Origin of the sequence: Dyella amyloliquefaciens (assembly GCF_004296575.1) — a bacterium.
GTDB lineage: Bacteria > Pseudomonadota > Gammaproteobacteria > Xanthomonadales > Rhodanobacteraceae > Dyella > Dyella amyloliquefaciens.
In genome coordinates this window covers 230,687-288,357 of record NZ_SAYT01000004.1, presented here as the reverse complement: position 1 = coordinate 288,357, position 57,671 = coordinate 230,687, and the positions used below count along the sequence as shown (strand labels likewise).

49 protein-coding genes (2 of these 49 running past the window's edge) are annotated in these 57,671 nt (G+C 66.0%); 35 read left to right on the top strand and 14 right to left on the bottom strand.

Annotated features, from left to right (window positions below; genetic code table 11):
* From EPB08_RS11610 to purH, 11 genes are all read left to right on the top strand, one after another.
* Positions 1-364, top strand: the end of a protein-coding gene (locus EPB08_RS11610; RefSeq protein ID WP_130619253.1) for a DMT family transporter. It extends 554 nt beyond the left edge of the window; the window shows 364 of its 918 coding nt (coding positions 555-918); the start codon falls outside the window, past its left edge; its stop codon occupies positions 362-364.
* Positions 365-464: 100 nt separating this feature from the next.
* Complete coding sequence (locus tag EPB08_RS11605; RefSeq protein WP_130619252.1) at positions 465-2,660, top strand: protein-disulfide reductase DsbD family protein; 2,196 nt, start codon at positions 465-467, stop codon at positions 2,658-2,660.
* Positions 2,660-3,202: a TlpA family protein disulfide reductase gene (locus EPB08_RS11600; RefSeq protein ID WP_130619251.1), complete on the top strand. Its 543-nt coding sequence runs from the start codon at positions 2,660-2,662 to the stop codon at positions 3,200-3,202. Before EPB08_RS11605 ends, EPB08_RS11600 begins: the two co-directional genes overlap by 1 nt.
* Positions 3,203-3,353: 151 nt before the next feature.
* Positions 3,354-3,809 carry a type II 3-dehydroquinate dehydratase gene (gene aroQ / locus EPB08_RS11595; RefSeq protein WP_130619250.1) on the top strand — a complete coding sequence of 152 codons (456 nt, stop codon included), beginning with the start codon at positions 3,354-3,356 and terminating at the stop codon, positions 3,807-3,809.
* Positions 3,810-3,878: 69 nt separating this feature from the next.
* Positions 3,879-4,331 (top strand): acetyl-CoA carboxylase biotin carboxyl carrier protein, encoded by a 453-nt coding sequence (gene accB, locus EPB08_RS11590; RefSeq protein ID WP_130619249.1) that lies wholly within the window; start codon positions 3,879-3,881, stop codon positions 4,329-4,331.
* Positions 4,332-4,353: 22 nt separating this feature from the next.
* Positions 4,354-5,721 carry an acetyl-CoA carboxylase biotin carboxylase subunit gene (gene accC, locus EPB08_RS11585; protein WP_130619332.1) on the top strand — a complete coding sequence of 456 codons (1,368 nt, stop codon included), beginning with the start codon at positions 4,354-4,356 and terminating at the stop codon, positions 5,719-5,721.
* Between the two features lie 46 nt (positions 5,722-5,767).
* A complete protein-coding gene (locus EPB08_RS11580; protein ID WP_130619248.1) occupies positions 5,768-6,118 on the top strand; it encodes a DUF7716 domain-containing protein in 351 nt (116 codons plus the stop codon).
* Positions 6,119-6,478: 360 nt separating this feature from the next.
* The gene (gene prmA, locus EPB08_RS11575) at positions 6,479-7,384 is read left to right on the top strand and encodes a 50S ribosomal protein L11 methyltransferase (RefSeq protein ID WP_130619247.1); all 906 of its coding nucleotides are present in this window, start codon (positions 6,479-6,481) and stop codon (positions 7,382-7,384) included.
* 132 nt (positions 7,385-7,516) lie between these two features.
* Positions 7,517-8,311, top strand: coding sequence for a zinc-ribbon and DUF3426 domain-containing protein (locus EPB08_RS11570; RefSeq protein WP_130619246.1), 795 nt, complete (start codon positions 7,517-7,519; stop codon positions 8,309-8,311).
* A 287-nt stretch (positions 8,312-8,598) separates the two neighbouring features.
* Complete coding sequence (locus tag EPB08_RS11565) at positions 8,599-8,886, top strand: helix-turn-helix domain-containing protein (protein ID WP_130619245.1); 288 nt, start codon at positions 8,599-8,601, stop codon at positions 8,884-8,886.
* Positions 8,887-9,036: 150 nt separating this feature from the next.
* Positions 9,037-10,647, top strand: coding sequence for a bifunctional phosphoribosylaminoimidazolecarboxamide formyltransferase/IMP cyclohydrolase (purH, locus tag EPB08_RS11560; protein WP_130619244.1), 1,611 nt, complete (start codon positions 9,037-9,039; stop codon positions 10,645-10,647).
* 194 nt (positions 10,648-10,841) lie between these two features.
* On the opposite strand, the gene EPB08_RS11555 is transcribed toward purH, so the two are convergent.
* Positions 10,842-11,840: a bile acid:sodium symporter family protein gene (locus EPB08_RS11555; protein WP_130619243.1), complete on the bottom strand. Its 999-nt coding sequence runs from the start codon at positions 11,838-11,840 to the stop codon at positions 10,842-10,844.
* Between the two features lie 94 nt (positions 11,841-11,934).
* Here EPB08_RS11555 and EPB08_RS11550 point away from each other — a divergent pair, with 94 nt between their 5' ends.
* The gene (locus EPB08_RS11550) at positions 11,935-12,816 is read left to right on the top strand and encodes a LysR family transcriptional regulator (RefSeq protein ID WP_130619242.1); all 882 of its coding nucleotides are present in this window, start codon (positions 11,935-11,937) and stop codon (positions 12,814-12,816) included.
* A gap of 281 nt (positions 12,817-13,097) precedes the next feature.
* Positions 13,098-13,808 (top strand): glutathione S-transferase, encoded by a 711-nt coding sequence (locus EPB08_RS11545; RefSeq protein ID WP_130619241.1) that lies wholly within the window; start codon positions 13,098-13,100, stop codon positions 13,806-13,808.
* 12 nt (positions 13,809-13,820) lie between these two features.
* On the opposite strand, the gene EPB08_RS11540 is transcribed toward EPB08_RS11545, so the two are convergent.
* Positions 13,821-14,252: an EamA family transporter gene (locus EPB08_RS11540; RefSeq protein WP_130619240.1), complete on the bottom strand. Its 432-nt coding sequence runs from the start codon at positions 14,250-14,252 to the stop codon at positions 13,821-13,823.
* 35 nt (positions 14,253-14,287) lie between these two features.
* Positions 14,288-14,782 (bottom strand): DUF2782 domain-containing protein, encoded by a 495-nt coding sequence (locus EPB08_RS11535; RefSeq protein WP_130619239.1) that lies wholly within the window; start codon positions 14,780-14,782, stop codon positions 14,288-14,290.
* Between the two features lie 216 nt (positions 14,783-14,998).
* Here EPB08_RS11535 and polA point away from each other — a divergent pair, with 216 nt between their 5' ends.
* Both polA and EPB08_RS11525 read left to right on the top strand, forming a co-directional pair.
* Positions 14,999-17,758 (top strand): DNA polymerase I, encoded by a 2,760-nt coding sequence (gene polA / locus EPB08_RS11530; RefSeq protein ID WP_130619238.1) that lies wholly within the window; start codon positions 14,999-15,001, stop codon positions 17,756-17,758.
* A 1,341-nt stretch (positions 17,759-19,099) separates the two neighbouring features.
* Positions 19,100-20,128 carry a LacI family DNA-binding transcriptional regulator gene (locus EPB08_RS11525; RefSeq protein ID WP_130619331.1) on the top strand — a complete coding sequence of 343 codons (1,029 nt, stop codon included), beginning with the start codon at positions 19,100-19,102 and terminating at the stop codon, positions 20,126-20,128.
* Between the two features lie 151 nt (positions 20,129-20,279).
* Here the strand turns inward: EPB08_RS11525 and EPB08_RS11520 are convergent, their stop codons facing one another.
* The 5 genes from EPB08_RS11520 to EPB08_RS11500 all read right to left on the bottom strand — a co-directional run bounded on the left by EPB08_RS11520 (position 20,280) and on the right by EPB08_RS11500 (position 30,931).
* On the bottom strand, positions 20,280-21,767 hold the full coding sequence (locus EPB08_RS11520) for an MFS transporter (RefSeq protein ID WP_130619237.1): 1,488 nt from the start codon (positions 21,765-21,767) through the stop codon (positions 20,280-20,282).
* Positions 21,764-23,962: an alpha-L-rhamnosidase-related protein gene (locus EPB08_RS11515; RefSeq protein ID WP_425598252.1), complete on the bottom strand. Its 2,199-nt coding sequence runs from the start codon at positions 23,960-23,962 to the stop codon at positions 21,764-21,766. The genes EPB08_RS11520 and EPB08_RS11515 overlap by 4 nt, the downstream gene beginning before the upstream one ends.
* Positions 23,963-23,982: 20 nt before the next feature.
* On the bottom strand, positions 23,983-26,313 hold the full coding sequence (locus tag EPB08_RS11510; protein ID WP_130619236.1) for a TIM-barrel domain-containing protein: 2,331 nt from the start codon (positions 26,311-26,313) through the stop codon (positions 23,983-23,985).
* Positions 26,313-27,884, bottom strand: coding sequence for an alpha-amylase family glycosyl hydrolase (locus tag EPB08_RS11505; protein WP_130619235.1), 1,572 nt, complete (start codon positions 27,882-27,884; stop codon positions 26,313-26,315). Before EPB08_RS11505 ends, EPB08_RS11510 begins: the two co-directional genes overlap by 1 nt.
* Before the next feature lie 176 nt (positions 27,885-28,060).
* The gene (locus EPB08_RS11500; protein WP_165418489.1) at positions 28,061-30,931 is read right to left on the bottom strand and encodes a TonB-dependent receptor; all 2,871 of its coding nucleotides are present in this window, start codon (positions 30,929-30,931) and stop codon (positions 28,061-28,063) included.
* A gap of 501 nt (positions 30,932-31,432) precedes the next feature.
* Between EPB08_RS11500 and EPB08_RS11495 the strand changes: the two genes are divergently transcribed.
* From EPB08_RS11495 to EPB08_RS11470, 6 genes are all read left to right on the top strand, one after another.
* On the top strand, positions 31,433-33,049 hold the full coding sequence (locus EPB08_RS11495; protein WP_130619233.1) for an alpha-glucosidase family protein: 1,617 nt from the start codon (positions 31,433-31,435) through the stop codon (positions 33,047-33,049).
* A 113-nt stretch (positions 33,050-33,162) separates the two neighbouring features.
* Positions 33,163-33,381 carry a hypothetical protein gene (locus tag EPB08_RS11490; RefSeq protein ID WP_130619232.1) on the top strand — a complete coding sequence of 73 codons (219 nt, stop codon included), beginning with the start codon at positions 33,163-33,165 and terminating at the stop codon, positions 33,379-33,381.
* A 201-nt stretch (positions 33,382-33,582) separates the two neighbouring features.
* On the top strand, positions 33,583-34,767 hold the full coding sequence (locus tag EPB08_RS11485) for an FAD-dependent oxidoreductase (RefSeq protein ID WP_130619231.1): 1,185 nt from the start codon (positions 33,583-33,585) through the stop codon (positions 34,765-34,767).
* Between the two features lie 101 nt (positions 34,768-34,868).
* A complete protein-coding gene (locus tag EPB08_RS11480) occupies positions 34,869-36,818 on the top strand; it encodes a serine hydrolase domain-containing protein (protein WP_130619230.1) in 1,950 nt (649 codons plus the stop codon).
* A gap of 140 nt (positions 36,819-36,958) precedes the next feature.
* Complete coding sequence (locus tag EPB08_RS11475) at positions 36,959-39,241, top strand: UvrD-helicase domain-containing protein (protein WP_130619229.1); 2,283 nt, start codon at positions 36,959-36,961, stop codon at positions 39,239-39,241.
* Between the two features lie 131 nt (positions 39,242-39,372).
* On the top strand, positions 39,373-39,729 hold the full coding sequence (locus EPB08_RS11470; RefSeq protein ID WP_130619228.1) for a hypothetical protein: 357 nt from the start codon (positions 39,373-39,375) through the stop codon (positions 39,727-39,729).
* Between the two features lie 133 nt (positions 39,730-39,862).
* Here the strand turns inward: EPB08_RS11470 and EPB08_RS11465 are convergent, their stop codons facing one another.
* From EPB08_RS11465 to EPB08_RS11455, 3 genes are all read right to left on the bottom strand, one after another.
* A complete protein-coding gene (locus EPB08_RS11465) occupies positions 39,863-41,119 on the bottom strand; it encodes a heme biosynthesis HemY N-terminal domain-containing protein (RefSeq protein WP_130619227.1) in 1,257 nt (418 codons plus the stop codon).
* Entirely contained in the window at positions 41,116-42,201 is a 1,086-nt protein-coding gene (locus EPB08_RS11460) for a uroporphyrinogen-III C-methyltransferase (RefSeq protein WP_130619226.1), read from the bottom strand. Before EPB08_RS11460 ends, EPB08_RS11465 begins: the two co-directional genes overlap by 4 nt.
* Before the next feature lie 106 nt (positions 42,202-42,307).
* Positions 42,308-43,078 carry a uroporphyrinogen-III synthase gene (locus EPB08_RS11455; protein ID WP_130619225.1) on the bottom strand — a complete coding sequence of 257 codons (771 nt, stop codon included), beginning with the start codon at positions 43,076-43,078 and terminating at the stop codon, positions 42,308-42,310.
* 89 nt (positions 43,079-43,167) lie between these two features.
* Here EPB08_RS11455 and EPB08_RS11450 point away from each other — a divergent pair, with 89 nt between their 5' ends.
* The 3 genes from EPB08_RS11450 to EPB08_RS11440 all read left to right on the top strand — a co-directional run bounded on the left by EPB08_RS11450 (position 43,168) and on the right by EPB08_RS11440 (position 44,663).
* Positions 43,168-43,650: a YiiD C-terminal domain-containing protein gene (locus EPB08_RS11450; RefSeq protein ID WP_130619224.1), complete on the top strand. Its 483-nt coding sequence runs from the start codon at positions 43,168-43,170 to the stop codon at positions 43,648-43,650.
* A 51-nt stretch (positions 43,651-43,701) separates the two neighbouring features.
* Positions 43,702-44,115 carry a hypothetical protein gene (locus EPB08_RS11445; protein ID WP_130619223.1) on the top strand — a complete coding sequence of 138 codons (414 nt, stop codon included), beginning with the start codon at positions 43,702-43,704 and terminating at the stop codon, positions 44,113-44,115.
* Positions 44,116-44,219: 104 nt separating this feature from the next.
* Positions 44,220-44,663: a rhodanese-like domain-containing protein gene (locus tag EPB08_RS11440; protein WP_130619222.1), complete on the top strand. Its 444-nt coding sequence runs from the start codon at positions 44,220-44,222 to the stop codon at positions 44,661-44,663.
* Positions 44,664-44,775: 112 nt separating this feature from the next.
* On the opposite strand, the gene EPB08_RS11435 is transcribed toward EPB08_RS11440, so the two are convergent.
* Complete coding sequence (locus EPB08_RS11435; RefSeq protein WP_130619221.1) at positions 44,776-45,846, bottom strand: 2Fe-2S iron-sulfur cluster-binding protein; 1,071 nt, start codon at positions 45,844-45,846, stop codon at positions 44,776-44,778.
* Positions 45,847-45,923: 77 nt separating this feature from the next.
* On the opposite strand from EPB08_RS11435, the gene EPB08_RS11430 reads away from it, so the two are divergent.
* The 7 genes from EPB08_RS11430 (at position 45,924) to EPB08_RS11400 (ending at position 52,496) form a co-directional block, all read left to right on the top strand.
* Positions 45,924-46,364, top strand: a complete 441-nt coding sequence (locus tag EPB08_RS11430; RefSeq protein WP_130619220.1) for a hotdog fold thioesterase — start codon at positions 45,924-45,926, stop codon at positions 46,362-46,364.
* Positions 46,361-47,305: a serine/threonine protein kinase gene (locus tag EPB08_RS11425; RefSeq protein WP_130619219.1), complete on the top strand. Its 945-nt coding sequence runs from the start codon at positions 46,361-46,363 to the stop codon at positions 47,303-47,305. The genes EPB08_RS11430 and EPB08_RS11425 overlap by 4 nt, the downstream gene beginning before the upstream one ends.
* A 65-nt stretch (positions 47,306-47,370) precedes the next feature.
* A complete protein-coding gene (locus EPB08_RS11420; protein WP_130619218.1) occupies positions 47,371-47,877 on the top strand; it encodes a hypothetical protein in 507 nt (168 codons plus the stop codon).
* 47 nt (positions 47,878-47,924) lie between these two features.
* A complete protein-coding gene (locus EPB08_RS11415) occupies positions 47,925-48,359 on the top strand; it encodes a hypothetical protein (protein ID WP_130619217.1) in 435 nt (144 codons plus the stop codon).
* 207 nt (positions 48,360-48,566) lie between these two features.
* Complete coding sequence (locus EPB08_RS11410; RefSeq protein WP_130619216.1) at positions 48,567-49,739, top strand: class I SAM-dependent rRNA methyltransferase; 1,173 nt, start codon at positions 48,567-48,569, stop codon at positions 49,737-49,739.
* Positions 49,740-49,764: 25 nt separating this feature from the next.
* A complete protein-coding gene (locus tag EPB08_RS11405) occupies positions 49,765-50,982 on the top strand; it encodes a DUF2252 domain-containing protein (protein ID WP_130619215.1) in 1,218 nt (405 codons plus the stop codon).
* Between the two features lie 68 nt (positions 50,983-51,050).
* A complete protein-coding gene (locus EPB08_RS11400; protein ID WP_130619214.1) occupies positions 51,051-52,496 on the top strand; it encodes a DNA recombination protein RmuC in 1,446 nt (481 codons plus the stop codon).
* 9 nt (positions 52,497-52,505) lie between these two features.
* Here EPB08_RS11400 and EPB08_RS11395 read toward each other — a convergent pair whose 3' ends face one another.
* Positions 52,506-52,967 (bottom strand): hypothetical protein, encoded by a 462-nt coding sequence (locus tag EPB08_RS11395; protein ID WP_205746341.1) that lies wholly within the window; start codon positions 52,965-52,967, stop codon positions 52,506-52,508.
* 138 nt (positions 52,968-53,105) lie between these two features.
* Here EPB08_RS11395 and EPB08_RS11390 point away from each other — a divergent pair, with 138 nt between their 5' ends.
* Entirely contained in the window at positions 53,106-53,885 is a 780-nt protein-coding gene (locus EPB08_RS11390) for a hypothetical protein (protein WP_130619213.1), read from the top strand.
* A 54-nt stretch (positions 53,886-53,939) separates the two neighbouring features.
* Positions 53,940-54,800 (top strand): class I SAM-dependent methyltransferase, encoded by an 861-nt coding sequence (locus EPB08_RS11385; RefSeq protein WP_130619212.1) that lies wholly within the window; start codon positions 53,940-53,942, stop codon positions 54,798-54,800.
* 8 nt (positions 54,801-54,808) lie between these two features.
* Here EPB08_RS11385 and EPB08_RS11380 read toward each other — a convergent pair whose 3' ends face one another.
* The gene (locus EPB08_RS11380; protein ID WP_130619211.1) at positions 54,809-55,660 is read right to left on the bottom strand and encodes an energy transducer TonB; all 852 of its coding nucleotides are present in this window, start codon (positions 55,658-55,660) and stop codon (positions 54,809-54,811) included.
* Positions 55,661-55,839: 179 nt separating this feature from the next.
* On the opposite strand from EPB08_RS11380, the gene folE reads away from it, so the two are divergent.
* Complete coding sequence (gene folE, locus EPB08_RS11375; RefSeq protein ID WP_130619210.1) at positions 55,840-56,442, top strand: GTP cyclohydrolase I FolE; 603 nt, start codon at positions 55,840-55,842, stop codon at positions 56,440-56,442.
* Positions 56,443-56,455: 13 nt separating this feature from the next.
* On the top strand, positions 56,456-57,671 hold the 5' portion of the coding sequence (locus EPB08_RS11370) for a hypothetical protein (RefSeq protein ID WP_130619209.1). The gene runs 80 nt beyond the window's last position; only the first 1,216 of its 1,296 coding nucleotides appear in the window; its start codon is at positions 56,456-56,458; its stop codon lies beyond the right edge, outside the window.

Sequence of the window (57,671 nt, the reverse complement as noted above, 5' to 3'; positions counted from 1 at the left end):
GGGCAGCCAGCTGGTGGCCGCGGCGGTGCTGCTGCCCTTCACCGTATGGATGTGGCCGGCCCGCATGCCCGGCGTGTCGGCGTGGGCGGCGATGTTCGGCCTCGCCGCGATCTGCACCTCGCTGGCCTACGTGCTGTTCTACCGGCTGATGGCCCGCGTGGGCGCCTCGCGCAGCATGGTGGTGCTGTTCCTGATCCCGGTGTTCGGCGTGCTGTGGGGCCTGCTGTTCCTGCATGAGCCGATCACCCTGGCCATGGCAGGCGGCTGCGTGGTGATCCTGCTGGGCGTGGCGCTGACCACCGGCCTGCTGCGTCTCCGTAACCGCGGGACGGGCTTGAGCGAAGTCATGACGGAACACGCCTGAATCCGGATGGTCCATCCGCCACAGGGCCCTGATCCTCAAGCTGGGTCATAATTCCCGTTCGCCTGCGCCCTGGCGCGGGTCTCTCCATGCTGGAGCCGCAATGCGCCTGATCCGCCCCGGCCGCCTGGCCGCCTGCCTTACTGCCCTGCTCTGCCTGCTGTCGATTGCGCTGCCGGCCCTGGCCCAGGACGACCTCGACGGCCTGCTGCCGGTGACCGAGGCGTACAAGCTCAGCGCCGACACCTCCACGCCCGGCGTGGTGAAGCTGCACTGGACCATTGCGCCCGATTACTACCTCTATCGCGGCCGCATGAAGTTCAAGGCTGGCGACGGCGTGACGCTGGGCGAGGCGCAGCTCCCCGACGGCGAGAAGCACCACGACGAATACCTGGGCGACGTGGAGACCTATCACCACGGCGTCGATGCCACGGTGCCTTACACGATCGCGGCCGCCACGACGGAGCTGAAGCTCAGCGTGCAGTACCAGGGCTGCCACGAGGTGGCCCCGAAGATCTGTTATCCGCCGCATACGGAGCAGCTCACCCTGACTGTGCCCCCCGGCGCGGACGCAGCCCCGACGGCCGGCGCAGGCGGCCTCGGCGCAGCACTGGACAAGCTCGGCTCGACCCGCGGCGGCAGCGCCGGCGCCATGCTGCCGGCAGAGCAGGCGTTCCACCTGGAAGCGCTCGCCAAGGACCGGCAGCACCTGCTGCTGCGCTGGACCATGCCCAAGGGCTACTACCTCTATCGCGACCAGACCGCGTTGAAGTTGAAGGACGCCGCTGGACTCACGCTGGGCAAGCCCGAGTGGCCGGCCGGCGTGGAACACGAGGATGCGCACTTCGGCAAGACCACGGTGTTCTTCGATCAGGTCGACGTGCCGGTGGCCATCGAAGGGGATACCGGCAGCCTCACGACGATCAATCTGGAAGCGAGCTTCCAGGGCTGTCAGGACGGAGGCGTCTGCTATCCGCTGATGACGCGCGCGCTGGCGATCGACCTGAGTGGCGCCACACCTACCAGTGGCACCGCGGCGGAACCGGCGCCGGAGATGCCGCCTGCGCGCGCCACCGAGGTCGGCCTGGGCATCGCCTTGCTGTACGCGCTGTTCGGCGGACTGATCCTCAACCTGATGCCCTGCGTGCTTCCGGTGCTGTCGATCAAGGTGGTGTCGGTGATCGAAAGCGGCGAAAGCCCCGCGCGTCGCCGCAGCCATGCACTGACCTACAGCGCCGGCGTGCTGACCAGCTTCGTCGTGCTCGGCGCCGCCGTGGTGGCGCTGGCCAAGGCCTGGGGCGCCCAGTTGCAATACCCGCTGCTGGTTGCCGCCTTGTCGCTGGTGATGCTGACGGCCGGCCTGTGGATGTCCGGCGTGGTGCAGTTCGGCGGATCGCTGGGCAACGTGGGCAGCTCGCTGGCGAACCAGAAGGGCTGGCGCGGCGACTTCTTCGTCGGCGTACTCGCCGTGGTGGTGGCCAGCCCGTGCACCGGCCCCTTCATGGGCCCGGCACTGGGCTTTGCCTTCGCCGCGCCCGCCGCGCAGGCCATGCTGGTGTTCTTCACGCTGGGACTGGGCCTGTGCCTGCCGTTCCTGGCGATCGGCTTCGTCCCCGCACTGGCCCGGCTGCTGCCAAGGCCGGGCGCCTGGATGGAAACGCTCAAGCAGGTGCTGGCCTTCCCCATGTATCTGGCGGCGGTGTGGCTGGCCTGGGTGCTCGCCAACCAGCGCGGCGCGGATGCCATAGGCCTGCTGCTGGTGGCCGCCGTGCTGCTGGCCGCGACACTGTGGTGGTTCGAGAAGAGCCGCTGGAGCGGCCGCGCCAGCCGCGCGCTGGTCTTCGTGCTCGCCCTGCTCACCGCAGTCCCGCTCTATGCATTGGTCCGACTGCCGGCGGCAGCGCCAGCTGGCGCGGGCGCCGTGAGCGCCAACGGCACGGTGGCTTTCACCCCGGCGAAGCTGGCCGAGCTGCGCAAGGCCGGCACGCCCGTGTTCGTGGACATGACGGCCGACTGGTGCGTCACCTGCAAGGCCAACGAGCATGCCGTGCTCGACACGGAGGCCTTCCGCGAACTGCTGAAGAAGACCGGTGCCGTCTACATGAAGGGCGACTGGACCAACGAGGATCCCGCCATCACCGCCTTCCTGCAGGAATACCACTCGCCGGGCGTGCCGCTCTACGTGGTGTTTCCGAAGGACGGCGGCACCGGTAACCGGCTGCCGACCGTGCTCACCTCCTCGCTGGTCGAGGACGCACTGACCAAGGCCGCCGGCACGCCGGTCGCCAGCACCCTATGATGTTGAGCCGCAGCAACTGGATCATCCTGGGGCTTGCCGTCGCCGTGGCTGCCGCGGGCGGCTGGCTGCAGCACGCCAGCCGGCAAGCGCACGCGCCTGCGGGCGGAGCCGCCATCGAAACGGGGTCGATCGCCCCCGATCTTCCTTTATCGGGCCTGGACGGCAAGGAGCACCGCCTTTCCGAATTTCGGGGTCGTCGGGTACTGCTGAACTTCTGGGCCACCTGGTGCGGCCCCTGCCTGACGGAAATGCCGGCACTCGCACGTGCCCAGGCGAACGTCGGCGAAAAGGGAGGGATCGTCGTCGGCATCGCCATGGACGATCCGGCGAGGGTGAAGGCCTTTCTCGAGAGCCACCCCGTGAACTATCCGGTGCTGATTGGTCACCTCGAAAGCCCCAGTACCTCCCTGCAGCTGGGCAACGTCGGCGAACTGCTGCCCTACAGCGTGCTTCTGGACGAGAACGGCCGCGTGCTCGCCACCCGCCGCGGCGTACTGGACGACGGCCAGGTGCAGCAGTGGCTGGCGCCAACCGCGCCCTGATGCGGTTTCGGACGCCATACGTCTCCGCACGGTGAAACGTTAACTTCTCCTTCAAACATCGCCGAACTACGCCGAACTGGACAACAACGGTCCCGGCGCGCACACTCCGCGCCGGAAGCCGGCCCTGCCGGCGCGCATCCAAGGTCAAGGCGTGGCGAAGATCCTGGTCCTGCACGGACCCAATCTCAATCTGCTGGGCGTACGCGAGCCGGAGGTTTACGGCCGCGACACGCTGGACGATATCGACGCCTTCCTGCTGCAGCGCGCGCAGGCCGCGGGCCAGGAGCTGGAAACGTTCCAGTCCAACGCCGAGCACGCGCTGATCGACCGCATCCACCAGGCCCGCCTGGACGGCACGGCGATCATCCTGATCAACCCCGGCGCCTTTACCCATACCAGCATCTCCCTGCGCGACGCGCTGGCCGGCGTGGCGATCCCCTTCATCGAGCTGCACCTGTCCAACGTGCATGCCCGCGAGGAGTTCCGCCGCCATTCGTATCTCTCGGACATCGCCGTTGGCGTGATCTGCGGCTTCGGCGCGGACAGCTACCGACTGGCACTGGATGCTGCCCTGCTGCGCCTGGACCGCAGCGGATCGGCCTCCTGACCGGCTCCGGCCGCCCTCATTCCCATCCGGCCGCCGCGGCGGCCCCACGAACGAAAAAAGGTTTGAACCATGGACCTGCGCAAGATCAAGAAGCTCATCGACCTGCTTGAGGAATCCAACCTCGCGGAACTTGAGATCAAGGAAGGCGAGGAAGTCGTTCGCCTGTCGCGCGTGCCCAAGGGCACGGTGACCATGGCCCAACCGGTGATGCAGGCCGCCCCGATGGCTGCCGCACCCGTGGCCGCCGCTCCGGCCGAAGCCGCGCCGAGCACCCCGGCCCTGCCGGCCGGCCACGTGGTGAAGGCGCCGATGGTCGGCACCTTCTACGCGTCGGCCAGCCCGGGCGCCGCGGCGTTCGTGAAGGTCGGCCAGCAGGTCAAGGCCGGCGAGACGCTGGGCATCATCGAAGCGATGAAGATGTTCAACCAGATCGAGGCCGACGTGGCCGGCACCGTGCAGGCCATCCTGCTCGAGAACGGCCAGCCGGTGGAGTTCGACCAGCCGATGTTCGTGATCGCCTAAGCGCGGGCTGACCCCTATGCCCATGCTCGAAAAAGTCGTCATCGCCAACCGCGGCGAAATCGCCCTGCGCGTGCTGCGCGCCTGCCACAGTCTTGGCATCAAGACCGTGGCGGTGCACTCCACCGCAGACCGCAACCTCAAGCACGTCGGCCTCGCCGACGAGTCGATCTGCATCGGCCCCGCGCCGTCGGTCGACAGCTACCTCAACATCCCGCGCATCATCGCGGCGGCTGAGATCACCGACGCCCAGGCCATCCACCCGGGTTACGGCTTCCTCTCCGAACGCGCCGACTTCGCCGAACAGGTGGAACAGTCGGGCTTCATCTTCATCGGCCCGACCGCGGACGTAATCCGCCTGATGGGCGACAAGGTCGAAGCCATCCGGGCCATGAAGTCCGCCGGCGTGCCGTGCGTACCCGGCTCCGGCGGCCCGCTCGGCGACAACGTGGATGAAAACATCCGCATCGCGCGTGACATCGGCTACCCGGTGATCATCAAGGCCGCCGGTGGCGGCGGTGGCCGCGGCATGCGCGTGGTGCGCACCGAGGCCCACCTGGGCAATGCCATCACCATGACCAAGCAGGAGGCCAAGGCGGCCTTCGGCAACGATCAGGTGTACATGGAGAAGTTCCTGGAAAATCCGCGCCACGTGGAAATCCAGGTGCTTGCCGACGGCCAGGGCAATGCCATCCACCTGGGTGAGCGCGACTGCTCCATGCAGCGCCGCCACCAGAAGGTGGTGGAAGAAGCGCCCGCGCCGGGCATCACGCCGGAACTGCGCGAGCAGATCGGCAAGGTCTGCGTGGATGCCTGCATCCGCATCGGCTACCGCGGCGCCGGCACCTTCGAGTTCCTGTTCGAGGACGGCCGCTTCTACTTCATCGAGATGAACACCCGTATCCAGGTGGAACATCCGGTGACCGAGCTGATCACCGGCATCGACCTGGTGCGCGAGCAGCTGTTGATCGCCGGCGGCGAAAAGCTCTCGATCCGCCAGTCGGACATCAAGATCCACGGCCATGCGATCGAGTGCCGCATCAACGCCGAGGATCCGGACAACTTCCTGCCGTCACCGGGCACGGTGAAGCGCTTCGAGGCGCCGGGCGGCCCGGGCGTGCGCGTGGACACCCACCTGTACGACGGCTACCGCATCCCGCCGAACTACGACTCGATGATCGGCAAGCTGATCGTGCACGGTCCGGATCGCGAAACCGCCATCGCCCGCATGCGCCTGGCACTCGCCGAAACGGTGATCGAAGGCGTGAAGTGCAACATCCCGCTGCAGCAGCGCATCATGGCCGACGTCGGTTTCCAGCAGGGTGGACAGAACATCCACTACCTGGAAAAGCGCATGGCCGAACAGAAGGAAAAGGCCGCCACCGGCGGCTGATGTCTGCCGGCGAGCCGCACACGCGGCTCGCCGGTGTCGTCCCGACATGTCCGAACTGCTGACCCTCCCCGACGCGATCGACGCGATCACTTCCGCCTTCGACGAAGGCGATGGCTGGGACCGCTACGCGTGGGTCTATATCCGCAGCGAAATCACCTCGCCGGACTGCCGCCTGTATCTCTCGCACGTCGCCGATGAAGACGACGCACTGATCGACGACAACGGCGAGGCCTTGCCCGCGTTCGCCGCGCAACACCATCTGCGCCATTTCCTGGAAGCGGCCGATTTCGTCGAAGTGCTGTTCGTGCAGCGCAAGCACAAGGCGGATTCGGACATCGCCGACTTCATTCGCGCACTCGATTACTACCACCGCCACGACACGTTCCTCTCCCTGTAGGAGCGCACCCAGTGCGCGATCACGGCGGCACGGTCACCGCGACGAGCAGTCGTCGCGCTGCGCTGTCATCATGCAAGTCACCGACTGGGGCAGAACGCTAGTCTGCGGTCGCGCACTGGGTGCGCTCCTACAAGGGGCCGCCCCAAATTGTGGGAGCGCACCCTGTGCGCGACAGTGGCGCCGCGTGTTGGCCACACCGACCGGCTTCCTCGTCAACTGACGCCCATCCGCGACAAAATCACCGAATGACACCGCCACCGCGCGGTCGCGCACTGGGTGCGCCCCCACAAGTGAGGGTCGCGCTTTAGCGCCCGACTCCCACATCGGCGACAATACCCGCCTCACCTGCAGGAACCCGCCATGCCCTGGCTCGAACTCTCGCTCACTGTCCGTTCCGAACAGCAGCCCCGCGTGGAGGAGGCACTCGACGATCTCGGCGCGCTGTCCATCACCCTGCAGGATGCCGATGCGGAAACGCCGGATGAGCAGGCCATCTTCGAGCCCGGCGTGGGCGAATTGCCGCTGTGGCCGACGATCACGCTCAATGCGCTGTTCGAATCGGACACCGATCGCCGTGGCCTGAGCGAAGCGCTGGGCGACCTGCTGCCCTGGCTGGAACCGGATCACATGCAATTCCGCGACGTGGCCGACGAAGACTGGGAACGCGCCTGGATGGACCAGTTCAAGCCGATGGCCTTCGGGCGGCGGCTGTGGATCTATCCGTGGAACATCGAGCCGCCCGCCGACGAGGACATCGTGGTGGTCCGACTCGATCCCGGCCTCGCCTTCGGCAGCGGCACGCACCCCACCACCGCCTTGTGCCTGGCGTGGCTCGACAGCCTGGACCTCAAGGGCAAGAGCATCGTCGACTTCGGCTGCGGCTCGGGCATCCTCGCCATCGCCGCGCTCAAGCTCGGCGCCGCCAGCGCGGTAGGCGTGGACAACGATCCGCAGGCACTGACCGCCTCGGCCGACAATGCCGAACGCAATGAAGTGGCCGACCGCCTCTCCCTGTTCCTGCCCGAAGACCTGGAGGCGGAGCCGGCCGACGTGTTCATCGCCAACATCCTCGCCGGCCCGCTGGGCGAACTGGCGCCGACCTTCGCCGCCGCGGCGAAGCCCGGTGCACCGTTCGCGATCTCCGGCATCCTGCAGGGTCAGGAAGAAGAACTCCTGCAGCGTTACGCCGAATGGTTCGACGAGTTGCGCGTGGATACGCAGGAAGACTGGGTGCGCATCAGCGGCCGACGCACAGGGAAGTGCTAGTGCCGCGAGCGCAGGATGCGCAGGAGCGGCCGACGTCGCAGCTGAGTGCCTGTTCACGCTTCGCGCATGCATGCGCGTGATTTGTCGGCACGCCTGCACTAGGCTTGCCACAGTTCGAAACCAGCGGACCGCATGTACGCCCAATGCCCTGACTGCCTGACCGTGTTCTCGCTGAACACGGAAACGCTTGCGCAAGCGCGCGGTCAGGTCGTGTGCGGGCACTGCCACACTGAGTTCGATGCACTGGCCAGCCTCAGCGACCAGTTGCCGCCGGAACCCTTCCATCGATTGCCGTCGCGCGATGAATTCGTGCCGCCACGGCTGGACCTGGCGGTCTATCGCCCACCGGCCGAGGTCCCGGCGATAGCCGAGCCCATCGCTGCCCAGCCCGACCCCGTCGAGGACTTCAGCCATCTTGTGGTGGCGCCGCGCTTTGTGCGCCAAAAGGAAAAGAGCCGGGGCCTTCGCTGGCCCTGGATCACTGCCTGCACGCTGCTGCTGCTCGCCTTGTGCGCCCAACTGGCCTGGGCCAAGCGTGACTCCCTGATCAGCGACGCCACGGTCGGCCCCGTGCTGCGGGACGCCTGCTCCAGCCTGGGTTGCCAACTGCCCCTGGTACAGGACACCTCGAAGCTGAGCCTGCTTGCGCGGGACGTGCAGGCCCACCCCTCCGTGCCTGGCGCCCTGCTGATCACGGCGAGCCTGCGCAACGACGCCGACTTCGCACAACCCTATCCCGTCGTATCGGTCACGCTGTCCGATGCCAATGGCAAACGGCTCGCGATGCGCCGCCTGCGCCCCGCTGAGTATCTCGGCGACACCAACATCATGCAGCGCGGACTCGCCCCCGGCGCCACCGCCGCATTGATGCTCGAAGTGGAAGATCCCGAGGGCAAGGCGGTAGCGTTCGAATTCGGTTTCGAATAGCCGTCCATTTGCGCGGGACGCCCGCTTGCGCTTCCGTCAGCAGGCGGCAAGTCGTTCAGGCACGGTCCGTGCCATTGGATCCGAATTTTGTCCACAGGACATTTCCGGACCGGTCGTACGGGAACATCTATCCGACGAATAGGGACTTAAAATTGTCCGCCTTCGCGGGTACACTCGCCCCTTCGTCCTTACTGCTGCACCCGGCGATCCATGCGAGCCGCCGCCCGCGGTATTGCCATAACCACTGCAACGGCCAATGTAGCCGTTGTGTCAGAGCGTGAGGGGAAATGTCAGTGAATGCCGTAAGACTGCCTGCCAACGAATCTCCCAAAGAGCATTCGTCGCAGAGCGCGTTGAGCGAATGCGTCACCCGCACCGTACGCCGCTATCTCGCCGACATCGGCGATACCGAGTGCGGCGAGGGCCTGCATGCGCTCGTGATTCGCGAAGTCGAAGGCCCACTGCTGCGCGAAGTCCTGGCCTGGCACGACGGCAACCAGAGCCGCGCCGCCGCTGCACTCGGCATCAATCGCGCCACGCTGCGCAAGAAGCTGGCCGCGCACGGCCTGCTGTAACCCACCCCGCTTCAACCCCTCCCATGGCAGCATCCGATCGGGCACCCTGAAGCCCGCGGCGTTTGGCCGTCCATCCGCTGACACGGCCATTTGCCGACGGTTCGGCTCCAGACGGCTATAATGTCTGGCTTCCCCGTTATGGAAGCTGCCATGTCCGCCTCTGCTGTGACTCCCATTCGCCGCGCGCTGATCAGCGTGTCGGACAAGACCGGACTGCTTGAACTGGGCCAGCGACTGAGCAAGGCCGGTATCGAGCTGCTTTCCACCGGCGGCAGCGCCAAGGCGCTGCGCGAGGCCGGTATAGCGGTCAAGGACGTGAGTGAGCTCACCGGCTTCCCCGAAATCATGGATGGCCGCGTGAAAACGCTGCACCCGAAGGTGCATGGTGGCCTGCTCGGCCGTCGCGGCACCGACGACGCGGTGATGGCGGAACTGGGCATCGCACCGATCGACCTGCTCGTGCTCAACCTGTATCCGTTCGAGCAGACCGTGGCCAAGCCCGACTGCACGCTGGAGCAGGCGATCGAGAACATCGACATCGGCGGCCCGGCCATGCTGCGATCGGCGGCGAAGAACTGGAACGACGTCGGCGTGCTCACCTCGCCCGACCAGTACGAAGAAGCGCTCGCCGAGATCGAGGGCAATGGCGGCCTCTCGCGCGCCACGCGCTTCAAGCTGGCCGTCGCCGCATTCAACCGCGTATCAAATTACGACGGCGCGATCAGCGATTACCTCTCCGCACTCAAGCTCAACGACAGCCTTGACGGCATTGCCGGGCACGACGCTTTCCCGGAACAGGCCAACGGCCGCTTCGTGAAGGTGATGGACCTGCGCTACGGCGAAAACCCGCACCAGCAGGCCGCGTTCTACCGCGACCTGTACCCGTCGCCGGGCACGCTGGCCACGTTCCGCCAGCTGCAGGGCAAGGAACTGTCATTCAACAACATCGCCGACTCCGATGCCGCGTGGGAATGCGTACGCAGCTTCACCAAGCCGGCCTGCGTGATCGTCAAGCACGCCAACCCGTGCGGCGTGGCAGTGAGCCTCGACGGCATCGGTCGCGCGTATGACCTCGCCTACCAGACCGACCCGACCTCGGCCTTCGGCGGCATCATCGCGTTCAACCGCGTGGTTGACGCAGCCACCGCCAAAGCCATCGTCGACCGTCAGTTCGTCGAAGTGGTGCTGGCGCCGGGCTACGAGGATGACGCGCTGAAGGTCTTCGCCAAGAAGGCCAATGTGCGTGCACTGGAGATTCCGCCGCCGGCCGATGGCGACCTGAGCAAGCCACACCCGGGCGTCGACTCGCGCCGCGTGGGTTCGGGCCTGCTGATCCAGACCGCCGACCGCGCGATGGTGAAGGCGGAAGACCTCAAGATCGTCACCAAGCGCGCACCGACGCCCGCCGAGATCGACGACCTGATCTTCGCCTGGAAGGTGGCCAAGTACGTCAAGAGCAACGCCATCGTCTATACGAAGAACCGCCAGACCATCGGCGTCGGCGCGGGCCAGATGAGCCGCGTGTACAGCGCCAAGATCGCCGGCATCAAGGCGGCCGACGAGAAGCTGGAAGTGCGCGGCTCGGTGATGGCTTCCGATGCGTTCTTCCCGTTCCGCGACGGCATCGACGCAGCCGCGGCTGCGGGCATCAGTGCGGTGATCCAGCCCGGCGGTTCGATGCGCGACGCCGAAGTGATCGCCGCCGCGGACGAGCACGGCATGGCGATGGTGTTCACCGGCATCCGCCACTTCCGCCACTGAGCGGATGCAACGAAAAACGGGGCCTCTGGGCCCCGTTTTTTTATCGCTGCCCCTGTGTAGGAGCGCACCCAGTGCGCGACCGCCACGTGAGACTCAACTAGAGCGTTGGGCTTTGGCGAGAATCATTAGCTCCCGCATCACCGCTTCGTCGGCTTATCGCGCACTGGGTGCGCTCCTACCGACTGGCGTCGCGCTCAGCTGGACGTCTCGACCAGTTTGCGGGTGACCTCCACCGGCCTCGCCGCATAACGACGCGCCAGCACTGCACAGGTCATCAGCTGGATCTGATGGAACAGCATGATCGGCAACACGATGGCGCCGAGCGGGTGCCCTGCGAACAACACCTTGGCCATCGGCACGCCGCTGGCGAGGCTCTTCTTCGAGCCGCAGAACACGATGGTGATCTCATCGGCGCGCTGGAAGCCCAGCGCTCGCGCACCATAGCGCGTCGCCAGCAGGGCAATCGCCAGCAACACGACGTTGACGACCAGCAGGCCGCCCAGCACGGGCAGCGGCATCTGCTTCCACAGGCCCTGCAACACGGCGGCACTGAAGGCGGTGTAGACCACCAGCAAGATCGAACCCTGGTCCACATAGGAGAGCATGGCGCGACGGCGTTCCACCCAGCGACCGATCCAGCGCCGAGCGACCTGCCCCGCCACGAACGGCACCAGCAGCTGCAGCACGATGGCGCCCACGGCATCCCAGCTCATGCCGCCCTGTCCATGCGATTCCAGCAGCACGCCCACCAGCAGCGGCGTGATGAAGATGCCGAGCAGGCTGGAGGCCGACGCCGCGCAAATGGCCGCGGGAATATTGCCGCGCGCCATCGAAGTGAAGGCGATCGACGACTGCACCGTGGAAGGCAGGGTGCAGAGGAACAGCACGCCGAGATACAGATCGGGCGTCACCAGTGGCGACAGCAGCGGACGCAGCACCACGCCCAGCAGCGGGAACAGCACGAAGGTGCTGGCCAGCACGGTGAGGTGCAGGCGCCAGTGGGTCATGCCCGCCACCACCGCCTCGCGGGAGAGCTTCGCGCCATGCAGGAAGAACAACAGCCCAATGGCCAGGTCGGTGAGCACGTTGAACGCGCTTGCGGTCGCACCGCGGCACGGCAGCACGCTGGCGAGCGCCACCGTAACGACCAGGGCGCAGGTGAAACGATCGGGGAGGAAGCGGCGCAGGAACATGGCGGGCAACGGGCGGGCGAGGCAGGAAGGTATTGGAACCCCGCGCCATTGATTATTCAAATCGTATTATCTGATCCATTGATATGATTTGTTTATGAATATCAGCCTGCGTCAGCTTCGCGTCTTTCTCGCCGTGGCCCAGCAGCAGCATTTCCGGCGCGCGGCCGAGAGCCTTCACCTGAGCCAGCCCGCGGTCAGCCGGCACATTGCCGAACTGGAAGGCGAGCTGGGCCTGAAGCTGTTCGACCGCAACACGCGCGAGGTCGTACCCACCGAGGCCGGACGCTACCTGGAGAGCGCCATCGGCCGCGTGCTGGACGAGCTCGAAGGCGTGCTTGCCTTCGTGCATTCCGAAAGCGAACGCCGCCGCGGCAAGGTACACGTCGCTTCGGTCCCCACGCTTTCGGCCAGCCTGATGCCGCAGTGCATCGCTGCATGCACGCAGCGCTACCCCGAACTGGCCATCCAGCTGCACGACCAGGCTCAGACCATGGTGCTGGACAGTGTGCGTGGCGGCGAGGTGGATTTCGGCGTGGCCATCGAGCCGCCGGATACCGGTGAGTTCGACAGCGAGCTGATCCTGCGCGATCCATTCGTGCTGGTATGCCGTCCCGACCATCCGCTGGCCGCGCTGCAGCGCGTGCCATGGCGCAAGCTGCAGGGACAGCCACTGATCCTGCTGGACTACTCCTCGGGCAGCCGGCGACTGATCGATCAGGTGTTCGCGCGCCGGGGTATCGAGCCCACCGTGGTGCAGCAGACAGGCCACACGCATACGGCCTTCCGCATGGTGGAGGCGGGACTGGGGATCAGCGTGAGCCCGGCCTTGTCGCCCCCGCCCGCGACACTGGTGACGCGACCGCTGACACCGCAGGAGCATCGTGACGTGGTGCTGCTCAAGCGCAGGCAGCGGTCGCTGTCGCCGCTGGCGGCGCTGGTTTGGGAGGAGCTCAGGGGGTTGGCTGGTCGGCAGTAGCTTTCCCAGACCTGGAGTGATGTCGCGCTGCGGTCGCGCACTGGGTGCGCTCCTACAACCGAAGTGAAGCGGCATTGGCAGATGCAGAGGCGTTTTTGTGGGAGCGCACCCTGTGCGCGACTGTAACCTCGCACCACATGCGCATGCCTGGGGTTGTCGCGCACAGGGTGCGCTCTCACAAGAAGCGATGCTGGCGCGAACGATCACCACCGAACCGCGCCTTTCTATACACGGCGTTGAACGCACCCCGCTTAGCCTCTTGCTTTTGCGAGGTGGGGCCCATGCGATACGAGCTCTATTACTGGACCGGCATCCAGGGCCGCGGCGAATTCGTGCGCCTGGCATTGGAAGACGCGGGCGCGGCTTACGCCGATGTCGCGCGGGTGAAAGGCGATCAGGCCATCATGCCTTTCCTGCGCGGCCAGCAACCTGGCGCACAGCCATTCGCTCCGCCTTTCCTGCGCGCCGGTCGCCAGGTGATCGCGCAGACGGCAAACATCCTTGCCTTCCTCGGCCCCCGCCATGCGCTCGTGCCCGCTTCCGCCGCCAGCCAGACCTATGCCTTGCAGCTGCAACTCACCATCACCGACATCGTGGCCGAAGCGCACGACACGCATCATCCGATCGCGGTCGAGCAGTACTACGAAGAACAGCGCCCGGAGGCCCGCAAGCGCGCGGCGTCGTTCCGCGAGGAGCGCATTCCGAAATACCTCGGCTATTTCGAGCAGATCCTCCAACGCAACGATGGGCGCCATGCACTCGGCCGGCGCCACTCGTACGTGGACCTGTCGCTATTCCAGCTGATGGCCGGCCTGGAATACGCGTTTCCGCACACCATGAAGGGACTGCGCAGGCGAACCAAGAGGCTGCGTGCGCTAAGCGAGCGCGTGGCCGAGCGACCGCGCATCGCGGCTTATCTCGCGTCACCTCGGCGATTGGCGTTCAATGAGGACGGCATCTTCCGCCACTATCCCGAACTGGACGAGCTGTGACGCGCGGGCTGATCAAAAGACCGCGATGACGATCGCACCGGCGACGATGAGGCCCCCGCCGATCACCAGCGGCCAGCTCAGCGATTCGCCCAGCAGCAACACGCCGAGCAGGATGGCGATGGCCACGCTCAGCTTGTCGATCGGCGCCACCTTGCTCACCGGCCCCAGTTGCAGCGCGCGGTAATAGCAAAGCCACGACAAGCCGGTGGCGACGCCCGAGAGCACCAGGAATACCCAGCTGCTGGTGGGCAAGCCGGTGGGTTTCGCCCATTCGTTGCGCAGGCTGAGGATGCCAGCCGTCACCAGCAGGATCACGATGGTGCGGATAAAAGTGGCGAGGTTGGAATTGATGCCCGCCACGCCCAGCTTGCCGAACAGTGCGGTGAGCGCCGCGAAGAACGCCGAACCCAGCGCGAAGAGCAACCAGCTCTCGCGCGGGTTCATGCAGGCGCTCCGGCAAGCAGGCTCAACGGCGTGCCTTACTTGCCGCCGTTGTCCTGGTCTTCGGCAGACTTGCTCTTGCCCCACTCCATGACCTTGTACATCACCGGCTTCACCGGCTCGCCGGTCTGGTTGGTCCACGCACCCTTCTGGTCGACCATGTAGGTCTGCGTGATACCGGCGCGGGATGTCACCACGACCATGTAGAGCTGGCCGCTGCGGCGATATTCCTGCACGGTCTGGTCGCCTTCGGTATGCACGGTGACCTGAGGCGGCGCGTCACCGCGCGCGTCACGCGGCTGAGACTGCTGCGACGCAGTGGCCGGCTGGCTGAGCGTGGCCGCCGTATCGGCGGAGGTCGCCGGGGTGGATGCCTTCGATGCCGGCTCGGGTGCGGGCGGTGCCACAGCCTTCACACCGGGATCATTCATGCCCGGCGGCGGCGGCGCCGGCGGAAACTGGCTGGCCGACTGGGCCAGCGCACTCGATGCGACCGCCATACCAAGCACAACAAGCCATGTGACAGATTTCATATGACGGCCTCCTTGTAGGTTGTGGAGCATAGCAGCGCCCGCCGATGCGGCTCGTGAATCAACATCCTGCGATACAAACCTGCGCCTCCAGGCAGGCGTGGAAAGCAGGCGACTTGAATACATCGACAACGGCTCCGGTCACGAGGTTTCCAGGAAGTCGCCGCCCGTGCATTTCAGCCGGAAACGGCGCTCGCCACCACGTGCGACAATCCCCCCATGCCCAAGCTCATCCTCATCGACGGTTCGTCCTATCTCTACCGTGCGTTCCACGCGCTGCCCCCGCTGAGCAATTCGCAAGGCGAGCCGACGGGAGCCCTGTTCGGCATCGTCAACATGCTGCGGGCCACGCTCAAGGCCAAGCCCGATTACGTGGCCTTCGTGAGCGATGCACCCGGCCCCACCTTCCGCAACGCGATGTATGAACTGTACAAGGCCAACCGTCCGCCGATGCCGGATGACTTGCGTGCACAGGTGCAGCCGATGCTCGCCATCGTGGGTGCGCTGGGCTTCCCCATCCTGCGCGTCGATGGTGTGGAAGCGGACGATGTGATCGGCACCCTGGCCGAGGAGGCGCATGCGAAGGGTATCGAAGTGGAGATCTCCACCTCGGACAAGGACCTTGCTCAGCTGGTGCGCCCGGGCATCCAGCTGGTCAACACCATGACCAACACCACCACCGACACCGCCGGCGTGGTGGAGAAGTTCGGGGTGGAGCCGTCGCAGTTCATCGACTTCCTCACGCTGACCGGCGACACCGTCGACAACGTGCCCGGCGTGCCCAAGTGCGGTCCCAAGACGGCGGCAAAGTGGCTGGCCGAGTACGGCAACCTCGACAACCTGATCGCGAATGCCGACAAGATCGGCGGCAAGATCGGCGAGAGCCTGCGCGCTGCCTTGCCGCAGCTGCCGTTGTCGCGCGACCTGGTGACGATCAAGCTCGACGTGCCGCTGGACCTGCCGGTCACCGAGCTCAAGCCGCGCGACCGGCACATCGAACAGCTGCGCGAGTTGTTCACGCGCTACGAGTTCAAGGCCGCGCTGAAGGAACTTGATGCCGAAGCTGCAGGCGCTACCGGAAGCGCGGCGACGGCTCCTGCCTCACCTCCCGCCGGAGCAAGCGCTCCGGTCGTGCTGGAGCGGGAAGCCGATACCCCCGCGTTGAACATGCAGGGCCAGTACGAACTCGTCACCACCCAGGCACAACTCGACGGCTGGCTGGCGAAGATCGCCAGCGCGCCGCTGATCGCGTTCGACACCGAGACCACCTCGATCGATTCGATGCAGGCCGACATCGTCGGCCTCAGCCTCTCGGTGGAACCGGGACATGCCTGCTACGTGCCGCTGACCCACGACTACCCCGGCGCCCCGGCGCAGCTGCCGCGCGACCACGTGCTCGCCGCACTGAAGCCGTTCTTCGAAGACGCCGAGCGCCCGAAGCTGGGCCAGCACGCCAAGTACGACATCAACATCCTGTCGCACTACGGCATCGTGGTGCAGGGGCTCAAGCACGACTCCATGCTGGAGTCCTACGTGTGGAACGCCACCGCCACGCGCCACGACATGGATTCGCTGGCCCAGAAATATCTCGGCTACGAGACCATCAAGTACGAGCAGGTGGCCGGCAAGGGCGCCAAACAGATTCCGTTCTCGCAGGTCGATATCGATACCGCCTGCCGCTACGCCGCCGAAGACGCGGACGTGACGCTGCGCCTGCACCACGCGCTATGGCCCAAGCTGGAAAGCGAACCCTCGCTGCGCTCGGTCTACGAACACATCGAGATCCCGCTGGTGCCCGTGCTCGCCGCAATGGAACAGCGCGGCGTGCTGATCGACGTGAGCGAGCTGCGCAAGCAGAGCCAGCAGCTGGGCAAGCGCATGCTGGAGCTGCAGCAAACCGCGTGGAAGGGCGCAGGTCGCGAATTCAACCTGGATTCGCCCAAGCAGCTGCAGGCCATCCTGTTCGACGAGCTCGGCCTGCCCGCCAAGCTGAAGACGCCCACCGGCCAGCCGTCCACCAATGAGGAAGCGCTGGAAGCGATCGCCGACGACCATCCGCTGCCGCGCCTGATCCTGGATTACCGCGGCCTGGCCAAGCTGCGTTCCACCTACACCGACAAGCTGGCCGAGATGGTCAACCCGCGCACCGGGCGCGTGCACACCAGCTACCACCAGGGCGCGGTGGCGACCGGGCGCGTGTCTTCGTCAGATCCCAACCTGCAGAACATCCCGGTGCGCACCGAGGAAGGCCGGCGCATCCGCCAGGCCTTCGTGGCACCGGAAGGCTGGGTGGTGCTGGCGGCCGACTATTCGCAGATCGAGCTGCGCATCATGGCCCACCTGTCGGGCGACGAAGGCCTGCTCAAGGCCTTCCACGAAGGCGGCGACGTGCACCGCGCCACGGCGGCCGAGGTGTTCGGCCTCACGCCCGAGGAAGTGACGTCCAACCAGCGCCGCGCCGCCAAGGCGATCAACTTCGGCTTGATGTACGGCATGAGTGCATTCGGTCTGGCCCGCCAGCTGGGCGTGGACCGCGGCGAGGCCAGCGACTACATGGCGCGCTACTTCGCCCGCTATCCAGGCGTGCACGCCTTCATGGACGCCACCCGCCAGCAGGCGCATCGCGACGGCTACGTGGAAACCCTGTTCGGTCGCCGCCTGTACCTGGAGAACCTCACCTCCCGCAACCAGGCCCTGCGTGCCGGCGCCGAACGCGCTGCAGTGAACGCTCCGATGCAGGGCACCGCGGCCGACATCATCAAGCGCGCAATGATCTCGGTGCATGACTGGCTGGGCCGGCGCAACGACGATGCCCACATGCTGATGCAGGTGCACGACGAACTGGTGTTCGAGGTGCGCAAGGATGCGGTGGAGGAGGTTCGGGCAGGCGTGATCGAACGCATGTCCGGGGCGGCGGCGTTGTCGGTGCCGCTGTTGGTGGAGGCTGGGGTCGGTGCCAATTGGGATGAGGCGCACTAGGCGCTCGTCTCTGCGTTTCCTGCGTTTTGGTAGAGCTGGCACGGTTGCGCCGCCCCACCACTGTGGGAGCGCACCCTGTGCGCGACAGCCTTTCGCGTCGGTCTCCACCGCGATGTTCTGGTCCTTCCGATTTGCAACGACATAGTTGCGGCTCTTCCGCGACCGGGCTCGCCTGCCGCGGGCTTCCGCTGCCCTGCCGGGCAGCGGGTTACTTCTCTTTGCGTGGCCAAAGAGAAGTAACCAAGAGAAAGGCCACCCCGATGGCGCGCCCCTGCGGGGGCGCAGGCGGGCGGCGGGGTGGATCGACAGGGCGTCCTGCCCTGACGATCCACTGGCCGGCATCCATGCCGACCACCCTCCGGGCTGTTCCACCTCCCGCCTGCTCGCGCCATAGGGGCCCGAAGGTCAAAAGCCGAAACGAAGAGCGGGCTTCTCCCTGTAGGAGCGCACCCAGTGCGCGACCGCGGCGCGAATCATCACCTCTGCGGTCGCGCACAGGGTGCGCTCCCACAACGAACGATGCCGCCACCATCGCTGCAACGCGATGTGCCGCGCAGCGGCACGAGCCTTCAAACCTCCCCTGTGTGGCGGTGAGGGGTGGACGATCAGGCCCCAAAGGGGTGCCCGACAGGATGTCGGGCACTTTTCGTCCGGGCAGGAGCCCGGTCGAAAAGCCCGGCCGCCCCTCACGGACTGGCTGGGCGTAGCCCGGCCAGCGCCACGCGGGGTGCCGTTCTCTTTGGTTACTTTCTGACGCGAAGCTAATCCCTGTGGGACTTGGGCAAGCAAGAGAAAGTGACCCGGGCCGCGGCAGCGGCTCGGAAGCCCGCGGCAGGCGAGCCAACTGGTGGGAACGGCAGATCAGGAGCGAAAGTCACTGGACTCCTGCCTTCGCAGGAGTGACGGAAAGGGAGAACTGAGGCGAAAGGCGATCGCGCACTGGGTGCGCTCCTACAGTGAAGGGGAAGAAGTTCGCCACCGACTACGCCACACCCATTCGTTTGAATTTCGTCAAATGAATCCCACCCAAATAAAATTGCCCTCCCGTGTGCAACTTTTCCCTGATTGCGCGTTCTTAATCCTCGGATGCACGCAACGGCGTCCAACCGGCTCACCACCTCCCTGGATGAGCCACCCCGGTAAGCGAACCTCTCCCCTGGGTTTCGCTTCCACCCGGCCCCGAGGATTCCCCCCTAATCCTCGGGGCATTTTTTTGCCCGGAGCCCGCCTGACCCACGGAAAGGACAGCGAGCGCGCAAGCCGCTAGGATTTGCGCCATCCAATCGTCTGGCCACAGGAAACTCGGCCGGTATTGCCTCCAGGGGTCATGGCCGCGTGCAGATCAAGGGTAAAGTCACCTCATTCGATATCGCCCACCTGGCCGGCGTCTCCCAGTCCACGGTCTCACGCGCCCTGCGCGGCAGCCCGCTGGTGAACGAGGAGACACGCCGGCGCATCCAGGCGGCGGTAGACGAGCTCAACTACAAGGTCGACAAGAACGCCTCCAGCCTGCGTGCCCGCCACACCGGCACCCTGGCCCTGCTGCTGTTCGAAGACCCGACGGCGGACGAGTCGCACATCAACCCCTTCTTCCTTTCCATGCTGGGCTCGATCACGCGCGCCAGCGCGCAGCGCGGACACGACCTGCTGATCTCGTTCCAGCAGTTCTCGCACGACTGGCACGCGGATTACGCGGACAGCAAGAAGGCGGACGGCATCATCCTGCTCGGCTATGGCGACTACCTTGCCATCCGCGACAAGCTCAAGAAGCTGGTCGACCAGGGCACGCACTGCGTGCGATGGGGCGCGGTGTTGCCGGACCAGCCGGATATCTCGGTCGGTTGCGACAACATCAGCGGCGGCAGCGCCGTCACAGCGCACCTGATCGAGCAGGGTTGCCGGCGCATCGCCTTCCTCGGCGATGCCTCCAGCCACTACCCCGAGTTCTTCGACCGTTATCACGGCTACACGCAGGCGCTGGAAGACGCGGGCCTGCAGGTGGAGCCCGTCTTGCAGGTGGACGCCGAAAGCACGGAGCGCTCCGGCTACGACGCGCTGGAAACGCTGCTCTCGCGCGGCGTGGCCTTCGATGCGGTGTTCGCCGCCAGTGACCTGATCGCCATTGGCGCCATGCGCGCCCTGGCCGACCACGGCTTGAAGGTGCCGGATGACGTGGCATTGGCGGGTTTCGACGACATCCCCATGGCCAGCTTCGTCAATCCACCGCTGACCACGGTGCTGCAGGACACCAAGCAGGCCGGCGAGATCCTCGTCGACAACCTGCTGCGCCTGATCCGCGGCGAACCCGCGGAGAGCGCGATGATGCCGGCGAAGCTGGTGGTGCGGAAGTCGAGCCTGCGAGGACGCTGAGCCTCATTGATCCACTGTGGGAGCGCACCGTGTGCGCGACTGCAGCCCGTCGATGTACCCAGTCGCCTGAAGAGACGCTACCGCTTCAGCGCTACGTCGCTCGTCGCGCACAGGGTGCGCTCCCACAAAAGGGAAGAAGGCCGCGGCGACCTCAGCCCGCCGATGCCGGAGACAGCTGCGTCTCCGGCTCCGCCACGCGCAGCGTGCACAGTCCCGCGATGATCAGGCTCGCGCCGCCCATGGCCAGCGCCCAGATCGCCTGTCCGTGGAAGAACATGCGCAGCAGCAATCCCAGCACGCTCGCGGCCAGCAGTTGCGGGATCACGATGAAGAAATTGAAGATGCCCATGTACACGCCCATCTTCGCCGCCGGCAGGTTGTCCGACAGCAGCGCATAGGGCAGCGAGAGGATCGATGCCCACGCGAAGCCCACGCCTACCATCGACAGCAGCAGCCAGTGTGGATCGCGGATCAGCAGGAACGAGAGCAGGCCCGCACCGCCCAGCCATAGATTGACCAGGTGGCTCATGCGCAGGCCCATCTTGCGCACCATCCACGGAATCGCCACGGCCGCCACGGCGGCGAAGCCGTTGTAGGCGGCGAACAGCACGCCCACCCAGTTGGCGCCTTCGTTGTAGAGGGCCGAGTGCGTGTCGCTGGTGCCGTAGTGCACGGCCGTGACCGCCGCCGTGGTGTAGATCCACAGCGAGAACAGCGCGAACCACGAGAACAGCTGCACCCAGGCAAGCTGGCGCATCGAGGCGGGCATGCCGTGGAGATCACCCATCACCTGGCGCAACATGCCGCTGCTGCGCGTGACCGACAGCCACGCAAACAGACCGCCGAACAGGATCAATCCGCCGGCGAGCAGGTACAGCTCCTTTTCCAGCGTGTAGTAGCGGATCACCGCCAGCAGCAAGGCACCCATCACGCCCAGCACCACGCCCACCCGCCAGCTACGCGACACATCGCTTGCGTGCGTGTCAGTGGGACTGTCGGCGAAGGCGTTCAGCTCCTCGGGCGGATATTCGCGCGTGTTCAGCACCGTCCACAGCACCGAACACAGCAATACCGCACCGCCGAGGTAAAACGCGTATTTCACCGTGTCGGGAATGCCGCCGTCAGCGGCCACGTTGCCTACTCCCAACTTGGCCAACAGCCATGGCAGCAGCGACGCCACCACCGAGCCCACGCCGATGAAGAAGCTCTGCATGGCGTAGCCGTTCGCACGCTGGCGCGGCGGCAGCTGGTCGCCCACGAAGGCGCGGAACGGCTCCATCGAGATGTTGATGGAGGCATCCATCACCCACAGCAGGCCGGCGGCGATCCACAGCGTCGGCGAGTTGGGCATCGACAGCAGCGCGAGCGTGGACAGCACGGCACCGATCAGGAAGTACGGACGACGACGCCCCAGCCGCGTCCAGGTGCGATCGGACAGATAGCCGATGATCGGCTGCACGATCAGTCCGGAGAACGGCGCAGCCACCCACAGGATCGGGATGTCGCCCACGTCCGCGCCCAGGGTCTGGAAGATGCGGCTGACGTTGGCGTTCTGCAACGCAAAGCCGAACTGGATTCCGAGGAATCCGAAGCACATGTTCCAGATCTGCCAGAACGACAGTTCGGGTTTGCGACTCATGGTGCGGGCTTCCCGTCGGCCAGCGGAGCGACCAGCAAGGCTTCCACGTTCGCCTCGTTCAATGGACCACTGGCACCGCCCTGGCCGCCGGTGTAATGCGCGTTGTGGCGCAGGTAGCTCATGTTGAAGCCCTGTTCGAGGCTGAGTTGGCACGTGCTGCCCGCACGTGCTTCGAAGGCGACCGACGTGGCGCGCTGCGTGCCTGCGCTGTGCGGCATCACGATCGGCTGGCGCTGCGCTGCCATGCCGTCGCATTGCACGTCGAGGAACTTCACCGCCGCGGTAATGCCCGTGTTGATCGGACCATGGTCATTGGCATAAGCGAGCGTGACGCCGAAGCGACCGTCGCGTGGCGCACGCCATTCCCACGGGCCCTTGCCGGAGAGCTTCGTTTCTTCGCCCTCACAGGTCGCCGCGCTGGGCAGAGACTCCGATCCGCCCTCGCCCAGCTGCGTGAGCTGGAAGCACTGGCGTGCATCGATCTTGGGTACGGTGAGGCTGCCATCGATATGGCCCGCGCGGCGACCGTCCACGTACAGCACGCCCTTGCCCGCAAAGCTCACTTGCCAGCCCTTGGCGCTGTCCTTCACCAAGGGGGCGTCCGGGATCGCCGGCGCATAAAGCGTTGCATCCGTGCGCACAGGCTTTGCGCCCGACTGGATCGCCTTGAGCTCGACGACGGTCTCGTTGCCCTGGCGCTGCTGCTTCGCAGCGACCAGCAGATCTCCGTCCAGTTTCGCCGGACGCACGAGGGTGATGCGCTGGCCGCCCATGTCCAGCGTGATGCGGGGCTGGTCGCCAAACAGCGTTTTCGCCCAAGACACCGGCAACTTGGGCTCGACGCGGCCGTCGTCATCGAGACCAAAGACGCCACCAATCACCATGTCGAGGTAACCACCCACCGACCATAGCTGCGCCGGCGAATCCACCACGGGACCGCTCAGGGGACCTTCGTCGACATGCACGGACTGCGAGGCCAGCTCGAAGTTCTCCATGTTCGATGCCGACAGCGCGGCGCCGCGCAGCATCGAATCGAGCTCGTGCGCGATGCGCGATGCATCGTTCACTTCACGTGCGGCACGTAGCGAATACGCGCTGACAAACGGCCAGATCGCGCGATTGTGGTAGATCGGCTGGTTCCTGCGCTCCGGCCAGATCACCGGGCTGCCGGCCGGCCATGCCGGGTAGTTAGCCAGCGTCTGCTTCGCGCGTGCCTCGTCGGCCACGCCACTGGTCACCGCGAGTGTGATGCCTAGCAGATCATAGGTGTCCACCGGCATCGCACCGGGGCCGATGTAGCTCATGTACATGCCACGATCATCGCGCCAGAAGTGCGCGTTGATCGCGCGCTTGAGCGCGTCGGCCTGCGTGCGGAAGTCGGCGGCGGAGGCTTCATGGCGTTGCTCTGCCATCGATGCGGCCAGTTGCAACGCCTGGTAGTGCAGCACATTGGTGGACAGTGCGAACGACTCGCCGATGTAGCGCACGTCCTTCGCCGTCCAGTCCGGATAGGTCTGTTCGCGCCAGTCGAGGAACGAGGTCTCGCCGCGATAGAGCCCAAGCCCGCCATCGAACACGTACAGGCGATCCTGGGCCAGCGTGTCCTTCAGCGCGCGGAACACATCGTCGGCAAAGGCCTTGTCGTCCAGCAGGTGGCGCGCGCCGAGGAACCACACGATGCGATCGGTGCTGATCGGCCAGCTGCCGCCCGAGCCGGTATCCTGCATCACGTACAGGCCTTGCGGCGCCGAGGGCTCGCGCACCTCGGACAGCTTGAAGCGCAGCGACTGGCGCGCGCGCGCCGGATCGAAACGCCACAGCGCCAGGTCGACCGAATACGACAGGTCGCGGGTCCACACGTAGGGCCAGCGGTCGCCGGTCTTGAAGCACTCGCAGGGAATCGGCTTGCCGTGGTCGAACGCCGGATCCTGGATCGCGCTCACCGAATCGTGGTGCAGATCGTCCTGCGCCATCGCGAACAGGCCGTCGAACAGCGGGCTCGCCGTATGCGTTGCAAACCGTTGCGCCGCAATGCGCCGCTCGCCCGCTGGCGCATGCAGCACGAAGCTGCCGTCGCCATGGGCGTTCATGCTGGCGGTCTTGCCCTGCCAGCTCAGCTGATCGGCGCCGATCGCATCCGCGCGCGCGGTGCCGACAGAGAACATCGCCGAGCAGGCCAGGGCCAACGGCAGCATGCGACGACCCGCAGGCAACCTCACGGATGCACCGCCATGGCATCGAGCTGGATATCGCGCGCCTTTCCCGCCTCAAGCTTCACGTAGGTCACCTCGCCAAACCGATCCTTGCCGCGCGCCCAGCCCTCCGTCGTGGCGTTGTGCAACGCATCCAGCGTATCGAACACCGGCAACGACTGGTCGCCACTGCGCACGGAGTGTGCCACGGGCCCGTGCACGGCGAGCACGTACTCACGCAGCACCGGCTTGAAGCTGCCCTTGGGCGCATCGAGATGCAAGTCCACGCGGCCGTTTTTGCGACTCACCGCAAGCGGCTGCACGAAGTACGCGCCCTTTTCGTAGGCATAGGTTTCGCCATCGTCGTCGTAGACGTCGAAGCGGGTCTCGCTGTCCGCGGGAAATACCTGTACATCCAGCGCCGTCACCGGATGCTGCCCCACGTAGTCCATCACCGGCTGCTGCGGAATGATGGCGCCTTCGCGGATGAACAGCGGGATGTCTCCCCAGCCCTTGGCGTCGGTGGCCAGCGTGACTTCGCGGCCGCCCTCGTAGGTCTTGCCATCGAACCAGCCAATCCAGCGGCCCTTCGGCAGCTGCAGCCTTTTGGACGTCTGGCCCTGTTCCACCACCGGCGATACCAGCAGGTACTCACCGAACATCCACGCATCGATACGATCGCGCTGCGCCGGATCGTCGGGGTAGGCGAACTGCAGCGGCCGCACCAGTCCCACACCGGTCAGGTGGTTCTGGTACTCGTAGCCGTAGATGTAGGGAATCAGCGAATAGCGCAGGCGGATCGCATCCGTGGCCGCCTTCTCCGCGATGGGGCCGTAGACCCACGGCTGGCGCTTCTGACCGAAGTCGGCATGCACGCGGAACACCGGCGTGAACGCGCCGAACTCGATCCAGCGCGCATAGTTTTCGTCGCTGGGGCGCGGCGCCTTGAAGCCGCCACCGTCCATGCCCCAGTGCATCGCACCCACGTCGAACGCGGCGAGCATGCGCTGGCGCTGGTTAGCCATGCTGGCGAAACCGCTCTGGATATCGCCCGACCACACGCCGTAGGCGTAGCGCTGCGCACCCAGGTAGAAGTTGCGGTTGATCGACCACACGCGGTGGTCGCTGTGCGCCCGCTGACCGTCGTACATCGCGCGCTGCATGTTGAGGAATTGCGTATCGACGCCGCTGTCGTCCGCCTCGTCGTTCCACCAGCCCACGATGCCGGTGTCGAAGGAGTGCTTCAGCGCATCGTTGAAGAACCACGCGCGCGCTTCGGGCTTGTCGAAGTCCACGTCCCGCACGGGTTTATGCGAGAAATAATCGGGCGCCACCTTGGACTGCGCCAGCCAGTAACCGCGCTCGCTGGCCTCGCGGCCCTCGACCGTATCCACATGAACGCGCGGCTTCATGATGCCGGTCATGCGCATGCCGTGCGCATCCATCCACTGCTTGAGCTTGCCGTCGGGGCCGTCCGGGAACTTGTCGGTGTTCCAGCGGAATTCGCCCATGTCCTCGCCCCACGCCTTCCAGTCGAAGTCGAAGGTGAAGTTGTCGATCGGGATGTGCTTGTCGCGGTAGGTCTCCACCAGCGTCTGCGCTTCCTTCTGGTCGATGCCCCACTGGCTGTTGGTGAAACCCATGGCCCACTTCGGGAACATCGGCGCCGCGCCGCTGATCAGGCGCAACTGCGCGAACAGCGCTGCCGGCTGGCCAGCGAACAGATAGATCGTGCGCACCGGCGTCTTGGCATGCACCGCGATATCGGTCGCCGTGAGGTCGAACTGGGCGGGCTCGGCATCGGCCAGCACGCCGTAGCCGGCGGTGCTCCACACAAACGGTGCACCGGTGTGGCCCTGGCTGCCGGCAGTGGCGAGCTGCTTGCCCTGGCGCAGCAGGTCGCCCGCCTTCGGATCGAACGCGTTGAGGCCACCGATGCCGTACTGCGGATCGCCCTTGGCGTGGCGGATCGACCAGCGGCCATCGAATGCGTGCGCCACATGGGCGGTCAGCAACAGATGGCCATCCGGCGATTCCACCCGCAGCTCGGTGCGCTGCGGATTCCAGCGCAGGGTGAGCTGATCCGAGCGCATGACCTGCTCGGCGCCTTGCTGCTCGCGCTTCACGTCGACTGGATCGAAGCTGGCTTCCGGATCGATCACCGGCGTGGCCGGCTCGCGGGTGCCGTCCGCACGCAGCTGCACGATGCCCGGTGCCAACAGGCGAAGCTCGAGCTTGCCCTGCGGCACCACCAGCTCCATGCGATCGGCGCTGGCATCGACACGCGCGGCCATCGCCGCGGGGGCGGCACTGGTCGCGCAGAGCAGCGCCAGTGCCAGCAGACGCGCCCGCATCAGCGCAGCACCACGGTGCTGTAGGCCGGCAGGGTCAGGTGTCCATCCTTGAGCGTCGCTTGCGCCTGGGTGGTCAGCAGCACGGTAGCCTCCTTGGGCAGCACATCGCCCTTAGGCTTCCACATCGCGCTCTTGCCGGAAAGGTTGTGCACCACCAGCAGGCGCTGCTTGCCGTCGTTGCGCCAGTAGGCGAACAGGTGCGGATTGCCGGTGGTCACGGCCTCCAGCTTGCCGTCGCGCAACGCGCTGTTCTGCGAGCGCCAGCCGATCAGCGTGCGATAGGTGTGCAGCAGCGAGTTGGGATCGTCCTCTTCCGCCTGCACGGACACCACCTGACCCTGGTTCACGCTGGACGGCTTCCAGCGCGACTCGCCCGGGCCTGCCTCGCGCGTCCAGCGCATCGGCTCGCGCAGGTTCGGGTCGGGCTTCTTGCCCTCCATGCCCAGCTCTTCGCCGTAGTAGATGTACGGACGGCCCGGCAGCGTCAGCAGCATCGCCGCGGCCATGCGCATGTGCTCCGCGTTGCCGGCGAGGCGGCTCATCACGCGTTCCTGGTCGTGGTTGGAGAGGAACGTGGAATCGACGAACGGCGCGTCACCCGCGAGCTTGTAGGCGTCGTAGGTGGCCTTGAGCAACGTCTCGAGCTTGGCGGCGTTCTCGGTCTTGGCACTGACGATCAGCTGCTCGGCCAGCGGGAAGTCGAAGATCGAGCCCAGCGGCTTGAGGTACGGCGCCAGTTCTTTGGGCGACTTCGCGCTCACCTCGCCCACCAGAGTCACCTTCGGGTTCACCTTGGCGAGTGCGTCGCGGTACTCGGTCCACCACTGGACGTTCTTCTGCACGGCCTCCAGGCTGTGCTCGTCCGACTTGAAGTCGACGTAGATGTGCTTGGCGGCGTCGAGGCGGAAGCCATCCACCCCCTTGCCCAGCCAGAACTGGCCGACCTTGATCATCTCGGCGCGCACGGCCGGGTTGTCGTAGTTGAGGTCGGGCATGTGGCCGCCGAACACGCCGATGTACCAGCCGTCGTCGCCGGCGTGCCAGATCGGGGTGTCGGTCGCGCTCATCGCGTTGAGGTCCGGGCGCTGGGTGGCCCAGGTGTACCAGTTGCGATGCGGGTCGTTGGCCTTCTGCGCGGCGACGAACCATGGATGCTCGTTGCTGCTGTGGTTGATCACCATGTCCATGGTCACCGCGATGCCGCGCTTGTGCGCTTCGTCGGTGAGATGCTGGAGATCGGCCACCGTGCCGTACTGCGGATTGATGCCGTAGTAATCGGTGATGTCGTAGCCGTGGTAGCTCGGCGAGTTGTTGATCGGCATCAGCCAGATGCCGCTGATGCCCAGCGACTTGAGGTAATCGAGCTTGGCGGTGACGCCCTTGAGATCGCCGATGCCGTCGCCGTTGGTGTCGTACCAGGCGCGCACGAAGATTTCGTAGTAGACGCCCGATGACGGCGTATCGGAAGCAGGCGGCGAAGCGTCAGCCGCGCGTGCCCCGGAAAGGGAGCCCGCGCCGAGCGCGAGAGCAGTGAACAAAGCCAGGGGCTTCAGGAAGCGATTCCGCGACATGCCGATCTCCATGCAAAGGCCGCTGGCCTTCGACGGGGAACAGTACACCGGAACGCAGACTTCGCTTCGGACCGGTGACCGCTACGCCGGGCCTCGCGGTAGATGGGAGCCATGCGGACCGCATGACCCCGGAAAGCATCGCGCCGGCCCCTTGCGGAGGCCGGCGCGATCGTGACTTACAGCTTGAACTCGACGCCGAGGTAGGTGGTGCGTCCGAAGTACTGGATCGTACCGGTCTGCGACGGGTCGGAGCCGAAGTAGGTACGGGTCGGCTGGTTGGTGACGTTCAGCACCTGCATCACCGCACGCCACTGCTTGGAGATGTCATACGACGCCTGGAAGTCGTACACCGTTTCCGCAGCGAAGGTGACCATCTGGTTGTTCACCGACATCTGCGTATCCGAAGCAAACTTCGAGCGGTAGTTGCCGGACACACGAGCCGAGAACGGACCATAGTCGTAGAACACCGCGGCGCTGGCGACGCGCTTGGACAGGCCCGGCAGGCTGAGGTTTGCTTCCGCGCCGCCCAGGTTGTTCGGGTCGCGCACGTTGCTGGTGGTCAGGGCGAAGTTCGCCTGCACGCCCAGGCCTGCCCAGATGCCCGGGAAGATGTGGTTCTTGGAGAGCGACAGCTCCAGGCCCTTCACGCTGCCGCCGGTAGCGTTGTACGAAGTCTGGTACTGGCCGTTGAGGTAGGGCTGGCCGGTGTCCGGATTGGTCGGCACCGGAATGCCTGCCGCGGCGAAGTCGAAGTTGTTGTAGGTGACGTCCTGCACGAACGAGTCGATGTGCTTGTAGAACACACCGCCGCTGACCACGCCCGACGAATCGTCGAAGTAGTGCTCATAGCCCAGATCCCACTGGAACGCGCGCAGCGGATCGAGCAGCGGGCTGGTACCGCCCCACACGTTGTACTGAGCGATCGTCCCGGTTCCGGATACCCACGAACCCGAGCCCGCCAGCATCTTGTTGATCGGCGGACGCGACAGCACCTTGGCGGCCGAGAAGCGCATCTGGTCGTCGTCGGTGAGGTGGTAGACCAGGTTCAGCGACGGCAGCCAGTCACCATAGGTCTTGCCAACGTTGAGGGGCGCGTAGTCGTAACTGGTATAGCCGTTGCCGTCGGTGATCGGCACGCCGGCACCGTTGCCGACCTGCTGCAGGCCGTCGCTGTACTGCTTCTGATGCGAGTAGCGGATGCCGACGTTGCCGGTCAGTTCGTGACCGAACACGTCCTGCGCGTCGATGTCGCCCTGGAAGTACAGGTCGCGGGTCTGCTCATCCACCGAGCCGCTCTGGATCATCGACCAGCTGTTGTTGTGGATGTCCTTCACCGGGTTCGCGACGATGCCGTGCGCGGCGAGGATGGCCGGGCCATCCAGCTGCAGGAAGCACGGCATGCCCGAGAACTTGCCCTTCCAGCAACGCACGGTGGCCGCGCTGCTCGGAATGGTCAGCGCCGGACCCTGCCACTCGTTGCCGTACACAAACACCTCGCGATCGGCGTTGTACGTGTGGTTGTTCAGGTACACGCCGCCTTCCACCGCCGAGAACCACGAGTTGTTCGGCAGGTCGTACTTCACGTCGGTGCGGAACGCCTTCATCTTGTCGTGATAGATGTAGGGGTACACGCCGTAACGCGACAGGCCCATGTCGTTGAGGTTGGTGTAGATGCCCGGATTGGCGAACGACACCGAGCCCACCTGGCGGCCGGCCAGCTGATAGGTGGTCGACTGCGCCATCAGCGTCGCATTGGCGCTGCCCAGGTTGTTGTACGGATCAGCCGTGGTGTCCACGTTGATCTCGTCGCTGGTGGCACGCGACAGCGACAGGTCGGAATTCACGTGCCAGGGGCCGTGGTTCCACTTCATGTTGAGGCCGCCGGAGAACACGCTGGTGTTCGTGGTGTAGTTGTCGGCGGTGGTCTCGTTGGAGAAGTTGTTGGCGCCTGGGCTGGTGACCGTACCGCCCGTCATGGTGCCGTACGGGCCGAGCACGGCGTTGGAGACCAGACCCTGGTTGCCGTAGATGTTCTGCGTGCGGAAGCCGTAGCCGAACGAGGTGTCCTTGAACTTCGAGTAGAACGCGTCGGCGCCGAACTGCAGTTCGTCGGTGGCCTTCCACACCACGGTGGCCATCTCGCCGGTGCGGCGCTCGTTGCCGCCGTTCTGCTGCACCTGCAGGCCCTGGGTCAGGTAAGCTTGGCGGCCGTCGTTCAGCGTCACGAGGTTGCCGTCGGAGGCTTCGCCCACGAACTGCTCGGCCACGTGCGGCTGGTACATCTGTGCCACGCCCAGGCCCACGCCCAGGGTGTCGTTGAGGAACTTGCCCTGCCACGCGGCGCTCAGGCGATAGCCGGTGGAGTTGGCGCCCGCCACGTCGTTCGCCTGGCTGTTGTAGCTGCCACGCGCGTCGATGTTGAGGTTCTGTTCCTTCGGCGCGTTGAGCGGATTGGCCGTCTCCATCGCGATGGTGCCGCCGACGCCGCCGGTGACCAGCGACGACTGCGAGGACTTGTACACCGTCGCCATGTTGATCAGCTCGGACGGGTACTGGTCGAACTGGATGTAGTTGCTGCCGCTGGTGGACGGCTGCTCGCGACCATTGAGCGTGGTCTGGATGAAGTTGCCCGAGAGGCCGCGGATGTTGATCTGCGATGCCTGGCCGGCGATGCGCTCGGCGGACACGCCCGGCAGGCGGGTCAGCGCGTCGGCGATCGACTGGTCGGGAAGACCACCGATGTCGGCCGCGGTGATCACGTTGGTGATGGTGTCGGAGTAGCGCTGGTAGTCGATCGCCTTCTCCATGCCCTGGTTGTAGCCAGTCACGGTGATGGTCGACAGGCTCTTGGCCAGCTGCTCTTCCTGCTTGGTCTTGTCGCCGGCCTGATCGGTGGCAGCCTGCGTCGACTGGTCAGCCGGTGCGGCGTTGCCGGTGGCGGTGCCATCGGTCTTTGCGTCCGTATCGATCGGTGCCGCATGAATGCCGGCAGTGAAACAGAGGCCGGAAGCCAGCGCCAAGGCCAGCACGTTACGTTTCAGAATCACCGTCTTCCCCTCCCACGGGTATGCACTTCGTTGGTTTTGTAGTTGCCGCGGCAGTCCCCACAGACCGCCGCGGGCTACGCGCCAGTGCATGCCGAATACTCGGAGGGCCCCGTCGCGTGGCGGCCATGGTAGGGCTGCAAAAAATGCGGAACAGGCCTATGCATACGTATTCATAGGCCGGTTTTTTTGTGCACCTTTGACAAAATTCTAATGGCCCGCTGTCGCGCACCAGGTGCGACCGGAATGCCCTTGTGCCCGTCACGAATCGCCGTTTTCGCCTTGACTTATGCGGTTTCTCAGGTTTCCCGCCACGGCTGGAAGCGGGCGCTTTTCGGAGACACGCGCTCGTTGCTGCAACGCAATATCGCGTTTTTCTGAATACGTATGCAGTCAAAGCGTTGCATCGCAAATCTGCCTTTAAGCTGCCCCCCGCGCTTCGCTCGGGCCAGCTGTCTTTCGCGATATGCGCACTGCATTGGGCGGGAACCTCGGGAATGCGACATGAGTGAAGCACCTTGGTGGCGCGGAGCCGTCACCTATCAGATCTATCCACGCAGCTTCATGGATACCAATGGCGATGGCGTCGGCGACCTGCCGGGCATCATCGACAGGCTCGACTACATCGCGAGCCTCGGCGTGGATGCGATCTGGATCGCACCCTTCTTCCGTTCGCCCATGGCCGACTTCGGCTACGACATCGCGGACTACCGCGAAGTCGATCCGCTGTTCGGCAGCAATGACGACTTCGATCGCCTGCTCGCCAAGGCGCACGCGCTCGGCATCAAGGTGATGATCGACCAGGTGCTCAGCCATACCTCGGCGGAGCACGCCTGGTTCAAGGAAAGCCGCGAGAGCCGCGGCAATCCCAAGGCCGACTGGTACGTATGGGCCGATGCGCGCGAAGACGGCACGCCACCCAACAACTGGCTGTCGCTGTTCGGCGGTTGCGCATGGCAGTGGGAACCGCGCCGCGGGCAGTACTACCTGCACAACTTCCTCACCTCCCAGCCGGACCTCAACTTCCACAACCCCGACGTGCGCCACGCGGTGCTCGATGCGGTGAAGTTCTGGCTGGACAAGGGCGTCGATGGCCTGCGCCTGGACGCGATCAATTTCTGCTTCCACGACCTCGAGCTGCGCGACAACCCGCCCAAGCCCGAGGACAAGCGCGTGGGGCGCGGTTTCAGCCCGGACAACCCGTACGCGTTCCAGTACCACTACTACAACAACACGCGGCCCGAGAACATCGCGTTCCTGGAAGACCTGCGCGCGTTGATGGACCAGTACCGCGACGTGGCGGCGATCGGCGAAATTTCCTCGGAGGATTCGCTCGCCACCACCGCCGAATACACCAGCGGCCGCCGCCTGCACATGGGCTACAGCTTCGAGCTGCTTACCGACGATTTCAGTGCGGCCTACATCCGCGGCACGGTGCAGAACCTCGAAGCGCAGATGCTCGAAGGCTGGCCGTGCTGGGCCATTTCCAACCACGACGTCTCGCGCGTGCTCACGCGCTGGGGCAACGGCGATGCCTCGCCGCGCCTGGCTAACCTGCTGAGCGCCATGGTGTGCTCGCTGCGTGGATCGGTGTGCGTGTACCAGGGCGAAGAACTGGGCCTCACCGAGGCGGACGTGCCGTTCGAATCGCTGCAGGATCCCTACGGCATCACCTTCTGGCCGACCTTCAAGGGCCGCGACGGATGCCGCACGCCGATGCCGTGGAATGGCGGCATCAATGCCGGCTTCAGCCTGGGCGAACCGTGGCTACCGGTGCCGGCGGAGCATCGCGCGCTTGCCGTGAGCCTGCAGGAAGCCGCTTCGGATTCCGCGCTCAACGGCTTTCGTGCGTTCATGGCGTGGCGCAAGACGCAGCCTGCACTGCGTTGGGGCAGCATCCGCTTCCTCGACACGCCCGAGCCCGTGCTCGCTTTCACCCGCCAGCACGGCGACGACACCGTGCTCGTTGCGTTCAACCTGTCCAAGGACACCGTCAGCCTGCCGCTGCCGGGTGTCGGCCGGACCACGTCGATCGATGGCCATGGCCTGGCCGAGGGTGCGTTCGTCAACGACGTACTCAGCCTGCCCGGCCACGGCGCGCTGTTCGCACGCGTCGGCTGAACGAATCCCTTTCTCCCCGACGGCGGATGCGCCTCACCGCACCGCCGTCGACTTTTTTCACACGCCCTCGCCGCCTATGATCGGGTCTCCGTCCGATCCGTAGGGAGCTTTTCATGCGTGCAGTGTTGATCATCATCGGCATCATCCTGCTGGGCGCCGGCGCGTGGGTCGTGTTCGGCCACGGCAGCTACCAGACCACCGACACGCTGGTGCAGATCGGCTCGGCCAAAGTCACGGCCACGCACGACAAGGCCGTACCCGAGTGGATGGGCGTCGCCGGCATCATCATCGGCGCGGTCATCGCGGTGGGCGGATTCCTCAGGAAGGGCTGACCCCTTCAGCCGCCCCTCCGGCGTCTGCCGGAAGCGCTTTGCAACGGCCAAAGGCTGGTCATCCGATCCAATGACCAGACGTTCAGTTCAGGTCGGGCCGGCAACATCCCGATGGAGCCTGGCCCGACGATCGACCCGCCCGCAACTGGATTCCGGCTTGCGCCGGCATGACGACCACGTGGATCCCCCGGACAATCGACCATGGAACGACGTCAATTCCTTCGCCAGGCCGGAGCCACGCTGGCCGTGGCTTCAACTGCCGGACTCGCCGCGTGTGCCCAGCAGCCCGCGAAAACCACAGTTTCCTCGGGCTCGCACCCGTCGCCCGACGCGATGTCGCTTGCTCCCATCCGCGCCAGCGTCGACCGCATTACCGGCGTCTACGTATGCACGCGCCCGTTCCGCGCAGCCGGTCCGCGCATCGAGATGCAGAAACTGGGCAGCAAGACCATCGTGCACAACTACGGCCACGGCGGCAGCGGCTGGTCGTTGTCGTGGGGATCGGGCACGCTCGCGCTGCAGATGGCGCAGAGCACCGGCGCGCGCGAACTCGGCGTGATCGGTTGCGGCGCGATCGGACTCACCACCGCCCTGCTTGCGCAGCAGGCCGGCCTTGCCGTGCGCATCTATGCCAAGGCGCTGCCACCGGACGTCTTCTCGATGCACGCCTCCGGCCTGTGGACGCCCGATTCACGCATCTGCGACGCCGAGCATGCGGCGGCTCTGGCGGACCGCTGGGAGATGATGACGCGTATTTCGTACGCGCGTTACCAGAGCCTGCTGGGCCTGCCCGGCAAACCGATCGAATGGATCGATGGCTACTCGCTGGCCGATGCGCCCTTCGGTTCGTTCCATGGCGAGGTACCCGACGAACCCGAATACGGCGACTTCGCCGACCGCGTGCGCGATCTCACGCCGCGTTCCGTCGAACTGTCGCCTGGCACGCATCCGTTCCCCGAGCCCTACGTGCGCCGCTATACCACGTTGATGTTCAACATCAGCAGCTACGCCAACCTGCTGATGTCCGAATACCTTGCGGCCGGCGGCAAGATCGAGATCCGCGAATTCACCCATCCCGACGAATTGCAGAAGCTGCCCGAGCGCACCCTGGTCAACGCGACCGGTTATGGCGCGCGTGCGCTGTTCAACGACGAATCGGTAATCCCGGTACGTGGACAAACGGCGCGACTGGTACCGCAGCCGGAAGTGAACTACGGCCTGCGCATGAAGGACATCAGCGTGGTGCCGCGCAGCGACGGCATCATGGTGCAGGTGATCGGCGATGCCGGCAATTTCAACAATCCGGACGTCACGCCACGCCGCGCGGACTCCGAAGCGGCCGTGCGCGAATTGGCGGATTTGATGACGAAGCTGCGCCGTAGCTGAAAAACCGCTGACGGGTTGGCAGCGCCCCGACGCGAAAGCGACATCCCGCGCGGCATACTCGGCGTTCGCCCGATCGAACCCGATGCCGAGGGAACCCCACGATGAGAACCGTCGCGCCAGTCGTCGCCCGAGGCACCAGGCTTGTTCTGGCGATGGCGTTCACCCTGTTCGCAGCGCGGTCCCACGCGCAGGCGCAGATCGAGATCAAGCCGCTGCCTGAGTCCAAGGCCGCCACAATCACGCAACTGGGCGCGCACGAGTTTACTGCCAGCGACCTGCAGCCATGGCTGGACGAGCAGATGGGCAAGGCCATGTCATCCGGCAGCATCGCCGGCGCCGTCATGGTGGTGGTGAAGGACGGCAACACCGTGGTATCGAAGGGCTACGGCTATGCGGACGTCGCGGCGAAGAAGCCAGTCGATCCGGCAAGCACGATGTTCCGCGTCGCATCGATCTCGAAGCTGTTCACCTGGACCGCGGTGATGCAGCTGGTGGAGAAGCACAAGCTCGATCTCGACGCGGATATCAACCGCTATCTCGACTTCCGCATTCCCCCACGCGATGGCAAGCCGGTGACGATGCGCGATCTGATGACGCATACGGCCGGATTCGAGGACGTACTCAGGGATCGCTACGCGACCGCTCCGGCCTCGCTGATGAGCAACGAAGTGTGGCTGAAGCGCTGGGTGCCGGCGCGCATCTATCCGGCCGGCGACGTGCCGGCGTATTCCACCTACGGCGCAGCGCTGGCGGGTTACATCGTACAGCGCGTATCCGGCATGCCCTTCGACACGTATGTGGAACGGCACATCTTCACACCGCTCGACATGCAGCACGCCAGTTTCAAACAACCGTTGCCCGCAAACCTGCAGGACGACGCCGCGCCCGGTTACCGGAGCGCCGAGGCCTCGCCGCATGCCTTCGAACTGCGCACGGCAGCGCCGGCAGGCGCGCTGTCGATCAGTGGCGATGACATGGCGCGCTTCATGATCGCCCACCTGCAATACGGTCGTGCCGGCGAAGCGCAGTTGCTGGAACAGGCCAGCGTGAAGCAGATGCAGACCTACCTGCGCGCGGCTATTCCCGGTCTGCCGGGCATGGCGCTGGGCTTCGCGCATATGGACCGTGATGGCCAGGTCATCCTTGGGCATGGCGGCGATATTCCCGACTTCCACAGTCTGGTGGCGTTGTTTCCCGAGCAGCACACGGGCATCTTCATCGCCACGGACGGCAATCCTGATAGCCAGCTGCTGCGACGCCTCGTGGATGGCTTCAGTGTCCGCTATTTCCCCCCGCTGCCGCAGTTGAAGCTGCCCACGCTGGCCACGGCGAAAACGCACGCCGCGCAGCTGGCAGGGCGCTACACCTCCAGCATCACGTCGCAAAGCAACGTGCTGGCCTTGCGCGATCGGTTCCATGAAGTGCAGGTAGGCATCGCATCCGACGGTACGCTGCGCATCCCGCAGCTCGGAAACGAGGCGTGGCGCGAAGTGAAGCCGTATGTCTGGGTGGACGATGCCAGCGGGCATCGGCTCGCCGCGCTCATGCGCGACGGCACCGTGCGCATGTGGTCGATCGATACGCTGTCGCCAACCCAGGTCTTCCTGCCGGCAACAGGTTGGACGCCGGCACGCATCATGTCTGCACTCACGATCCTGCTGGCGGTGTTCGCCCTGATCGTTCTGTCGTGGCCAGTGACGGCCCTGCTGCGCCAGCGTGGCATCGGCTCCGCGCTGCCCGAAGACGACGAGCGCTGGTATCGCCTCAGTCGCATCGCCCCCATCCTCTACCTGCTGTTCGCCGGTGGCTGGGCCCTGATGCTGCCGCGCCTGGGTGCACCGCACCTGGAGATGCGCCTGCTCCTGTTGCAGGTCGTCGGCTTGTTCGCCGTGCTGGGCACGATCCCCATCGCCATCGAGACGTGGCGCGCCTGGCGCACGCCGGGTGCCTGGTGGCGACGCATCAGCGGCGTGATCCTGCTGCTCGGGTGCCTGGGTGCGATCACGTTCATGGTGAATTTCCATCTGCTGGGGCCGGGCTACAACTACTGACGCGCTGGGCTTCTTCCTGTGGGAGCGCACCCTGTGCGCGACCGCGGACTCCCGATGTTTCCGCTCAGTAGGCTTGTCGCGCACAGGGTGCGCTCCCACAGGGAAAGGCTTCGAAACGCCCGGCCCGGTACAATGGTCGAATGGATGTCTCCCACCTGATCGACAAGCTCAACGACGCGCAGCGCGAAGCCGTCTGCGCCCCACCTGGCAACTACCTCGTGCTCGCCGGCGCCGGCTCCGGCAAGACGCGCGTGCTCACGCACCGCATCGGCTGGCTGACGCAGGTGGAACACATCTCGCCATGGGCGATCCTGGCGGTGACTTTCACCAACAAGGCCGCCGGCGAGATGCGCGCCCGCCTGGACCAGCTGATCCCCGGCGGCACCCAGGGCCTCACCGTGGGCACCTTCCACGGCATCGCCCATCGCCTGCTGCGCCGCCACTGGCGCGAGGCAGGGCTACCGGAAGGTTTCCAGATCCTCGACGCGGATGACCAGCAGCGCATCGTCAAGCGCGTGGTCACGGGTCTTGGCCTCGACGAGGCACGCTTTCCGCCGCGCCAGGCTACCTGGCAGATCAACCAGTGGAAGGACGAGGGCAAGCGCGCCGACACCATCGAGCATCGCGATCATCCGATGACGCGCACGCTGGTGCAGATCTACCAGGCCTATGAGGAAGCCTGCCGCCGCGCCGGCCTGGTGGATTTCGCCGAGCTGCTGCTGCGCGCGCACGAGCTGTGGCTGAACAATCCAAACATCCTCGATCACTACCGCGACCGCTGGCGCTACCTGCTGATCGACGAATTCCAGGACACCAACACGCTGCAATACGCGTGGATCCGCGTGCTGGCCGGCAGCACCGGCCAGGTGTTCGTGGTGGGCGACGATGACCAGGCGATCTACGGCTGGCGCGGTGCCAAGGTGGAGAACGTGCAGCAGTTCCTGCGCGACTTCCCCGGCGCGAAGACCATCAAGCTGGAACAGAACTACCGCTCCACCGCCACCATCCTCAAGGCGGCCAACAGCGTCATCGCCCGCAACGGCGGACGGCTTGGCAAACAGCTGTGGACCGACGGCGGCGATGGCGAGCGCATCGCGCTGTACGCGTCCTACAACGAGCAGGACGAAGCCCGCTTCGTGATCGAGCGTATCCGCGAGTACGTCGCCGAGCATGGCGATGCGCGCGATATCGCGATCCTGTATCGCTCGAACGCACAGTCGCGAAACTTCGAAGAACAGCTGATGCAGCGGGACATCCGCTTCCGCGTTTACGGTGGCCAGCGCTTCTTCGATCGCGCCGAAATCAAGGACGCGCTCGCCTACCTGCGCCTGGCTGGCAATCGCCATGACGATGCCGCCTTCGAGCGCGCCGTGAATACACCGCCGCGCGGCATCGGCGATCGTACGCTGGACGTGCTGCGCCGCCGCGCTCGCGTCGAAGGCAGTTCGATGTGGGAGTCCGCGCTCAGCGAATTGAGCGGGGGCAAGGAACTGGCCGGTCGAGCGAAGAACGCGGTGAAGGCGTTCCTGGTGATGATCGAGGACATGGCGCGCGCTTTTTCTCCCCCAGGGGGAGAGGGCTGGGGTGAGGGGGCGGGCTTGCCGAGCGCTTCCGCTTCGAATGACCCCTCACCCAACCCTCTCCCCGCAGGAGAGAGGGTTTCAAGTGCGATGGCATTGGCCGAACAGATCGACCACGCCATCACCCACAGCGGCCTGCGCGACTTCTACGAAAAGGACAGCCGCGGCAATGCCGAATCGCGCGTGGAGAACCTGGACGAGCTGGTCAACGTCGCCAGCCGCTTCGAACTCACGCCTGACGACGTCGAGGCCGGCCTGAGCGAGCTGGCCGCGTTCCTCTCGCATGCCGCCCTCGAGGCCGGCGAAGGCCAGGGCGAATCCTGGGACGACTGCGTGCAGCTGATGACGCTGCATTCGGCCAAGGGCCTGGAATTCCCGGTGGTGTTCCTGGTTGGCATGGAAGAAGGCCTGTTCCCGAGCCAGCGCTCGGTGGAGGACGAAGGTCGCCTCGAAGAAGAGCGCCGCCTCGCCTATGTCGGCATCACCCGCGCCCGCGAGCGCCTGTTCATCACCTACGCCGAATCGCGCCGTATGCACGGCCAGGAAATGCTGGCGCGGCCGTCGCGCTTTCTCGGCGAGATTCCGCCCGAACTCATCGACGAAGTGCGGCCGCGCGTGCAGGTCAGCCGCCCGCTTTATGGCGCGCGGCCGAACAGCGGCTCCGTTTCGCTGGACGAACCCATGCCACTCAAGCTGGGGCAACGCGTCAACCATCCCAGCTTCGGCGAGGGTGTGGTGGTGAGCGCCGAAGGCAGTGGCGCGCACATGCGCATCCAGGTGAACTTCGCGTCGGCCGGCAGCAAGTGGCTGGTCTACGCCTATGCCAACCTGACACCGCTGTAAGGCCCGCGTCGCCGGATGATGTCGCCCCTGGGCGTATCATCGGGTCGCTTCACGCACGTCATGTCGAACGAAGCCTCCGGCAACGGCGGAGGTTTTCCCAGCTTCCGGACCCTCTACGACCAGGCCAGGCCATGACATACAACGTCGACGAGGAAGCCCCTGCCGAACGCCGCCGTCGCCTGGACGACGACATCTGCGTCCACATCTTCACCGCCTCGGCCACGATGGTGGGCGTATGTCTCACCGTCGTCGGCATCCTGCGCGTCGTGATTTCACTACGGCGCGAGGACACCCTTGCCGACGACCTGCTGGCCGTCAACGCGATGTTCTACCTCGCATCGTGCCTGCTGGCGTACTGGGCGCTGCGCACGCGCAACGTCAACCGCAACTATCGGTTGGAGCGCGTGGCCGACGTCATCTTCCTGCTGGCGATGGTGTTCACGGCCGCCAACGCCGGATTCATCACCTGGGCGATCTCGGTGAGCTGATCCGGCGAGCGCTATCGGTCGTCTTTTTTTGTGGGAGCGCACCCTGTGCGCGACCGCGGAGCGAAAGATCACCTCTTCGTCCGGTCGTCGCGCACAGGGTGCGCTCCCACAGTGAAGCTATCTATCGCGCCGACTATTCCGGCAACCGCGGCACACCGTGTTCGCTGCGCTCTTCCACCGCGATAGGACGTGTATCCAGGCGCGAGGCGCGCGGACCTTGCGGCAGCGACGTGGCCGGCTCGCCGCGCGCAAGCGCCAGCGCGTTGCGATAGCAGCGCTGCGCCATGCCCGCCTCGTTCTGGCCCGCATAGACGTCGCCGAGCGCTTCCCACGCACCACTGGTAGGTATGAGCGCCAGCGAGCGTTCGAGATACTGCGCGGCCTTGCCCCACAGGCTGAGCCGCACGCACATGCGGCCCAGGGTGAGCAGCAGGGCGGCATCGTTGGGATGACCTTCGAGCCACGACTCGGCACGGCGCAGGCGCGCCTCGATATCTTCGGCGCCGAGTGCTCCGTAGGTCTCGATCAGCATCGGCGACCATTCGCGGCGCAACGCAGATTCCACTTCGTCCATCGCGGGCAGCATCATGCCGAAGCTCGCCGCCTGACGGGCATAGGCATCGACCGCCGCAGGCAGGCGACGCTGTGCCTTGGGCAACTGGGCCCATAGCGCGTTGAGCGCGGAGGCGTCGGGCGCGGCACGCAGCGACGCGGAAAGCACTTGGGCTTCCACCGCGGTATAACCGCGCGTGCCGAGGGCACCACTCTTCTGCAAGGGGTCCAGCGCCAGCCGGGCGCGGCGCGTATCGCCCGCCGCCAATGCCGCGAGGGCCAGCTCGCGCCAGCCACCCGGCGTCAGGTTGCCGGTGTCGGCATCGCTCGCCAGCAGGTTCACGGCCTCGGTCGGCTTGCCTTCACGACGGAGCACGCGGGCACGCAGCACGCGTGCCGCGCGCGGCGCCACCTGACCTGCTTCATCGAGCGTAGCGAGCGCGCGCACATTCTCGCCGCGACGCGAAGCCGCCTCGGCGGCGGCCAGCAAGGCGGGACCACGCAAGGCATCCAGGCGGGAGGCGCGATGCAGGTCGCGCTCGGCATCGCCATGGCGGCCTTCCATCAATGCGAGCAACCCTTCACCCATCTTCTGCCGGCTGAGCCGACGATGGCGACGCGTCAGCGCACCAAACGGCCAGCGGATGGCAAACCACACGGCGCCGATGACTGCCCACGCGAGCAACAGGATGACGAGGGCGGCAACCACCGTCGTCTCGGCCTGCCAGCCGCGCAGCTGCACCATCACATAACCCGGATCTTCCGCGACCCAGTGCCAGCCGAAGGCGGCCAACGCTGCGAGCACCACCAGCAGCAGGATCCAGCGCCACAGCTTCATGGCTTGGCCCCGTTGGCGGCGGCAGGCTTGAGCGCATGTACCGCGCGCAGATTGCGCAATTCGCCGAGGGCGGCGCCCAGCTGTACCGGTGCGGACGGCTGCTGTGCCTGCAGGGCGGTCAGTTGCGTGCGCGCCTGCTGCACGGCGGGCGCATTCGTGTCGAATTGCGCGGCGATGCCCGTGTCCGCGCGCTTGAGTGCGGCGGCGTAGGCGTCGCGATCCGCCGCCAGCAACGCGGCTTGCGCCTGAGCGAGATCGATGGCGGTGAGTTCACGCGCGAAGCGTGCATCCGCCACCGAGAGCGGCGCGCCGTTGGTCCGCTGCACCTTCACTACATTCCCGATGGCTGCGCTCACGCGCGACCATGCGCTGGTGGAGGCTTCGGAACCCGCCGTATCCAAAGGCTTGAGCGGAAGTTCCAGCACCGCCGTGCGTAGCGCGGACAGCGCCGTCAACGACGCGTCGAGTGTGGCGGGCTGACTCTTGGCCAGTGCTTCGCGCTCCGCACCGATGCTCTGGCGCAGGCCGGAGAACGCACCATCATCCACCGCCGCCAGCGTCTGGTCGGCCAGGGCATACGCGGCCGCCGCACCTTGCGCGTCATGGAACAGGTCGTACCGCTCCTTGGCCATGCGCAGCAGCGATTCGGTTTCATCCAGCAGCATGGCGTCGTGGCCGGAGAGCGTCTTCTCGGACAGCTTGGCCACGGCGTCTTCGAGGTTGCGCGTGCGCTCGGCCTGACTTAGCAGTTCCTCGCGCAACGAGCGGTTCACCTGATCGGCATCGCCCAGTCGCTGGCGCAGCAGGTTGCGCTCGCTGTCACCGGCCTTGGCGACATTCTCGAGACTGTCCACGCGCTGCTGCAGCCCCTGCAGCGCCACGTTGCCCGCGGCGTTGCCCTGTTCCTGCTGCCATTGGCGCCAACCGACGTAGCCGGCGCCGCCGACAGCCACCAACGACAGCAGCAACGCTACCGCCAAAGTGCCGCTGCCGCGCCGCGCTGGCGTGCTGCGCGATCGGGAGGAACCAGTTTGCGCGCCCGCAGGCGCCTCGGATCGGGAGAAGGAGTCGTCTTGGCTCATGGCCGCCATGCTAGCAGCCCGCAACGGGGGACTCGCATCAAGCGGGCGTGAAGGTGCCGCCCTTCAGCGCGCCGGCATCGCCTCGGTTTCACCGAACTGACACAGGTCAACGCGCAGCGGCGGCGAGCAGATCAGAGGACAACGCCGACGAGGCCAGGAGCACGCGGGAAAATCCCGCACTGCGAGCCGCATCGGCGAGCCGTTCGCTACTGGCCACGGCAACGGCGGCGCAAAGCTGGGCCCATGCGTGTACCGGCAGGCCTTGTTGCAGGTTGCCCAGCGCCTCGGCGCTGGAGAGCAACACGCGTGCATCGTCGGGCAACTGTTGCAGCGCTTCGAGATGTCTTGCCTGCCAGCGCGGAACGCCGCGCTGGTACACGTGTACTTCGCGCAACTGGACACCGCGTTCGGCCAAGGTTGCCCGCAACACGCCGCGACCTCCCGGTGCACCGATCAGGGCGACGCGCAGCCCCCGGGGTTCGGCCAACATGGGATGTTCAAGCAGCCCCTCGCTGTCCTGCCGCAACGTCGGCGCCAGCGGCGCCTTCACCCCGTGCCGGCGGAGCGCTCGCGCGGTGCCCTGGCCCACGGCGAGCACGGTAGCCTGCGTCCGCAAGGGCGCCAGCCGCGCGGCAAAACGCACGGCGGCGGGGCTGGTGAAGATCAGCAGGTCGTCTCCAAGCGCCGCGCCCAGGGCTGCGGCAGATTCCTCGGGTTGGTCCACCTCATGCAACGACAGGCCGGGCAGCAGCATCGGTGTGCCACCGCGCCGGCGCACCTCCCGTGCCAAGGAGGAACCGGTACCGGACGGGCGCGTGATGACTACGGTACGGCCGTGCAGCGCGGGCCTGGCGGCAATCGGGCGTGGCGCGGTCATGAACCTCTCCATGGAAACCCGTGCAGTGTAGCGGCGCGCTTCCCGCATGGTGCGTAAACTACGCATTCCCCGACCCGACACGACCCCCGATGAGCACGACCGAACGACATACCCTGGCGCGCAAGCTGGTGACCTTCATGCGCGACGAAATTCCCCTCGCCCAGAACATGGACCTGAGCCTGGACGGTTGCGACGAACAGCGGCTGTCCATCGCCGCGCCGCTGCCGCCCAACGTCAACGACAAAGGCTGCGCCTTCGGCGGCAGCCTGGTGAGCACGATGACCTTGACCGGCTGGGGCCTGGTGGAACTGGAGCTCCGCATGCGCAACCTCGATTGCGATGTGTTCGTGGGCGAGTCCACGGTGCGTTATCTCGAACCGGTGTGGGGCGACTTCGTGAGCGAGGCCCGCCTGGCCGACACCGCGGACTGGTCGACCTTTTTCGACACGCTGGCCGCACGCGGCCGAGCCCGCATCGAAGTGGCCTGTCGCGTCCCTGGTACCGGCGCGAAGCCAGCAGCCACGCTGGAAGCCCGTTTCGTGGCCAAGCGGCGTTCGCCCGACGCCGTATGAAATCGTCACCGGGGTTGGGCAGAATGGAGGCCTGATCCCGGGGGACCGAATATGCGCCGCATCCTGACCACGTTTGCCGCTCTCGCCACGCTGTCGCTTTCCGGCTGCGCCACGCAACAGCGCAGCGATACGCTCACCACCACGCTCAATGCCTACGCCAGTACGGTGCGCTGGGGTGACTTCAACGCCGCGCAGGCGTTCGTGGACCCGAAGCTGCGTGAGACGCACCCGGTATCGGCCCTCGAAATGTCCCGCTACCAGCAGTACAAGGTGAGCGGCTACGACGAGGGCAAGGGCCCCACGCCCCACGGCGATGTGGAAGTGACCCAGGACGTGCAGATCAACCTGGTCAACGTGAACACCCAGGCCGAACGCACCATCACCGACCACCAGACCTGGCATTACGACGCCGAAGGCAAGCACTGGTGGCTGGTGAGCGGCCTGCCGGACATCAGCCGGCAGTAAGCCCGGGAAGCGGCACGGGGCCACGCCCCGCCCATCCCCTTCCCCTATAATCCCCGGTTCTATTCACCCCGCGCGGCCCTCGCCGCGCCTGCGGAAGCTTTCGAATGAACGATGTACTGCACAAGTTGCCCGAGTTCATCGGCAACCATCTCGCGCTCGCCGCGCTGTTTCTCGTGCTGTTGCTGGCGATCATCGTGATGGAAATCCTCACGCTGTTCCGCAAGTACAAGGAACTGACGCCCGCCGGCCTCACCCTGCTGATCAACCGCGAAAGTCCGCTGATGATCGACCTGTCCGCCTATGCCGATTTCGAGAAGGCCCACGTGCCGGGCTCGCGTCATGTGGCGATGAGCCAGTTCGATCCCGAACAGAAGGACCTGGCCAAGGCCAAGGACCTGCCCGTGGTGCTGATCGACAAGGACGGTCGCAACACCGGCAAGGCTGCGCAGCGACTGGTGAAGGCGGGTTTCTCCAAGGTCTTCACCCTCGGCGGTGGCGTGCTGGCATGGCAGCAGGCGCAATTGCCGGTGGCCAAGGGCAAGAACTGATCCGTCGTCATCCATCTGTGGGAGCGCACCCTGTGCGCGACCGCGGCGCCTGGTGATCACCGCTCTGTAGGTTTGTCGCGCACAGGGTGCGCTCCCACAACAGCGTGGAAGCTCACGTCTCGATGGCAATGCCCGCGCGGCTGCCCAGGATCAGCGCCAGCACATCCGGCGCGTAGTCGAACGAGTCGTAGTACAGGCGGTCTTCCGGCAGGTTTGCATCGACGAACAGCTTGCGGCCGGCATTGATCATCGCCGGCGGTCCGCTCATGTAAACGTCATACCCTGCGAGGTCGGGCTGGTCTTCCAGCACCGCCTCGTGCACCAGGCCCACGCGCGTGCCGTGGCTCGCGGCCTCTTCCGTTTCGGAAATCACCGCCTGAAAGACGAGGTCGTGTGCCTTGCTCGCCCAGCTCTCGGCCAGCCCGCGCAGGTAGAGGTCCGCGGCGCTTCGTGCGCCCCAATACACGCGCATGGGGCGACGCGTCCCCAGCGAAATGAAATGCTCCACGATGGCCTTCACCGGCGCGAAGCCGGTGCCGCCGGCCATGAAGATCATCGGTCGCTCGGAATCCTCGCGTGGCACGAACGTACCCAACGGCCCCTCGATACGCAGCTTATCGCCCAGCTTCAGCGTGTCGGCCACCCACGAGGTGAAGCCGCCGCCCGCCACATGGCGCACGTGCAGTTCGATGATGCCGTCCGCCTCGGGGTGATTGGCGATGGAAAACGGCCGACGCCGCCCTTCATCCAGCAGCACGTCGAGGTACTGGCCCGGCAGCCAATTGAGGCGCACCTCGTCCGATGCGGGCTTCAGGTGCAGGCCGATCACGTCGGGCGCGAGTATCCACTTGCGCGCCACCACCACGTCGAGCTCGCGACGCGCGATGTCTTCCACCGAAGTGACTTCGCGCGCCTCGATCACCAGGTCGCCGCGCGGCACCGCCTGGCACAGCAGGATCGCGTGCTGCGACGGCGCCACGCCACTCAGGGCCAGCGGTGGATTGCGCGGATAGTCGCAATGGCCTTCGATCAGCGTGGCCTTGCAGCTGCCACAGACGCCGGCGCGGCATGAATACGGCAACGCGATGCCGGCCCGCTGTGCGGCTTCCAGCACGGTTTCACCCGGCGCGGCAGGAAAGTGACGACCGGTGGATTGAATGATGACCTTGGACACGTGGTGCATTGTCGCGGCGACAGCAGTCAGCCGACAATGAGGGCCCCCGCGCCCATTCACAAGCTTTTTGCCCGGAGAATCACCCCATGGCCATCTGGAAACAGGATATTTCGCTCGAGCGCATCAACGGCTGGAGCGCCAGCACCATGATGGAAACGCTGGGCATCCGCGTCACCGAAGTGGGCGATGACTGGCTGCGCGGCACCATGCCGGTGGACCACCGTACCCACCAGCCCTACGGTCTGCTGCACGGCGGCGCCTCGGTGGTGCTCGCCGAAACGCTGGGCAGCACGGCCGCGATGCTTACGCTGGACCCGGCACAGGAAGCCGCCGTCGGCCTCGACATCAACGCCAACCACGTGCGGGGCGCGCGCAACGGCATCGTGACCGGCACCGCGCGCGTGATCCATATCGGGCGCAAGACGCAGGTGTGGGAAATCCGCATCGAGGACGAGGCCGGCGAGCTGGTGTGCATCTCGCGCATCACCATGGCGGTGATTCCGTCGCGCGTGGTGGCGCCGCGTTGAGCCTGGAAGCGCCCTATCACTCGCTGGACCCGGACTGCGTGCTGGATGCCGTCACCGCCTGCGGGCTGTGGCCTGATGGGCGACTGCTGGCGCTCAACAGTTACGAAAACCGCGTGTGGCAGGTCGGCATCGAGGATGCCGCACCGATCATCGCCAAGTTCTACCGCCCGCACCGCTGGAGCGACGCGGCGATCCTGGAAGAGCACGCGTTCGCGCAGGAACTGGCCGACGACGACATCCCGATGGTGGCGCCCCTGGTGTTCGGGGGACGCACCCTGCTGCATCACGCGGGCTTTCGTTATGCGCTGACGCCACGCCGCGGTGGCCGAGCGCCGTCGCTGGAATCGGCCGAGCAGCTCGAATGGCTGGGGCGACTGATTGCACGCATCCACAGCGTGGGTGCACGGCAGCCGTTCCAGCATCGCGGGCGCATCGATCGCGCCGCGCTGATCGAACAGCCCATGCGCGCGGTACTCGCCTCGTCCCTGCTGCCGCCATCCCTGCACGCCGCCTATCGCACCGCGGCGGAACGCGTGGACCAGGCCGTCGCCGCGCACCTGGAAGCCGTGGGCCCGGTGCGCCAGTTGCGCCTGCACGGCGACTGCCATCCGGGCAATGTGCTGTGGACCGACCACGGCCCGCATTTCGTCGACCTCGACGACGCCCGCATGGGCCCGGCGGTGCAGGACCTGTGGATGCTCGCCAACGACGATGCCGGCATGCAGGCCTTGCTCGAGGGTTATCAGCAGATGCGCGAGTTCGACTTCACCGAACTGGCCCTGGTGCCCGCACTGCGCGCCATGCGGCAGCTTCATTACGCCGGATGGATCGCCACCCGCTGGCATGACCCGGCCTTCCCCGCCGCCTTCCCCTTCGTGGCCGAACCGCGCTGGTGGGAGCAGCACATCGCCGACCTGCACGAGCTGGCGGACGACTTGTAGCCCCCGTCTTGCCGAGGCACCGGCGACTTGCTATCAAAGGCGCCGGGGAACCAGGGGAAATCCGGATGAGCGTCATACCTGTAACGCACAGGCTTGTGCGTGCGCTTTGCATCGGCCTCGGCTTGGGGGCTGTCGTGGGTATCGTGGTGTGCCTGATGCTGGCGGCCCAACCGTCCATCCTGGTGCGGGTCCTCGCGGGCATGTTCGCCATCGTCTACGCCGGCATCGGCGTCGCCGCCTGTGCCCTGTGGCGCGGCCACCGGCTCGGCCTGCACTGGACGCGCCTGTTGCTGCTGGCCCAGGTCCCGGTGATCCAGACGCCGTGGCTGGTCTACAACCTGTTCGCCGGTGCGGCGGTGAATGTCTATGCCGGCACGCTTTTTGGCGCGGGGGCGAACGTGGGCGCGAGCTTCAACTGGTTCCTGGGCAACTCGGGCCGAGGCAGCGGCGTCGGCCTGGGGGTGAACCTGGTGGCGCTGATCGCCTTCGTGATGCTCGGCCGTGTGCGTATTGAACCGAAGCGGAACAGGGTCTTTGCCACGCCACTGGAAGTGCTGGCTGCGCAGGATTAAGCCGCTACGCCTTCCGCTATGCTCCGGGCTTTTAGGCGAGTACGCACGTGCGCAATTTCCTGTTCCGACTGATCGGCATCCTCGAGGTGGCCGGTGGCTTCTTCGGCATGGTCAACATGCTGCGCCGGCTGCTGCCCTTCGGTTCGCACGACTCGCTGGTGGCCGTGATCGGCCTGATCGTCTATGCGTTCGTGCTGGTGGCCGGCGTGCTGCTGCTGGAAAACAGCGAACGCGGCGTGACCTTCTCCAGCTGGGCGCAGCTGCTGCAACTGCCGCTCATCGCCACGCCGATCTTCAGCTATGCGCTGCATTGCGGCGGCTACGTCAACGTCTTCGCCACCCTGCACCTGCCGGTGCGGCTGGACCTGGACTGGCACTTCGGCAGCGAGGGCTTCGTGCTTGCCGTGGCCGGACCGGGGATGTCGCGGATCGGCCTCAACCTGCTAGCCCTGCTGTCCTGGCTGGCGCTGCGCCTGCGCTGAAGCTTCTGCTCCCTCTCCCCTTCGGGGAGAGGGTCGGGGTGAGGGGCGGGTCTTGCCTGGCGCTCATTGAGAACTGAGCTCTAGCTCGTCCTTTCCCAGATAGACCTAGCAACGCCCTCGCAAGATTGCCCCCTCACCCCAGCCCTCTCCCCGAAGGGGAGAGGGAGTAAAAAGCGGCCACTTCCGCGCACCAGCTATCATGTGCGGATGAATACCCCCGCTTCCCTCCCCGTCATCCGCCTCAAGACCGACCGTTCCCCTGGCCACCCCTGGGTGTGGTCCGCCCAGGTGCACAAGCCCGAAAACCGCCTGCCGCCCGGCAGCGTGGTGGACGTGGAGGACGCCAAGGGGCGTTTCGTGGGGCGCGGCTTCTGGAACGGCCATGCGCGTATCGCGCTGCGCCTGCTTACCGCCGATCCGGCTGAAACCATCGATGCCGAATGGATCGCCGCGCGCATCGACCGCGCCATCGGCCTGCGCCAGGAGCTGCTGCAGCTCGACCGCGTGAGCGATGCCTGGCGCGTGGTGCACAGCGAAGGTGACGGGCTTTCCGGCCTGGTGGTGGACCGCTACGCCGACATCCTCGTGATCGAATACTTCGCCGCCGGCATGTGGCGCTTCCGCGAAGCGATCCACGCCGCACTGCTGCGCCATTTCCCGGACGCACGCCTGTACTGGTTCGCCGAGACCCACGTGCAGAAGCAGGAATCCTTCGACTGCCGTTCGCCCGAGGCGCCCGCGCCGGTGGAAGTGCACGAGCACGGCCTGCGTTTCCACGCGGCACCGGGCTACGGCCACAAGACGGGCTTCTTCGCCGACCAGCGCGAGAACCGCCATCACTTCGCGCGCCTGACCAAGGGTCGCCGCGTGCTGGACCTGTGCTGCAACTCGGGCGGCTTCGCGGTGCATGCGCTGGCCGCTGGCGCGAAGTCGGCGACCGGTGTGGACATGGATCCGGGCATCCTGGAAATCGCGCGTGCGAACGCGGCGGCCAACGACGTGCCGGCCGTGTTCGAGGCTGCCGACATGTTCGACTGGCTGCGTGGCGCGGTGGAGCGCGGCGAGCAGTACGACGCGGTGATCCTCGATCCGGCCAAGCTCACGCGCGACCGCAACAAGGTGTTCGACGCGCTGAAGAAGTACTTCGCGATGAACCGCCTCGCGCTCGACGTGATCCCGCCGGGCGGCCTGCTGCTGACGTGCTCGTGCACCGGCCTGATCAGCGAGGCGGATTTCCTGGAGATGCTGCGTCGCGTGGCACTCAACGCCGGACGCGAGATCCAGGTGCTGCACACGGCCGGCGCCGGTGCCGACCACCCGTTCCGCAGCGACGTGCCGGAAGGGCGTTATCTGAAGGCGGTGTTCTGCCGCGTGATGTAGTTCCTGCCTGCGTGGAGGGCCTGACATGACCGATGTCGTCGATTCCATCCGCAACTACAACGCCAAGCGCGATCCCGAACGCCTGCAGCGCAAGTACATGGCCATGCGCCATGACCCGTTCACGTTCCTGCGCGGCACCTGCCATCTGTTCTACGCACAGCTTCCCGAGGCGAAGTGGCTCGCCAAGGCGCCGCCCGTGTGGGTGTGTGGCGACCTGCACCTGGAGAACATGGGCAGCTACAAGGGCGACAATCGCCTCGTCTATTTCGACCTCAACGATTTCGACGAGGCCGCGCTCGCACCCAGTTCCTGGGAGCTGGTGCGCCTGCTGACCAGCGTGCACATGGCCGCCAGCAGCCTGAACCTGAATACCTCCCAGGCCAACCATCTCTGCCGCGATTTCCTCGACAGCTACGCGGCGGAGCTTCGCATGGGCAAAGCGCGCTGGGTTGAGCGCGACATGGCCAGCGGCATGGTGGGCGATCTGCTCGGCAGCCTGCGCGGTCGCCTGCGCCCGCATTTCCTGGACAGCCGCACCGTGCGCAAGGGCAAGCACCGCACGCTGCGCATCGACGGACGGCGCGCACTGCCCGTTACCGACAAGCAGCGCGAGAAGGTCACCGCCCTGATCGACCGCATAGCCGCCAGGGAAGACAAGCCGCGTTTCTATCGCGTGCTCGACGTGGCACGACGCATCGCCGGCACGGGCAGCCTGGGCGTCGACCGCTACGCCGTCCTGATTGAAGGCAAGGGATCGCCCGACGGCAACTACCTGCTCGATCTCAAGCAGGCGCTGCCCTCCTCGCTGGTACCTCACCTGGGCATCCGCCAGCCGCAGTGGCGTAGCGAAGCCGAGCGGGTGGTATCGGTGCAGGCGCGCATGCAGGCCATCAGCCCGGCGTTCTTCCGCGCCGTCACCATGGGACAGAAGTCGTACGTGCTGCGCGGCCTGCAGCCCACCGAGGATCGCCTGGCGCTCACCGACTGGGGCGGCAAGCTGGATCGACTGGAAGGCGTGCTCGGAACCATGGGCAAGCTGGTGGCCTGGGCCCAGCTGCGCAGCAGCGGCCGCGAAGGCGCCGCCACAGCCGACCAGTTGATGGCGTTCGGCGAAAAACGCCGCTGGCCCACGCAACTGCTCGGCGTGGCCAAGGACTGCACGAAGCAGGTCCGGCGCGACTGGAAGACCTACTGCAAGGCCTTCGACCAGGGCGCGTTCCGCCTCCCGGCGCCCAAGGCGTAACCCGTCGGAATCCCGGCTCCTGAGACGACAACGCGTACACTTGGCGCCTTGTACTGCCAGGTGCCGCCATGTCCGTGACTGAAATCCTGTTGATCGTGCTCGTCGTCGCCGTGCTGGCGCTGATCGTGTTGCAGCTGATGAACCTGCAACGTCATCGCGACGACGGCGGCCTGACGGCACGACTCGATGCGCTTAAGGACGACAACCGCCACCTGCGCGATGCGCTCGCCCAGGAACAGCGTGCCGGTCGTGGCGAGATGGCGCAGACGCTGGGTCAGTTCCGTACGGTCGTGCAGGAACAGCTGGGCGGCATGAGCACGCAGCAGCACGAGCGCATCGGCCAGTTCGGCCAGCGCCTGGACGTGCTCACCGAGCGCACCGACACCGGCCTGCAAACGCTGGCGCAGCGGTTGACCGAGGACGCACGTCGCGGCCGTGAGGAACAGACGCTCACGCTCAACCATTTCGGCGAACAGCAGCAGCAGCGCCTGGCCGCGCTCACCGCGGACAACGAAAAGCGCCTCAACGAAGTGCGCGCCACGCTGGAAACCAAGCTCAAGGCGATCCAGGACGACAACGCGGCGAAGCTGGAGCAGATGCGCGCCACGGTCGACGAGAAGCTGCAGACCACACTGGAAACGCGACTGGGCCAGTCGTTCGCCCTGGTCTCGGAGCGCCTGGAACAGGTGCAGCGCGGCCTCGGCGAAATGCAGAACCTCGCCACCGGCGTGGGTGACCTCAAGCGCGTGCTCACCAACGTGAAAACGCGCGGCATCCTCGGCGAAGTACAGCTCGGCGCGCTGCTGGAGCAGTTGCTCACCACCGAACAGTACGACTCGAACGTGATCACCATTCCCGGCAGCAACGATCGCGTGGAATTCGCCGTGCGCATGCCCGGCTCGGGCGAGACCGCGCAGCTCTATCTGCCGATCGACGCGAAATTCCCGGTGGAGGATTACCAGCGCCTGCTCGACGCACAGGAAGCGGCCGACGCGGACGCCGCCGCACTCGCCGGTCGCGCGCTGGAAACACGCGTGCGTGAGGAAGCCAAGCGGATCCGCAGCAAGTACGTGGCGCCGCCGCACACCACCGATTTCGCCGTGTTGTTCCTGCCCACCGAAGGCCTGTATGCCGAGGTGATCCGCCGCCCGGGCCTGTTCGAAACCCTGCAGCGCGAGCACCACGTCACCGTGGCCGGCCCGACCACGCTCACGGCTCTTCTCAACAGCCTGCAGATGGGCTTCCGCACGCTGGCCATCGCCAAGCGCAGCAGCGAGGTGTGGACGCTGCTCGGCGCGGTGAAGACCGAGTTCAGCAAGTTCGGCACCGTGCTGGAGAAAACGCGCAAGAAGCTCAACGAAGCAAGCAACGTTATCGATCAGGCCAGCGTGCGCACGCGCGCGATCGAACGCAAGCTGCGCGGCGTGGAAACCCTGCCCGGCCACGAGGCCCAGCAATTGCTGGGCGATGCGCCCGCACTCGAAGAGAACACCGAAGACGACGCGGAAAGCTGATCCGCGCCGTCAGGCCGAGGTGCTGACCAGCGAACCGCTGCTGCTGGTGCCCTCTTCCAGCAACGCCGCCGAGAGCGCGGTGACGGCGGTTTCCAGCTGGCCATTGGTGGTCGCCACGGCCGATTGCAGGGCGGAGATCCGCGCCATGCTCGCCGGGTCCGATGCCTTGTGGCCCGACGTCGCCGCATGCAGCGCCTGCTGCTCCTGCGCGAGCTGCTTCTGCAGCTGGGCAATTTCTCGCTTCAGGGCCTTTACCGTCGCGCTTTCCGTGCTGCTGTCGCTGCTGGAACTGCCCGACGCAGGACTGGCGCCACCGCCGCTTGCCGCTCCCTTTGTCACCGAGGTCTTCCCCGAGGCGGAAGCCGCCTGTGTCGAGGAGGATGGATCCGACGAGCCGGAGGCCGCGCCTGACGACGATCCCGCGATCGTCAGCGGAATGGTGGACGTGTCCAGGTGAATGCCGATGCTCACGCTCAGTCCTTTTGAGAGGTCGCCAGTCGCATCGGCCGGTTGCCCGGGAACTTGAGTACCGCGAGAGGCTAACCCCATTCCGCCGCGTGCTTCGTTCCACGGTATGCATCGGTCTTCGATGCCTGCCGGAGTCACCGCATGAACACCGCATGGAAATGCTTCCTAGGGATGGCCGCGCTGGCAGCCTGCACCCAAACTGGCGCCGTCGGCAGGCTGGTGGACCTCAAGGTCTACGACCGCACCTCGCAGCAGGAGCTGCCGGTCTATCGCTACGACGGGCGCTATTACGTGGCGGGACAGCCCGGCCATCGCTACCAGATCCAGTTACACAGCCTCGAAGGCCGACGCGTGCTCGGCGTCCTCTCCGTCGATGGCGTGAACGTCCTCTCCGGCGATACCGCTGACTGGTCGCAGACCGGCTATGTGCTCGACCCGTTCGCCGCCACCGAGATCCGCGGCTGGCGCAAGAGTCTTTCCGAAGTGGCGGATTTCGTATTCGCCGATGCGTCGCGCAGCTACGCGTCACGCACGGGACGACCGGACAACGTCGGCGTGATCGGCATGGCTGTGTTTCGTCCGCGCCCCTTGCCCATGCCTATGCCCGTTAGGCCCCTGCCGCAGGAGTCATCAAGCGCCCCGCTTGACCAGATGCGCTACGCCCCCGCAACACCGGCCCCGCTCGCCAAGGCGCTGTCATCGGAGAGTGGCCCCATCGGCACCGGACACGGTCCGCGCGAAACCTCGGTGGTGAGCTATACCGATTTCGAACGTGCCTCGTCCACACCCGACGACGTGATCACGCTGTACTACGACACGCGCGAGCGGCTGGTCGCACAGGGCGTCATCCCTTCGAGCGAGCGCACTCCGCCGTCACGGCCCGATCCGTTCCCCGGCCATTTCGTGCCCGATCCGCGTTGATGACTTCATGCTGTTCACCCACGACTCGCCGTCGCGTGGCAGCATGCGCGCGCCATGACCCATGACGCGCCACCGACGCCAGATACCTCCCATGCGCTGATCGATGCGCTCGAACGGGATCGCTCGCTCGAGCCGCCCGGCGCGTTGCGCGAGCGCATCCGCGCGATCGAATGGCTGGAGGAATGGCTGGAAGACGCCCCGGAATCCGATCCTCTGCATGAGCGGGCAAAAGCCCTGCTTGCGCGACTATTCGGCGCCCAGCGGCAGCTCTGCGAAACGATTCGCACAGAGATCAGGCGCGGCATTGGCATGCAGGCCTTGCGTCACTGGTCGCCCGGGGGCGACATCGACGCCGCTGAGGGTTACGACCACCTCGATGCACTGATCGGTGACGTCCTCGCCTTCGACGAACCAGCCGACGGGATCGCCCCGCTGGAACCCGGCATGGTGTTCTATCAACCGACGCCGGTGCGGCACATCTTTGACCTGGTGGAGCGCGCAGGCCTCACGGACGGCGACGTTCTTGTCGATCTGGGCTCGGGCCTCGGGCACGTGCCGATGCTGGTTGCCATTCTGAGCGGCGCGCATTGCGTCGGCATCGAACGGGAGCGGATCTACGCCCGGCTGGCGCAACGCTGCGCCGAATCGTTGCACCTCGACAGAGTGACCTTCGAGGCGAAGGACGTCCGCGATGCGGACCTGTCCCGCGGCACCGTGTTCTATCTCTATACGCCGTTCACCGGTGCGATCCTGCGCGGCGTGCTCGATGCGTTGCGCCGCGAATCGGAACGTCGTTCCATCCGGATCATCACGTTCGGTCCGTGCACGAGCGTGGTCGAATCCGAAGCGTGGTTGACAGCGGTTGGCCCCAGCGAGGCCAACCGGATTGCGGTGTTTCGAGCAGCGCCAGTCTAAGGGGCTACTCAGCTCCCACCCAGCGGCGTGGCCAGGCGCAGTGCCGAGTTGCCGGCATGCAGCCCATCGTCCGGCATGGCATCCGGCGCTTCGCCCAGCAAGGTCTGGCTGATCCACGGAGGAGTCTCGCGCGGACCGGGGATGTAGCCATGCCAGCGGCCATAGGTTTCCTTGGGTCGCTCGCCGAACGGCAGCAGGTTGAAGCTCACTGGCACGCGCACCTGCCAGTATGGGTCGTTGACGCTCTTGCCGTGGGTCGGCACGTTGTAAGTCCATTGCCTGGCGGCCAGCAGGGAGGCATCCGCCAGCATCTTGCGGTACTGGCGCATTTCATTGGCAGTGCCGTACTGGTCGAGGTTCACCTGCTCTGCCACAGCTTCTTCCACGGTGCCGTCGCGTCCGATGCGCAGCAGCAGGAACGCCGTACCGCTGACGCGCGCGCTCACCGCTGCCTTGGGGTAGGTCGGGTTCGGCTTATGCGACTTGTAACTCACCGACTCGCCATTGCTTCCGTCGTTCTCGCCGAATGACGAACCCGACACGGTCACCGAGTACTTGTCGTCTCCCATCGGCTTGGCCAGAACCAGGAGGCTCATCTTGGTATGGATCACTTCGGTCGTCGGAGACGACAGCTTGAAGGTCCAGCGCGAGACGTTCTTGTCGACGATGGCGGCCACGTCCGACGGCACCAGCTCGCGCTTGTCGATGGTGTAGCCGTGCAGGCTCCCATCCGGATTCACGTCCACCGTGCCCGTCAGCACCATGCTCGCTTCGGCCGTCTTGCGCACGCTTTGCGCGTGCGCTGCACCCAACGCCGCAAGCGACAGCAGGCAACATCCCATCCAGCTTCCCAGCTTCATATCCAACGCTCCCTTTGACTCGGGAGGAAGTCTACCCGCCAGCGGCAGTCCCCCGTAAGCACGACCCGAACCTGCAGCCAAGTCATTGATCCAGCGAAACAAGCATCGTCCCCACGGCCGAAAGCTTGACGGCCGCGTTACACTGGCGCGTCCGAAAAGCCGTACCCGAAGGAACCCGCATGACCGAGCGCAACGAGTCGACCGAAGTCACCCGCGAACAGGCCGAGGAGGCCGTACGCGTCCTGCTGCGCTGGTCGGGCGAGGATCCGGCCCGTGAAGGTCTGCTCGATACGCCCAAGCGCGTGGTGAAGGCGTACAAGGATTGGTTCTCCGGCTACGACGTCGATCCGGGCGAATACCTGCGCCGCACCTTTGAGGAAGTGGCCGGCTACGACGAAATGGTCGTGCTGCGCGACATCGAGTTCGAAAGCCATTGCGAGCACCACATGGCGCCGATCATCGGCCGCGCCCACGTGGGCTACCTGCCGACCAACCGCGTGGTGGGCATCAGCAAGCTGGCCCGCGTGGTGGACGCCTATGCACGTCGCTTCCAGGTGCAGGAAAAGCTCACCGCGCAGATTGCCCAGTGCATCCAGGAGAACCTGCACCCGGCCGGCGTGGCCGTAGTGATCGATGCCAGCCACGAATGCATGACCACGCGCGGCGTACACAAGCGCGGCGTGTCGATGGTCACCAGCCAGATGCTCGGTGCGTTCCGCGACGACGCGCGCACGCGTGCGGAGTTCCTGCAGTTCATCGGCATCCACGGCGCTGGCCGCTGAAGCCTCGCGCTTGATGTTGCCGATCGATAACGCGGGCGCCGACGAGCGCCTGCAGGACGTACTGCGCGAAGGTATCTCCGCCGAAGACTTGCCGGCCGTGTTTCCGCTGTTGCGCGGTCGTGCCCTGCTGCGCGCCTTCAGCGCGCTGTTCCATGGTGGCGACGCCCAGGTGCTGCTGCGCCTGCTGGTGCTGCGCACCCTAGGTGCACGCGCGCATGCGCCGGAATGGACGCCCGCGGAAATCCGCGACCAGCTCGCCTTCGTCGAACCGGTGAAGTTGGAAACCGTGGTGCAGCGCCTGAAGGAACACGAGCTGCTGACCTGGGACAGCGAGACGCTGCGCTACCGCGTGAGTCCGCTGGGCCGCAAGGCGCTGGCCGCCGTGTCCACGCTGCTGGAATTCGAGCGCGACGATGAGGATGGCCTCGGCTACATCACCGCGCAGCTGGCGGCCGGCCAGGCCGTGGGTCGCATCTCGGCCGACGAGCTGGGCCACCTGCTTTCGCGTCTGTCCGAGCTGAAGGAAGATTTCGACCGCGCCGTGCTGTCGGGCTCCGAGCACCGCATCCGCCGCGCCGCCCTGCACCTGGAATCGGTGTGGACCTGGGTGGAGAAAGGCACCGAGGTGGTGAGCGCCATCGCCGACAGCGAAGACCTGGACTCCTCCACGCATCGACTCGCCCAGGCCGTGGGCCGCGCGCAAAGTGCGCTGCTGCGCCAGGCCGGCGTGTTCCAGCGCGAGCTCAACAAGATCGACCAGCATCGCGTGCACCTGGGCCGCACCGGTCTCTCCTCGTCCGACCTGGTGGCCTGGCTGCGTTCGCTCACCGCCGATACGCTGGCCCAGCACGCGGACGAAGCGCACCTGCTGCCGCTGCATCCACCGTTCGTGCAGGACCAGATCGCGCTCGACGTGGCTGAATACGAACTGCTGGAGCGCGAACGCGCCGCCGCCGAAAACACCGAGCTGCCCGGCGCCGAAGCAACACCCACCACGCACGACCTGCCGATCGACGAGGAAGATCTCTCGCCGTTGCTCGACTGGCATGGCGTACTGGCCGCCGTCAGTACACCGCTGGAGCTGCGCGATGCGCTGCGTGGCGACGACTACGCGCTGAGTGCCTATCGCCTCTCGCTGCTCGGCCTGCTCGGCGACCCTGAGTCCTCCGCCCTGCAGGGCCCGACCGCCGATCTCGCACGTCTGCCGCTGCAGCTGGAAATTGAACCCC

Excerpts from the sequence above, each read along its gene's own strand:
- EPB08_RS11605 (WP_130619252.1), top strand. The coding sequence starts at position 465 with ATGCGCCTGATCCGCCCCGGCCGCCTGGCCGCCTGCCTTACTGCCCTG.
- EPB08_RS11600 (WP_130619251.1), top strand. The coding sequence starts at position 2,660 with ATGTTGAGCCGCAGCAACTGGATCATCCTGGGGCTTGCCGTCGCCGTG.
- accB (WP_130619249.1), top strand. The coding sequence starts at position 3,879 with ATGGACCTGCGCAAGATCAAGAAGCTCATCGACCTGCTTGAGGAATCC.
- accC (WP_130619332.1), top strand. The coding sequence starts at position 4,354 with ATGCTCGAAAAAGTCGTCATCGCCAACCGCGGCGAAATCGCCCTGCGC.
- EPB08_RS11580 (WP_130619248.1), top strand. The coding sequence starts at position 5,768 with ATGTCCGAACTGCTGACCCTCCCCGACGCGATCGACGCGATCACTTCC.
- prmA (WP_130619247.1), top strand. The coding sequence starts at position 6,479 with ATGCCCTGGCTCGAACTCTCGCTCACTGTCCGTTCCGAACAGCAGCCC.
- EPB08_RS11570 (WP_130619246.1), top strand. The coding sequence starts at position 7,517 with ATGTACGCCCAATGCCCTGACTGCCTGACCGTGTTCTCGCTGAACACG.
- EPB08_RS11565 (WP_130619245.1), top strand. The coding sequence starts at position 8,599 with ATGTCAGTGAATGCCGTAAGACTGCCTGCCAACGAATCTCCCAAAGAG.
- purH (WP_130619244.1), top strand. The coding sequence starts at position 9,037 with ATGTCCGCCTCTGCTGTGACTCCCATTCGCCGCGCGCTGATCAGCGTG.
- EPB08_RS11555 (WP_130619243.1), bottom strand. The coding sequence starts at position 11,840 with ATGTTCCTGCGCCGCTTCCTCCCCGATCGTTTCACCTGCGCCCTGGTC.
- EPB08_RS11550 (WP_130619242.1), top strand. The coding sequence starts at position 11,935 with ATGAATATCAGCCTGCGTCAGCTTCGCGTCTTTCTCGCCGTGGCCCAG.
- EPB08_RS11545 (WP_130619241.1), top strand. The coding sequence starts at position 13,098 with ATGCGATACGAGCTCTATTACTGGACCGGCATCCAGGGCCGCGGCGAA.
- EPB08_RS11540 (WP_130619240.1), bottom strand. The coding sequence starts at position 14,252 with ATGAACCCGCGCGAGAGCTGGTTGCTCTTCGCGCTGGGTTCGGCGTTC.
- EPB08_RS11535 (WP_130619239.1), bottom strand. The coding sequence starts at position 14,782 with ATGAAATCTGTCACATGGCTTGTTGTGCTTGGTATGGCGGTCGCATCG.
- polA (WP_130619238.1), top strand. The coding sequence starts at position 14,999 with ATGCCCAAGCTCATCCTCATCGACGGTTCGTCCTATCTCTACCGTGCG.
- EPB08_RS11520 (WP_130619237.1), bottom strand. The coding sequence starts at position 21,767 with ATGAGTCGCAAACCCGAACTGTCGTTCTGGCAGATCTGGAACATGTGC.
- EPB08_RS11515 (WP_425598252.1), bottom strand. The coding sequence starts at position 23,962 with ATGCTGCCGTTGGCCCTGGCCTGCTCGGCGATGTTCTCTGTCGGCACC.
- EPB08_RS11510 (WP_130619236.1), bottom strand. The coding sequence starts at position 26,313 with ATGCGGGCGCGTCTGCTGGCACTGGCGCTGCTCTGCGCGACCAGTGCC.
- EPB08_RS11505 (WP_130619235.1), bottom strand. The coding sequence starts at position 27,884 with ATGTCGCGGAATCGCTTCCTGAAGCCCCTGGCTTTGTTCACTGCTCTC.
- EPB08_RS11495 (WP_130619233.1), top strand. The coding sequence starts at position 31,433 with ATGAGTGAAGCACCTTGGTGGCGCGGAGCCGTCACCTATCAGATCTAT.
- EPB08_RS11490 (WP_130619232.1), top strand. The coding sequence starts at position 33,163 with ATGCGTGCAGTGTTGATCATCATCGGCATCATCCTGCTGGGCGCCGGC.
- EPB08_RS11485 (WP_130619231.1), top strand. The coding sequence starts at position 33,583 with ATGGAACGACGTCAATTCCTTCGCCAGGCCGGAGCCACGCTGGCCGTG.
- EPB08_RS11480 (WP_130619230.1), top strand. The coding sequence starts at position 34,869 with ATGAGAACCGTCGCGCCAGTCGTCGCCCGAGGCACCAGGCTTGTTCTG.
- EPB08_RS11475 (WP_130619229.1), top strand. The coding sequence starts at position 36,959 with ATGGATGTCTCCCACCTGATCGACAAGCTCAACGACGCGCAGCGCGAA.
- EPB08_RS11470 (WP_130619228.1), top strand. The coding sequence starts at position 39,373 with ATGACATACAACGTCGACGAGGAAGCCCCTGCCGAACGCCGCCGTCGC.
- EPB08_RS11465 (WP_130619227.1), bottom strand. The coding sequence starts at position 41,119 with ATGAAGCTGTGGCGCTGGATCCTGCTGCTGGTGGTGCTCGCAGCGTTG.
- EPB08_RS11460 (WP_130619226.1), bottom strand. The coding sequence starts at position 42,201 with ATGAGCCAAGACGACTCCTTCTCCCGATCCGAGGCGCCTGCGGGCGCG.
- EPB08_RS11455 (WP_130619225.1), bottom strand. The coding sequence starts at position 43,078 with ATGACCGCGCCACGCCCGATTGCCGCCAGGCCCGCGCTGCACGGCCGT.
- EPB08_RS11450 (WP_130619224.1), top strand. The coding sequence starts at position 43,168 with ATGAGCACGACCGAACGACATACCCTGGCGCGCAAGCTGGTGACCTTC.
- EPB08_RS11445 (WP_130619223.1), top strand. The coding sequence starts at position 43,702 with ATGCGCCGCATCCTGACCACGTTTGCCGCTCTCGCCACGCTGTCGCTT.
- EPB08_RS11440 (WP_130619222.1), top strand. The coding sequence starts at position 44,220 with ATGAACGATGTACTGCACAAGTTGCCCGAGTTCATCGGCAACCATCTC.
- EPB08_RS11435 (WP_130619221.1), bottom strand. The coding sequence starts at position 45,846 with ATGCACCACGTGTCCAAGGTCATCATTCAATCCACCGGTCGTCACTTT.
- EPB08_RS11430 (WP_130619220.1), top strand. The coding sequence starts at position 45,924 with ATGGCCATCTGGAAACAGGATATTTCGCTCGAGCGCATCAACGGCTGG.
- EPB08_RS11420 (WP_130619218.1), top strand. The coding sequence starts at position 47,371 with ATGAGCGTCATACCTGTAACGCACAGGCTTGTGCGTGCGCTTTGCATC.
- EPB08_RS11410 (WP_130619216.1), top strand. The coding sequence starts at position 48,567 with ATGAATACCCCCGCTTCCCTCCCCGTCATCCGCCTCAAGACCGACCGT.
- EPB08_RS11405 (WP_130619215.1), top strand. The coding sequence starts at position 49,765 with ATGACCGATGTCGTCGATTCCATCCGCAACTACAACGCCAAGCGCGAT.
- EPB08_RS11400 (WP_130619214.1), top strand. The coding sequence starts at position 51,051 with ATGTCCGTGACTGAAATCCTGTTGATCGTGCTCGTCGTCGCCGTGCTG.
- EPB08_RS11390 (WP_130619213.1), top strand. The coding sequence starts at position 53,106 with ATGAACACCGCATGGAAATGCTTCCTAGGGATGGCCGCGCTGGCAGCC.
- EPB08_RS11385 (WP_130619212.1), top strand. The coding sequence starts at position 53,940 with ATGACCCATGACGCGCCACCGACGCCAGATACCTCCCATGCGCTGATC.
- EPB08_RS11380 (WP_130619211.1), bottom strand. The coding sequence starts at position 55,660 with ATGAAGCTGGGAAGCTGGATGGGATGTTGCCTGCTGTCGCTTGCGGCG.
- folE (WP_130619210.1), top strand. The coding sequence starts at position 55,840 with ATGACCGAGCGCAACGAGTCGACCGAAGTCACCCGCGAACAGGCCGAG.